53 protein-coding genes (2 of these 53 cut by a window edge) are annotated in these 55,740 nt (G+C 64.7%); 26 read left to right on the forward strand and 27 right to left on the reverse strand.

Going from position 1 to position 55,740, the window contains the following annotated elements; translation table 11 throughout:
• Together ubiA and LRS11_RS06125 are read right to left on the reverse strand one after the other, a co-directional pair.
• On the reverse strand, positions 1–620 hold the 5' portion of the coding sequence (gene ubiA, locus LRS11_RS06120) for a 4-hydroxybenzoate octaprenyltransferase (RefSeq protein WP_260495995.1). It extends 274 nt beyond the left edge of the window; only the first 620 of its 894 coding nucleotides appear in the window; its start codon is at positions 618–620; its stop codon lies off the left edge, out of view.
• 180 nt (positions 621–800) lie between these two features.
• Positions 801–1,346, reverse strand: coding sequence for a chorismate lyase (locus tag LRS11_RS06125; protein WP_260495996.1), 546 nt, complete (start codon positions 1,344–1,346; stop codon positions 801–803).
• 175 nt (positions 1,347–1,521) lie between these two features.
• Between LRS11_RS06125 and LRS11_RS06130 the strand changes: the two genes are divergently transcribed.
• The 4 genes from LRS11_RS06130 (at position 1,522) to LRS11_RS06145 (ending at position 3,574) form a co-directional block, all read left to right on the forward strand.
• Positions 1,522–1,689 carry a rubredoxin gene (locus tag LRS11_RS06130; protein ID WP_173211045.1) on the forward strand — a complete coding sequence of 56 codons (168 nt, stop codon included), beginning with the start codon at positions 1,522–1,524 and terminating at the stop codon, positions 1,687–1,689.
• 320 nt (positions 1,690–2,009) lie between these two features.
• Positions 2,010–2,282 (forward strand): HU family DNA-binding protein, encoded by a 273-nt coding sequence (locus tag LRS11_RS06135; RefSeq protein ID WP_160077751.1) that lies wholly within the window; start codon positions 2,010–2,012, stop codon positions 2,280–2,282.
• A gap of 123 nt (positions 2,283–2,405) precedes the next feature.
• Positions 2,406–2,801: an SCP2 sterol-binding domain-containing protein gene (locus LRS11_RS06140; protein WP_182832477.1), complete on the forward strand. Its 396-nt coding sequence runs from the start codon at positions 2,406–2,408 to the stop codon at positions 2,799–2,801.
• Between the two features lie 41 nt (positions 2,802–2,842).
• On the forward strand, positions 2,843–3,574 hold the full coding sequence (locus tag LRS11_RS06145) for a hypothetical protein (protein WP_260495997.1): 732 nt from the start codon (positions 2,843–2,845) through the stop codon (positions 3,572–3,574).
• A 174-nt stretch (positions 3,575–3,748) separates the two neighbouring features.
• Here LRS11_RS06145 and LRS11_RS06150 read toward each other — a convergent pair whose 3' ends face one another.
• The 6 genes from LRS11_RS06150 to exbB form a co-directional block, all read right to left on the reverse strand.
• Positions 3,749–5,158 (reverse strand): aminoacyl-tRNA deacylase and HDOD domain-containing protein, encoded by a 1,410-nt coding sequence (locus LRS11_RS06150; protein ID WP_260495998.1) that lies wholly within the window; start codon positions 5,156–5,158, stop codon positions 3,749–3,751.
• A gap of 103 nt (positions 5,159–5,261) precedes the next feature.
• On the reverse strand, positions 5,262–7,337 hold the full coding sequence (recG, locus tag LRS11_RS06155) for an ATP-dependent DNA helicase RecG (protein WP_260495999.1): 2,076 nt from the start codon (positions 7,335–7,337) through the stop codon (positions 5,262–5,264).
• Complete coding sequence (locus LRS11_RS06160; RefSeq protein WP_260496000.1) at positions 7,334–8,263, reverse strand: hydrogen peroxide-inducible genes activator; 930 nt, start codon at positions 8,261–8,263, stop codon at positions 7,334–7,336. The genes recG and LRS11_RS06160 overlap by 4 nt, the downstream gene beginning before the upstream one ends.
• A gap of 309 nt (positions 8,264–8,572) precedes the next feature.
• Positions 8,573–9,301 carry an energy transducer TonB gene (locus LRS11_RS06165; protein WP_173211057.1) on the reverse strand — a complete coding sequence of 243 codons (729 nt, stop codon included), beginning with the start codon at positions 9,299–9,301 and terminating at the stop codon, positions 8,573–8,575.
• Positions 9,298–9,723 (reverse strand): TonB system transport protein ExbD, encoded by a 426-nt coding sequence (gene exbD, locus LRS11_RS06170; RefSeq protein WP_260496001.1) that lies wholly within the window; start codon positions 9,721–9,723, stop codon positions 9,298–9,300. Before exbD ends, LRS11_RS06165 begins: the two co-directional genes overlap by 4 nt.
• A gap of 4 nt (positions 9,724–9,727) precedes the next feature.
• Entirely contained in the window at positions 9,728–10,819 is a 1,092-nt protein-coding gene (exbB, locus tag LRS11_RS06175; protein WP_260496002.1) for a tonB-system energizer ExbB, read from the reverse strand.
• 188 nt (positions 10,820–11,007) lie between these two features.
• Between exbB and LRS11_RS06180 the strand changes: the two genes are divergently transcribed.
• Positions 11,008–11,865, forward strand: a complete 858-nt coding sequence (locus tag LRS11_RS06180; RefSeq protein ID WP_260496003.1) for an SDR family oxidoreductase — start codon at positions 11,008–11,010, stop codon at positions 11,863–11,865.
• Positions 11,866–12,147: 282 nt separating this feature from the next.
• Here the strand turns inward: LRS11_RS06180 and LRS11_RS06185 are convergent, their stop codons facing one another.
• The 6 genes from LRS11_RS06185 to LRS11_RS06210 form a co-directional block, all read right to left on the reverse strand.
• Complete coding sequence (locus LRS11_RS06185) at positions 12,148–12,882, reverse strand: hypothetical protein (protein ID WP_260496004.1); 735 nt, start codon at positions 12,880–12,882, stop codon at positions 12,148–12,150.
• A gap of 25 nt (positions 12,883–12,907) precedes the next feature.
• A complete protein-coding gene (locus LRS11_RS06190; RefSeq protein WP_182832467.1) occupies positions 12,908–13,288 on the reverse strand; it encodes a RidA family protein in 381 nt (126 codons plus the stop codon).
• A 57-nt stretch (positions 13,289–13,345) separates the two neighbouring features.
• Positions 13,346–15,454, reverse strand: a complete 2,109-nt coding sequence (gene spoT, locus LRS11_RS06195) for a bifunctional GTP diphosphokinase/guanosine-3',5'-bis pyrophosphate 3'-pyrophosphohydrolase (RefSeq protein WP_260496005.1) — start codon at positions 15,452–15,454, stop codon at positions 13,346–13,348.
• Between the two features lie 57 nt (positions 15,455–15,511).
• A complete protein-coding gene (gene rpoZ, locus LRS11_RS06200; protein ID WP_260496006.1) occupies positions 15,512–15,775 on the reverse strand; it encodes a DNA-directed RNA polymerase subunit omega in 264 nt (87 codons plus the stop codon).
• A gap of 284 nt (positions 15,776–16,059) precedes the next feature.
• Positions 16,060–16,680 carry a guanylate kinase gene (gene gmk, locus LRS11_RS06205; RefSeq protein WP_260496007.1) on the reverse strand — a complete coding sequence of 207 codons (621 nt, stop codon included), beginning with the start codon at positions 16,678–16,680 and terminating at the stop codon, positions 16,060–16,062.
• Positions 16,681–16,720: 40 nt separating this feature from the next.
• On the reverse strand, positions 16,721–17,584 hold the full coding sequence (locus tag LRS11_RS06210) for a YicC/YloC family endoribonuclease (protein ID WP_260496008.1): 864 nt from the start codon (positions 17,582–17,584) through the stop codon (positions 16,721–16,723).
• 136 nt (positions 17,585–17,720) lie between these two features.
• On the opposite strand from LRS11_RS06210, the gene rph reads away from it, so the two are divergent.
• The 3 genes from rph (at position 17,721) to LRS11_RS06225 (ending at position 19,852) form a co-directional block, all read left to right on the forward strand.
• Positions 17,721–18,440, forward strand: a complete 720-nt coding sequence (gene rph, locus LRS11_RS06215) for a ribonuclease PH (RefSeq protein WP_173211077.1) — start codon at positions 17,721–17,723, stop codon at positions 18,438–18,440.
• Positions 18,441–18,466: 26 nt separating this feature from the next.
• Positions 18,467–18,832, forward strand: coding sequence for a DUF4870 domain-containing protein (locus LRS11_RS06220; protein WP_260496009.1), 366 nt, complete (start codon positions 18,467–18,469; stop codon positions 18,830–18,832).
• 72 nt (positions 18,833–18,904) lie between these two features.
• On the forward strand, positions 18,905–19,852 hold the full coding sequence (locus tag LRS11_RS06225; RefSeq protein WP_260496010.1) for a DUF808 domain-containing protein: 948 nt from the start codon (positions 18,905–18,907) through the stop codon (positions 19,850–19,852).
• A gap of 217 nt (positions 19,853–20,069) precedes the next feature.
• Here LRS11_RS06225 and LRS11_RS06230 read toward each other — a convergent pair whose 3' ends face one another.
• Positions 20,070–20,849 (reverse strand): exodeoxyribonuclease III, encoded by a 780-nt coding sequence (locus tag LRS11_RS06230; protein ID WP_260496011.1) that lies wholly within the window; start codon positions 20,847–20,849, stop codon positions 20,070–20,072.
• Between the two features lie 145 nt (positions 20,850–20,994).
• The gene (ltrA, locus tag LRS11_RS06235; RefSeq protein WP_260496012.1) at positions 20,995–22,731 is read right to left on the reverse strand and encodes a group II intron reverse transcriptase/maturase; all 1,737 of its coding nucleotides are present in this window, start codon (positions 22,729–22,731) and stop codon (positions 20,995–20,997) included.
• Between the two features lie 1,138 nt (positions 22,732–23,869).
• Here ltrA and pyrE point away from each other — a divergent pair.
• A complete protein-coding gene (gene pyrE, locus LRS11_RS06240; protein ID WP_260496013.1) occupies positions 23,870–24,511 on the forward strand; it encodes an orotate phosphoribosyltransferase in 642 nt (213 codons plus the stop codon).
• 29 nt (positions 24,512–24,540) lie between these two features.
• Positions 24,541–25,125, forward strand: coding sequence for a DUF4124 domain-containing protein (locus LRS11_RS06245; RefSeq protein WP_260496014.1), 585 nt, complete (start codon positions 24,541–24,543; stop codon positions 25,123–25,125).
• A 182-nt stretch (positions 25,126–25,307) separates the two neighbouring features.
• On the opposite strand, the gene argB is transcribed toward LRS11_RS06245, so the two are convergent.
• From argB to coaBC, 4 genes are all read right to left on the reverse strand, one after another.
• The gene (argB, locus tag LRS11_RS06250; RefSeq protein WP_260496015.1) at positions 25,308–26,216 is read right to left on the reverse strand and encodes an acetylglutamate kinase; all 909 of its coding nucleotides are present in this window, start codon (positions 26,214–26,216) and stop codon (positions 25,308–25,310) included.
• Between the two features lie 23 nt (positions 26,217–26,239).
• Positions 26,240–27,637, reverse strand: coding sequence for a phosphomannomutase/phosphoglucomutase (gene algC, locus LRS11_RS06255; RefSeq protein WP_409519805.1), 1,398 nt, complete (start codon positions 27,635–27,637; stop codon positions 26,240–26,242).
• A gap of 1,227 nt (positions 27,638–28,864) precedes the next feature.
• The gene (gene dut, locus LRS11_RS06260; RefSeq protein ID WP_182832457.1) at positions 28,865–29,320 is read right to left on the reverse strand and encodes a dUTP diphosphatase; all 456 of its coding nucleotides are present in this window, start codon (positions 29,318–29,320) and stop codon (positions 28,865–28,867) included.
• Positions 29,321–29,349: 29 nt separating this feature from the next.
• Entirely contained in the window at positions 29,350–30,558 is a 1,209-nt protein-coding gene (gene coaBC / locus LRS11_RS06265; RefSeq protein WP_260496016.1) for a bifunctional phosphopantothenoylcysteine decarboxylase/phosphopantothenate--cysteine ligase CoaBC, read from the reverse strand.
• Between the two features lie 137 nt (positions 30,559–30,695).
• On the opposite strand from coaBC, the gene radC reads away from it, so the two are divergent.
• Positions 30,696–31,370, forward strand: coding sequence for a RadC family protein (radC, locus tag LRS11_RS06270; protein WP_173211097.1), 675 nt, complete (start codon positions 30,696–30,698; stop codon positions 31,368–31,370).
• Positions 31,371–31,373: 3 nt separating this feature from the next.
• On the opposite strand, the gene LRS11_RS06275 is transcribed toward radC, so the two are convergent.
• Complete coding sequence (locus LRS11_RS06275) at positions 31,374–32,948, reverse strand: ABC transporter substrate-binding protein (protein ID WP_260496017.1); 1,575 nt, start codon at positions 32,946–32,948, stop codon at positions 31,374–31,376.
• A gap of 346 nt (positions 32,949–33,294) precedes the next feature.
• Between LRS11_RS06275 and rpmB the strand changes: the two genes are divergently transcribed.
• Both rpmB and rpmG read left to right on the forward strand, forming a co-directional pair.
• The gene (rpmB, locus tag LRS11_RS06280; RefSeq protein WP_173211101.1) at positions 33,295–33,531 is read left to right on the forward strand and encodes a 50S ribosomal protein L28; all 237 of its coding nucleotides are present in this window, start codon (positions 33,295–33,297) and stop codon (positions 33,529–33,531) included.
• 10 nt (positions 33,532–33,541) lie between these two features.
• Positions 33,542–33,697, forward strand: coding sequence for a 50S ribosomal protein L33 (gene rpmG, locus LRS11_RS06285; protein WP_173211103.1), 156 nt, complete (start codon positions 33,542–33,544; stop codon positions 33,695–33,697).
• A gap of 355 nt (positions 33,698–34,052) precedes the next feature.
• Here rpmG and LRS11_RS06290 read toward each other — a convergent pair whose 3' ends face one another.
• On the reverse strand, positions 34,053–34,415 hold the full coding sequence (locus LRS11_RS06290) for a cupin domain-containing protein (RefSeq protein ID WP_260496872.1): 363 nt from the start codon (positions 34,413–34,415) through the stop codon (positions 34,053–34,055).
• Between the two features lie 223 nt (positions 34,416–34,638).
• Between LRS11_RS06290 and LRS11_RS06295 the strand changes: the two genes are divergently transcribed.
• Together LRS11_RS06295 and LRS11_RS06300 are read left to right on the forward strand one after the other, a co-directional pair.
• Positions 34,639–36,132: an aldehyde dehydrogenase gene (locus LRS11_RS06295; RefSeq protein WP_260496018.1), complete on the forward strand. Its 1,494-nt coding sequence runs from the start codon at positions 34,639–34,641 to the stop codon at positions 36,130–36,132.
• Between the two features lie 282 nt (positions 36,133–36,414).
• Positions 36,415–37,566, forward strand: coding sequence for an MFS transporter (locus tag LRS11_RS06300; RefSeq protein WP_260496873.1), 1,152 nt, complete (start codon positions 36,415–36,417; stop codon positions 37,564–37,566).
• Here the strand turns inward: LRS11_RS06300 and LRS11_RS06305 are convergent.
• The gene (locus LRS11_RS06305) at positions 37,563–38,990 is read right to left on the reverse strand and encodes a PLP-dependent aminotransferase family protein (protein ID WP_260496019.1); all 1,428 of its coding nucleotides are present in this window, start codon (positions 38,988–38,990) and stop codon (positions 37,563–37,565) included. The two genes, LRS11_RS06300 and LRS11_RS06305, sit on opposite strands and share 4 nt — an antisense overlap.
• A gap of 178 nt (positions 38,991–39,168) precedes the next feature.
• Between LRS11_RS06305 and LRS11_RS06310 the strand changes: the two genes are divergently transcribed.
• On the forward strand, positions 39,169–39,393 hold the full coding sequence (locus LRS11_RS06310; protein ID WP_260496020.1) for a DUF1127 domain-containing protein: 225 nt from the start codon (positions 39,169–39,171) through the stop codon (positions 39,391–39,393).
• A 116-nt stretch (positions 39,394–39,509) separates the two neighbouring features.
• On the opposite strand, the gene LRS11_RS06315 is transcribed toward LRS11_RS06310, so the two are convergent.
• Complete coding sequence (locus tag LRS11_RS06315; RefSeq protein ID WP_260496021.1) at positions 39,510–40,844, reverse strand: FAD-binding oxidoreductase; 1,335 nt, start codon at positions 40,842–40,844, stop codon at positions 39,510–39,512.
• Positions 40,845–41,019: 175 nt separating this feature from the next.
• Here LRS11_RS06315 and LRS11_RS06320 point away from each other — a divergent pair, with 175 nt between their 5' ends.
• On the forward strand, positions 41,020–41,373 hold the full coding sequence (locus LRS11_RS06320) for a YkgJ family cysteine cluster protein (RefSeq protein ID WP_260496022.1): 354 nt from the start codon (positions 41,020–41,022) through the stop codon (positions 41,371–41,373).
• Between the two features lie 110 nt (positions 41,374–41,483).
• On the opposite strand, the gene dadR is transcribed toward LRS11_RS06320, so the two are convergent.
• On the reverse strand, positions 41,484–41,972 hold the full coding sequence (gene dadR, locus LRS11_RS06325; RefSeq protein WP_173211121.1) for a transcriptional regulator DadR: 489 nt from the start codon (positions 41,970–41,972) through the stop codon (positions 41,484–41,486).
• A 154-nt stretch (positions 41,973–42,126) separates the two neighbouring features.
• Between dadR and LRS11_RS06330 the strand changes: the two genes are divergently transcribed.
• The 8 genes from LRS11_RS06330 to LRS11_RS06365 all read left to right on the forward strand — a co-directional run bounded on the left by LRS11_RS06330 (position 42,127) and on the right by LRS11_RS06365 (position 49,136).
• The gene (locus LRS11_RS06330; RefSeq protein ID WP_260496023.1) at positions 42,127–44,349 is read left to right on the forward strand and encodes a YdbH domain-containing protein; all 2,223 of its coding nucleotides are present in this window, start codon (positions 42,127–42,129) and stop codon (positions 44,347–44,349) included.
• A gap of 2 nt (positions 44,350–44,351) precedes the next feature.
• Positions 44,352–44,543 (forward strand): YnbE family lipoprotein, encoded by a 192-nt coding sequence (locus LRS11_RS06335; protein WP_260496024.1) that lies wholly within the window; start codon positions 44,352–44,354, stop codon positions 44,541–44,543.
• A gap of 20 nt (positions 44,544–44,563) precedes the next feature.
• Complete coding sequence (locus LRS11_RS06340; RefSeq protein ID WP_260496025.1) at positions 44,564–44,908, forward strand: YdbL family protein; 345 nt, start codon at positions 44,564–44,566, stop codon at positions 44,906–44,908.
• A 241-nt stretch (positions 44,909–45,149) separates the two neighbouring features.
• Positions 45,150–46,448 (forward strand): D-amino acid dehydrogenase, encoded by a 1,299-nt coding sequence (dadA, locus tag LRS11_RS06345; protein WP_260496026.1) that lies wholly within the window; start codon positions 45,150–45,152, stop codon positions 46,446–46,448.
• Positions 46,423–46,773, forward strand: coding sequence for a RidA family protein (locus tag LRS11_RS06350; protein ID WP_260496027.1), 351 nt, complete (start codon positions 46,423–46,425; stop codon positions 46,771–46,773). Before dadA ends, LRS11_RS06350 begins: the two co-directional genes overlap by 26 nt.
• Positions 46,774–46,831: 58 nt before the next feature.
• Positions 46,832–47,905: an alanine racemase gene (gene alr, locus LRS11_RS06355; protein WP_260496028.1), complete on the forward strand. Its 1,074-nt coding sequence runs from the start codon at positions 46,832–46,834 to the stop codon at positions 47,903–47,905.
• 105 nt (positions 47,906–48,010) lie between these two features.
• Positions 48,011–48,559: a cupin domain-containing protein gene (locus tag LRS11_RS06360; RefSeq protein WP_260496029.1), complete on the forward strand. Its 549-nt coding sequence runs from the start codon at positions 48,011–48,013 to the stop codon at positions 48,557–48,559.
• Positions 48,560–48,704: 145 nt separating this feature from the next.
• A complete protein-coding gene (locus tag LRS11_RS06365; protein WP_260496030.1) occupies positions 48,705–49,136 on the forward strand; it encodes a cytochrome c5 family protein in 432 nt (143 codons plus the stop codon).
• 79 nt (positions 49,137–49,215) lie between these two features.
• On the opposite strand, the gene LRS11_RS06370 is transcribed toward LRS11_RS06365, so the two are convergent.
• Positions 49,216–51,771 (reverse strand): SEL1-like repeat protein, encoded by a 2,556-nt coding sequence (locus LRS11_RS06370; RefSeq protein WP_260496031.1) that lies wholly within the window; start codon positions 51,769–51,771, stop codon positions 49,216–49,218.
• 71 nt (positions 51,772–51,842) lie between these two features.
• Positions 51,843–53,852, reverse strand: a complete 2,010-nt coding sequence (gene rep / locus LRS11_RS06375) for a DNA helicase Rep (RefSeq protein WP_260496032.1) — start codon at positions 53,850–53,852, stop codon at positions 51,843–51,845.
• A gap of 297 nt (positions 53,853–54,149) precedes the next feature.
• Here rep and LRS11_RS06380 point away from each other — a divergent pair, with 297 nt between their 5' ends.
• On the forward strand, positions 54,150–55,740 hold the 5' portion of the coding sequence (locus LRS11_RS06380) for a bifunctional diguanylate cyclase/phosphodiesterase (protein ID WP_260496033.1). 83 nt of this gene lie beyond the right edge of the window; 1,591 of the gene's 1,674 nt are visible here — the first part of the coding sequence; its start codon is at positions 54,150–54,152; its stop codon lies beyond the right edge, outside the window.

Genomic DNA, 55,740 nt, shown 5'->3' on the forward strand with positions numbered 1-55,740 from the left:
ACGCCGATCTTCAGGTCGTCGTCGCGGTCGGTCATCGCGTAGTAGGTGTCGTAGGCCACCGTCCATAGCAGGTTGGCCAGGTACAGCAGCCAGGCATGGGCGGGTGGCAGCTCGCCGGTGACCGCGCTGAACGCCATCGGCATGCCCCAGGAGAAGGCCGCGCCGAGCACCACCTGCGGGTAGAAGGTGTAGCGCTTCATGAACGGGTAGCAGGCGGCCAGGGCCAGGCCGCCGAACGACAGGAGGATGGTGGTCAGGTTGGTGAACAGCACCAGGATGAAGCTCAAGGCCACCAGCACGGCGAACAGGGTCAGCGCCTCGCGCACGCTGATCTTTCCGCTGGCCAGCGGGCGCGCCTGGGTGCGGGCGACGTGGCCGTCGAAGTGGCGGTCGGCATAGTCGTTGATCACGCAGCCGGCGGCGCGCATTAGCAGCACGCCGACCACGAAGATGAACAGCAGCTTGAAGTCCGGCATCCCTTTGCTCGCCACCCACAGGGCCCACAGGGTCGGCCACAGCAGCAGGTAGATGCCGATCGGCTTGTCCAGGCGCATCAGCTGGATGAAGTCCCAGGCGCGTGGGTGCAGGCGGTTCAGCGATTGCAGCAGGGTGGTGTACATCGACGGCTCTCCGGGCGAAGTGGGCCGATTATACGGGGCCGGGCGCTGCCGACTATCGGGCGCTACGTTGGCTGGATCACGCTTTGCCGCTCGGGGCCGGCGGCGTGCGCCCAGTAAGGTAGCTCGGACTTCAGTCCGGGAGGATTGGCGGTGCCCCGGACTGAAGTCCGGGCTACCGGCCTACTGGTCGGCGTGTTCCCAGAACGCCGGCAGGAACACTTCGGCGACCAGCACGCCGAGGCCGTCGCGCCAGAAGCACGAGCGGCGTCCCCACAGGCGTTCCTCGCGCACGCTTTCCGGTAGCCAGGCCTGCGGATAGCGACAGACCTGCAACTCGCCGCGGGCGAAGGCGCGGTCACTGAACAGCAGCTCGCCGAGGGAGCGGCTGCCCAGCTTGCCGAGATCGAAGCCCGAGCCTTCCAGGGCACTGCGCGCGGCCACGCTGCGGGCGAACACCCAGGGCTGTTCGGCGCCGCGCAGGAACACTTCGCGCACCCAGCCCTGGCTGCCGCTAGGCACCTGCAGGGCGGCGCATTCGTCGTTGCGCAGCACCTGCCAGCCCTGCTGCAGCGGCAGTACACTGAATTGCTGCTGGCTGAGCTGGCTGAGGCGCCGGGTCAGCGAGCCCTGGTCGAACAGCCAGTCGCGCTGCAGCGGCGCTGGCGCGGGGTGCAACTGGGCGTTATTGAGCCAGCGAGGCGGGTGGGCAAGCGAGGCTGGGGGCACGGCAACGGCTTCGGCAAGGACGGAAGGCCGCGAGCTTAGCATGAGCCCGCCACGGCGTAGACCGTCGGTGGGGGCTTGCGCCACGGCGCGCGGGCCAGTACAAAGCCTGCTGTTTTTTTGATCAGGTGCTCTGCCCGCAGAGGCCGGCCCTGAAGCCGAGCGATGAGGTGTGTTAATGAAGAAGTGGCAATGTGTGGTCTGTGGCCTGGTCTATGACGAGAGCCTGGGCTGGCCGGATGATGACATCGCCCCCGGTACGCGCTGGGAAGATGTGCCCGCCGACTGGTTGTGCCCGGACTGCGGCGTGGGCAAGGCCGACTTCGAGATGATCGAAATCGGCTGATCGATCGCGCTCATGCAGCGATGAAACGGCGGCCTTCGGGCCGCCGTTTGCGTTTGTGCAGAGCGCGCTGTGGCGGTACGCGCGTACCGGATCGACGGAACGAAACTGGGAATTTGTCGGCCTTTTGGCGTAAATGCCTGCCGTTCTGTCAAAAACGCCTTGCTATTGGTAGCCTAAAACGCAGGCCAGTACTGGCGCGGTGCCGGATGGCGTGCCATTCTCCCTCGGTCTGCCGCAGCGCAGAGCTGTTGCGGCGCCTTGGGCGCTGTTCCGGACGGACAGCACGGACACAAAAACAACAAACCGTCAAAGAGGCATCTATGCGTAAACCCGAACTCGCCGCGGCTATCGCCGAAAAGGCTGACCTGACCAAAGACCAGGCCAATCGTGTACTCAACGCCGTTCTCGAAGAGATCACCGGCGCGCTGAACCGCAAGGACAGCGTGACTCTGGTTGGCTTCGGCACCTTCCTGCAGCGCCATCGTGGCGCGCGTACCGGGAAAAACCCGCAAACCGGCCAGCCGGTGAAAATCAAGGCCAGCAACACCGTGGCTTTCAAGCCGGGCAAGTCGCTGAAAGACGCCGTCAACTAAGCTCCCCCGCAGCCGGGGTCGCCAGGCCCCGGATTGCTTTGCCCCCTCCTGCAGTGCGGGATGTAGTCCGCCACGCAAATCGCTACAATGCGCCGCCGATTCCACCCCATTCGAGGCTGCGCCATGAAATTCCGCTTTCTTCTCTGGATGCTGGGCCGTCTGATGGCCAAGGCCAGCCGCACCAATCCTGAATTCCAGCAGCAGCTGGCCGGCAAAGAGCTGGTGTTCCAGCTGCATACCCTGGACGGCAAGGTTTCCCGTCAGTTCATCATCAAGAACCAGCGCGTCAGCAGCCGCGCCGGCAAGGCCGCTGAGCCGGCATTCGCCATCGGCTTCAAGGATGCCGCCTTCGGCTTCGCCACCATGCAGGCGAAGAACAAGCAGCTGGCCTTCATGCAGGGTATCCAGAACAAGGACATCCAGATTCAGGGCAATCCGGCACTGGTGATCTGGTTCCAGGGCCTGTTCAAGTACATCATGCCGAAGAAGAAAAAGACCGACGTCAAGAAAGCCGCCTGAGTCCGGGCGGTTCTCGACGACTGATTACGGAAGTTGTGGCCATGCGACTGCTGACCCTGTTTGTCCTCCTGTTGAGCCTGGGCCTGCCTGTGCAAGCCGCTCCGCTCGATCCGACCCTCAAGCGCGCGCTCGAGCTGGCCGGGGTGCAGCTGCTCTGCGAGCAGACCCCTGCACTGCTGCAGCGCGGTATGTCGGCGGCGCAGCAGAAGCAGCTGGGCAAGGCCTTTGCCGCCGAGCCGCTGTGCGCCGATCTGGCCAAGCGGGTGGCCGCCGAGCTGCCCAAGGCGCAGTTTAGCGAGGCCGTGGCGCTGCTCGACAGCCCGCTGGCCAAGCATTTCACCGAGGCTGAGCGGGCCGTGGGCGCCGATGGCGGCCTGCCGGCCTATCGCACGCAACTGGCGCAGCGCCCGCCGCGTGGCGAGCGTCTGCAGCTGGTGCAGCGCCTGGACAAGGCCGCCCACACCAGCGAGATGGCCACCCTGTTGCGCTATGAAGTGGGCAAGACCCAGGCCCTGCTGGCCCTGCGCGCCCGCGGCGAGAATCTCGATGAGAAGACCCTGAGCGAGCAGACCGCGGCGCAAATCGCGCCGATTCGTGCTTCCAGCACTAGCGGTGTAGAGGCGTTCATGCTCTACGCCTATCGCCAGTCGCCCAGCGTGCAGCTGGCCGAATATGCGGCGCTGTACGAGCAGCCGGCGGTGCGCGCGGTGCTGGAAGCCAGCGCTCGCCAACTGCCCAAGGTGTTTGCCGCACGGCGGGCACAGCTCAAGTAGGCTGGCAAATCCCGCTACGAAAAAGCGCTGTGCCGGTTATGTGTTGTTGGTGCGTTTGTGTTGGTGCGCCGTGCGGACCGCCCTTGGTGCTCTGCATAAGTGGCGATCTGGATCTAATGAGGACATAGCCAACGAAAAAGGGGCCATCAGGCCCCTTTTTCGTGGTTGGGCAACTCAGTGCGGGTGGTTGAACTGGGCGGCCAGTTCGCGCAGCGCCACCTCGGCCTGCAGCACCTTGTTCAGCGCATCCTCGGCCTTGTCGCGGCTGATGCCCAGGCGTTCGAACAGCGCTTGCGGAATCTCGCTCTGCGGGCCGCTGCCGATGCCGCGGTTACGCAGCAGGCTGACGGCCAGGCAGACCAGGTTCGGGTAGGCGCTGTGGGCGCCGTCGTAGTCCGGATCGTGCTGGAAGCGCAGGGCGGTAGCCAGTTCTTCCGGCATGTCCCAGAAGCGCATCAGCCAGGCGCCAATCTGCTCGCGACTGATGCCCAGCAGGTGCTGCTCGATGTAGCCGGCCGGCAGGTGCGGGTTGACCTCCAGATGTCGGCAGATCAGCGAGAAGTGCGGCGGGAATACGTGCGCCAGGACCAGGTAGCCGAAGTTGTGCAGCAGCCCGGCGAGGTAGGTCAGGCCCGCTTCCGGGCGCTGCGCACGCGGCATGGCGCGGGTCAGGCCTTCGATCACCGCGGCGCTGTAGATCGCCTGTTGCCAATAGGGGGTGGTCTGCTGCGGATGATCCTTGGGCAGGGACAGGGTCTTGCCCAGGGCCAGGCCGAGGGCCAGGTTGATCACCAGGTCGAAACCCAGCACGCGGACGATGGCGTCTTCCACCGAGCGGATCTTGCCGGGTGCGGCGTAGTAGGGCGAGGCGGCCCAGCTGACCACCTGGGCGGCCAGCGCCGGGTCGGTCTCGACCACGCCGGTGATGTCGTCCACCGTGGCGTCCGGGTCGACGCGCAGCTTGATGATCTTCTGCGCGGTTTCCGGCAGCGGCGGGATCTCGATGGTTTCTTCCAGGCGTTGCTGGATGCGGCGGGCGGTGAAGGCCTGCACGGCCTGGGTGATTTCTGCGCGGTCGTCGTCGGGGCGATCGAGGTTGAGCTGGATACGGGCCACCGGTTCGCCGAAGCGGGCGGCGCTGGCCTTGGCCAGGAGAATGTTCTTGTAGGCGTCGCTGGCGATCTCCAGCAGCACCCCAGGGGTCCCGGACTCGATCAGCAGGCTGTCGACGCGCAGCAGGCGCTCGTCATACAGGCACGGCGAGCTGGTCAGGGGCGGCAGGCCGGGCAGCAGGCCGAGGCTGTGCTTGGCCAGCATGCGTTCCAGGCGTTCGGGCTTGACTGCGGCCAGTTTGCGCCCGGTCAGCTCGGCCAGGCGATTGAGGTCGAGCAGTTGATCCTGGGGGAACAGCACCAGCAGGGCGCCGACGGCGTCGTAGAGCAGTGCCGCTTGCACCCGGCGTTCGGCTGGCAGGGCGGGGTGTTCGTGGCGCACCGTGCAGGTCACGCCGAGCTTTTCCAGAAGCTGAAGAATCACCGCCGGCGGGCGCGGCGCAGAGTCGGGGGCGAGAGCAACTTCGGTCATGGTCTACATCCGGCTAGGGAACTACTGGCAAGGAGTATAACCAGCCACCCGTGGGCACGTAGGCGCCGCCTGACAGGTGACCAGTGGCGCTTTGTCGACTGGCTCACACTTGGCCATATTGCTGGCCATGCCGCAACCAGCGTTCGAGCAGTGGGCTGACGTGCTGCGGCCAGTGCTGCAGCAGGCTCTGCGCGGCGTCGCGCACGGCCGGCAGCAGGTCGGCGTCACGCATCAGGTCGGCCACCTTGAACTGCAACAGGCCGGTCTGGCGGGTGCCGAGCATCTCACCCGGCCCTCTGAGTTCCAGATCCTTTTCGGCGATGACGAAACCGTCGCAGGTCTCGCGCATGATCGCCAGGCGCTCGCGGCCCATCTGCGACAGCGGTGCGTGATAGAGCAGCACGCAATGGCTGGCCGCGCTGCCGCGGCCGACCCGGCCGCGCAGCTGGTGCAGCTGGGCCAGGCCGAGGCGCTCGGGGTTCTCGATGATCATCAGGCTGGCGTTAGGTACGTCGACGCCGACCTCGATCACCGTGGTCGCCACCAGTAGCTGCAGGCGACCCTGCTTGAATTCGTCCATCACCGCGGCCTTTTCGGCCGGTTTCATGCGCCCGTGAATCAGGCCGACGCGCAGCTCGCCGAGCGCACTGGACAGCTCCTCGAAGCTGGTCTCGGCGGCTTGGCAGGTGAGTTCCTCGGATTCCTCGATCAGCGTGCACACCCAGTAAGCCTGGCGCCCCTCACGGCAGGCGGCGCGCACCCGCTCGACCACTTCGATGCGGCGGCTGTCGGCGATCACCAGGGTGTTGACCGGGGTGCGGCCGGGCGGCAGCTCGTCGAGGATCGAGGTGTCGAGGTCGGCGTAGGCGCTCATCGCCAGGGTCCGCGGGATCGGCGTGGCGGTCATGATCAGCTGGTGCGGGCACAGGCGCCCGTCGATACCTTTCTGCCGCAGGGCCAGGCGCTGCTGCACGCCGAAGCGGTGCTGCTCGTCGATGATCGCCAGGGCCAGGCGCTGGAAGCGCACTTCGTCCTGGAACAGCGCGTGGGTGCCGACCACCATCGGCGTGCCGGTGGCGATCTGCTCCAGGGCGACGGTGCGCGCCTTGCCCTTGAGCTTGCCGGCCAGCCAGGCGACCTCGATGCCCAGCGGCGCCAGCCAGCGTGAGAAATTGAGGAAGTGCTGCTCGGCAAGAATCTCGGTGGGCGCCATCAGCGCCACCTGGTAGCCGGCCTCCAGCGCCTGCAGGGCGGCCAGGGCGGCGACCACCGTCTTGCCGGCGCCGACGTCGCCCTGCACCAGGCGCAGCATCGGCTCGTCCTGGCTCAGGTCGTAGGCGATCTCCGCGCCGACCCGCTGCTGGGCGCCGGTGGGGGCGAAACCGAGATTCTGTAGGAACAGCTGCGGCAGGCGCTTGGCCAGCGGCAGGCGCGGTGCCTGCTGGGCGCGTACCTGCTCGCGCAGGCGCTGCAGCGATAGCTGATGGGTCAGCAGTTCTTCGAAGGCCAGGCGGTGCTGCGCCCAGTGGCGGCCCTCGGCCAGTTCTTCCAGGTCGGCATCCGGCGGCGGCCGGTGCAGGTAGCGGATCGCCTGGTCCAGCGGGCCGAGGCGGTAGTCGCGGGCCAGTTCGGCAGGTAACCAGTCGGGTAGGCTGTGCGGGCCGAGACGGGCCAGGGCCAGTTGGCTGAGGCTGCGCAGGCGCTGCTGGGTGAGGCCTTCGGTGGTCGGATAGATGGGCGTCAGGGTCTGCTCGACCGGCGCCACTTCATCGGCGCCGAGGGCGCGGTATTCCGGGTGATAGATTTCCAGGCCGGAGGCACCGGGGCGCGCCTCGCCGTAGCAGCGCACATGGGTGCCGCGCTTGAGGCCGTCTTTCTGTGCCTGGCTGAAATGGTAGAAGCGCAGGCTGAGGGTGCCGCTGCCGTCCTGCAGGCGCACCAGCAGGCTACGCCGCTTGCCCATGACGATATCGGCGCCGGCCACTACACCCTCGATCACTGCGTCCTGGCCGGGGCGCAGGGCGCCGATCGGCACCACGCGGGTACGGTCCTGATAACGCAGGGGCAGGTGGAACAGCACGTCCTGCAGGGTTTCCAGGCCGACCTTGGCGAGTTTTTCCGCCAGCGCCGCGCCCACTCCCTTGAGTGCGGTGACCGGGACCTGAGCCAGCTCGCTCATGCCGGCAGCGCTTCACCTTGCGGGCGGGCGGCCACCGAGCACAGGCGGATCGAGTCGGCGAGGATCTCGATCGCCTTCGGTCGCGGGAAGCTGGCGCGCCAGGCGATGGCCACCGTGCGGTAGGGCACTGGCGGGGTCAGCGGGCGCACTTCGATGATGCCGGGGGCGTAGTGGTGGCTGTCCACCGCGGTGAACGGCAGGATCGAGATACCCAGGCCCGAGGCCACCATGTGGCGGATGGTTTCCAGCGAGCTGGACTCGATGGTGGTGTGCTTGTTCTCGTCGGTCTTGCGCGTGGCCGGGCAGGCCTCCAGCACCTGGTCGCGGAAGCAGTGGCCTTCGCCGAGCAGGAGCAGGCTCTTGTCATTCAGCAGGCTGGCGTCGATGTGCTCCTTGGCGGTCCAGGGGTGGCCGGCGGGCATCAGCACGTAGAAGGGTTCGTCGTACAGTGGCTTGGTCAGCACATCGGCTTCGTGGAACGGCAGGGCGATGATGATCGCGTCCAGCTCGCCGGTGCGCAGCTTGTCGCGCAGGATGTGGGTGAAGTTCTCTTCGATATACAGCGGCATGTCCGGGGCGACCCGATGCAGCTGCGGGATCAGGTGCGGGAACAGGTAGGGGCCGATGGTGTAGATGGCGCCGATCTTCAGCGGCGCGGTCAGCTGGTTCTTGCCGGCCTGGGCCAGCTCGCGGATGCCTTGGGCCTGCTCCAGCACCTTCTGCGCCTGGGTGACGATGCCCTCACCGACCGGAGTCAGGCGCACCGCGCTCTTGCTGCGTTCGAAGATCAGCACGCCGAGCTCGTCCTCGAGCTTCTTCACCCCCACCGAGAGGGTCGGCTGGCTGACATGGCACTTCTCAGCGGCCCGGCCGAAGTGCTGTTCCTGGGCCAGGGTGACGATGTAGCGCAGTTCGGTGAGGGTCATAGTCTGAGTCCATTGAGATGCGGCCAAGCATAGCCGCTGTATTCAATGGAACCAACTGCTCACAAGGTCTGCTGATATCCCGGGTGCGCTGTGCGCGCCGGAATGCTCGTTTGCCGTTTGTGGTGCGCACAGTCTGTAGATATTCAGCACAAGCTTTTGTAGGAGCCAGCTTGCTGGCGATCGGCGGACGCTGTCTGCGTATCGCCAGCAAGCTGGCTCCTACAGGATCAGGCCGTGGATGACGCTTTTTTCATCCACCACGGCGCCGCTCGGTGGATCGATGAGGCGCGATCCAACCTGACTAGGCGCTTAGCGGCGATCGAGGGAATAGACGAAGGGCGCGACGATCTCCAGCTGGCCGTTCTGCAGCATTTCCGCGGGTGGCGCCGGCAGTGGCTGGGCGCGGCGGATCATCTCCAGGGTGGCACGATCCAGCGAGGCGCTGCCGGAGCGGCCGGCGAGGGCGTAGGAGAGCACCTTGCCCTTGCCGTCGAGCACGAAGCGCAGGCGCACCGTACCTTCGAAGCCGCGGCGGCGGGCGTCTTCCGGGTAGCGCTTGTAGCGGCTCAGGTGGCTAAGCAGTTTGCTCTGCCAGCTGATCTCGGCCTTGCTGGGTGCGCTCACGGCGGCCTGTTGCGGCGCAGCCGGCTTGGCATCGGCCGCGGCAATCGGTGCCGGTGGGGTTTCCTGCGGCGGGTTGTCCGCGGGCTTGGCCTGCGGTTTGGGCGCAACCGGCTGGGGCGGACGTGGCTTGGGCTTGGGCTTGGGCGGTGCGATGGCCAGCTTGGGCTTAGGCGCTTCGACCAGCTTGGGTTGCGGTTCAGGCTCCTCCGGCTGGATCTCCGGCGGCGGTGGCGGGGCCGGTTTGGGTGCGGCGGCCAGCGGTTCCAGCTCGATCAGCATGGCGGCTGGCGGCAGCTCCAGCGGTATGGCCGCCGGGCGCCAGTACAGGGCCCAGATGAACAGGCCGGCATGCAAGGCGAGCACGATGATCAGGCTGACGCTCCACAGCGGCAGCTTGCGAACGCTGTTACTCATTGGCCGCCGACCGTTTCCAGACCGACCAGGCCGATCTTCAGGTAACCGGCACCGCGCAGGTTATCCATCACGCCCATCAGATCGGCGTAATCCACGCCCTTGTCGCCACGGACGAAGATGGTCTTGTCCTTGTCGGCCTGGGTCAGCTTGTCCAGGGTCGCGCCGAGCACCGCCGGGTCGACCTGCTCGTTGTCGAGGAACAGGCTGTTGTCTTCCTTGATGCTCAGGTAGATCGGCTTGTCCGGGCGTGGCGCCGGTTTGGCGCTGGAGGCCGGCAGGTCGATTTTCACATCGACGGTGGCTAGCGGGGCGGCGACCATGAAGATGATCAGCAGCACCAGCATCACGTCGATAAAGGGGGTGACGTTGATCTCGTGGTTTTCCTGGAGATCGTCGCCACCTTCGTTCAGATGCAGACCCATGGCGTCAGACCGCCTTGACCATGTGCGGTTGCGCGCTGCGCTCGCTGACCTGTGGCAGGTCGAGGTCGCGGCTGACCAGCAGCAGCACCTGGGCCGAGGCATCGGCGACCTGGGCCTTGTAGCTGGCGATGGAGCGGGCGAAGACGTTGTAGATGATCACCGCGGGAATCGCCGCGACCAGGCCCAGGGCGGTAGCCAACAGGGCTTCGGCGATGCCCGGGGCAACCACGGCGAGGTTGGTGGTCTGCGATTTGGCGATGCCGATGAAGCTGTTCATGATGCCCCACACGGTGCCGAACAGGCCGACGAAAGGCGCGGTGGAACCGATGGTGGCGAGCACGCCGGTGCCCTTGCTCATCTCGCGGCCGCAGGCGGCGACCAGGCGTTCGAGGCGGAAGCTGACACGCTCCTTGATGCCGTCCTTCTCCTTGCTGCCGGCGGAGAGCTTCAGCTCCTCGCGGGCGTCGTCGATCAGCAGGGCGCTGAAGCTGTGCTTGGCGCGGGCCTGCTCGGCGGCCTGGATCAGGTTGCGTGCGCCCTTGAGATCGAGCAGCTCGCGCTGCAGGCGACGGCGTGCGGTGACCAGCTCGATGCTCTTGGACACCCATACGGTCCAGGTCAGGATCGAGGCGAGGACCAGGCCGATCATCACGCTTTTCACCACGATATCGGCGTTCTGATACATGCCCCAGGGCGACAGGTCGTGGACCAGGCCTTCTTCTTCGGCGGCGGCCAGTGCCTGGCCAAGCGCGTCCAGCTCCTGCAGGGTGCTGACCAGTTTCTGCGCGTCTTCAGTGGCGATGCCGTTCTCTACCATAAACTGCTGTTGCACCGCGCCGATCTGCTCGGGGGTGGCTTGCTCGCCGAGGGCGGCGATCTTCTCGCGCAGGGCCGTCAGGCGCACATCTTCGGTGGCTGCCGGCAGTTCCGGGGTGGCTGTTGGAGTGCTGCTGACGGCTTGCGCGCTGGCCGCACTGTTTGCTGGTGCCGGCTCCTCGGCAAAAGCGAGGGTTGGCAGCAGGCTGAACAACAGTGCCAGGCACAGGCGCAGGGCATGTGCGACGGTTGGCTGAGCGGAGTGGGCGAATGAGTTCATGCTGGCCGGACCTGAAGAGGGAAAGAGCGTTAACGGCCACCGACGGGCTGGGTGCGGTGGAGAAAAACTGCCGGCATTATTGCAAGTAATTCTTGTTAACAAAAGAGTAATTCGCATTTACATCTCAGGCGCTTGGCCAGCGAGGGCTCTGCCGCTAGGCTGGGCGTCCTCTTCGACGGAGTTGCGCCATGTCTGCCCATCCTTCCTTGCTGATCGCCGGCTGCGGTGATGTCGGTGGCCGTCTGGCCCAACGACTGATTATGGCCGCCTGGACGGTGTATGGCTTGCGGCGTGATGTCACACAATTGCCAGCGGCTGTTCTGCCGGTCGCCGCTGACCTGCAGCTGGCGGCCTGCCCGGCGACCTGGCCGCAGGGCGCCCTGGACTATCTGGTGTATTGCGCCACGCCCAGCCAGCACGACGAGGCGGGCTACCGCGCAGCCTACGTGGAGGGTCTGCGTCATGTGCTGGGCTGGCTGGCCGAGCATGGCCAGCGGCCCAAGCGCCTGCTGTTCGTCTCCAGCAGCGGGGTGTATGGCCAGCAGGACGGCGAGTGGATTGACGAGGAGTCTCCGGCCGAGGCGCAAAGTTACTCGGCGCGGATCATGCGCGAGGCCGAACACCTGGCGCTGGCCAGCGGCCTGCCGGCGACCACGCTGCGCCTGACCGGCATCTACGGGCCGGGGCGCAACTGGCTGCTGAAACAGGCGCGCGAGGGTTATCGGGTGGTTAGCGAGCCGCCGCTGTATGGCAACCGCATCCATGCCGACGATGCGGCCGGGCTGCTGGCCTTCCTGTTACAGGCGGATGCCGGCGGCGTGGCGCTGGCCGACTGCTATATCGGCGTCGACGACGAGCCGGCGCCGCTGCATGAAGTGGTCGGCTGGTTGCGCGCACAGCTGGGCGTCAGTCACTGGTCCGAGCAGAGTACGGTGCGCCGTTCCGGCAGCAAGCGCTGCAGCAATGTGCGAGCGCGGGCGCTGGGCTGGGTACCGCAGTACCCCAGTTATCGTGAAGGCTATGCGGCGTTGCTCAAGGACGAATAAGACGTAGCCCGGATGCAATCCGGGAGGGGGTGCCAGGTTGAGGTCCGCTCCGGATTGCATCCGGGCTACGAGGGTCGGGGGCTCAAGAATCTGTTTAGGATCTTTTGAGCTAGAGCCAGGCAAGGCGCAATTGGGCGAGGGCGCGGAGTTTACGAGCTGTAAATGAGCAGTACTCGCTTTGCTCGCCCTTCGGGCCACGCTAAAGCGCGTTAGTCGCAAGCGACTTTCCGAGCCCAATTGCAACGCAGCATGGCCGACGATCAAGAGATCCTAGGCAGGTTCTCAGTCGCGCTCCAGCAACCAGACCTGCTGCCCCGGCTGATACTCCGGCACTTCATCTACTTGGGCGCGGTTGACGGCTTCGAGGATGCGCAGCTGCTCGCCGTCGCGCTGGAACAGCCATGGGCTGCCCTGCTCGCCGAGTTGCAGCCACAGACTGTCGTGTTCGCCGCTCATCGAGGCGCAGTCGCCAGCCAGGCACAGGGCGTAACGCTCGGCGCCGGGCAGGCCTTCGATGCGGCCATCCGGGTGGAACAGCACCAGGCCGCCTTTGCCGAGACCTTCGCGGATCTTCCAGCTGCCGCCCAGGTAGGCCTGGTACAGCGCCGCCTCGAAGCTGCTGCCCAGCGGTGCGCCGGCCGTGGCGGGCTGCTGCGGTTTGCTGAAGCGCTGCTCCGGGCCATTGCTGTTGGCGACCTGCACCAGTTGCTCATCGTCCAGACTGAGCCGCTCGTGGTAATCACCCTGGTAGTCGACCCGCCAGTGGCCCGGTTCCAGCGCCACCAGTTGGCCTTCGCCCAGCTCGAAGCCGTTGCTGTAGGTAGCCATGCCGCGCTGGCTGTCGACCTGCCATTCCAGGTTCGGCCCATAGGCCAGCAGCGCTTCGCGCAGCGGGCCGCCTTCGCGGGCGGCATCGATCAACGGCTGGTTGATCCAGATACCGTCCGGGCTGGCGGCCTGGCCGGCGCAACCGGTGAGCAGGCTGAAGCAGCAGGTGAGGGCAAGCAGGCGACGCATGGCGGGATTCCTTCGCACGGCGGGATCAGTCGATGACCAGGATTCCGTCCATTTCCACCAGTGCGCCGCGCGGCAGGGCGGCCACGCCGATAGCGGCACGGGCCGGGTAAGGCTGCTGGAAGTAGCGGCCCATGACTTCGTTGACCTTGGCGAAGTGGCTGAGGTCGGTGAGGAAGATGTTCAGCTTGACCACGTCCTGGAACGAGCCGCCGGCCGCTTCGATCACCGCCTTGAGGTTCTCGAACACCTGCACGGTCTGCTCCTCGAAGCCCTGCACCAGCTCCATGGTTTTCGGGTCCAGCGGAATCTGCCCGGACAGGTACACGGTGTTGCCGGCCTTGATCGCCTGGGAGTAGGTGCCGATGGCCGCCGGGGCCTTGTCGCTGCTGATGACGCTCTTGCTCATGGTGAGCTCCTTGTTATTGATCGGGTGGCGCAGCCTGTTGGCCGCGGCAGAAAGGGGTCAGGCGCGCATGCGGGTGATGCGGATCACGCCGGTGAGGGCGCGCAGTTTCTTGATCACGCGAGCCAGGTGTACGCGGTCGTGCACGCTGACTACCAGCTGGATCACGCTGATGCGGCCATCGCGCTCGTCCATGCTGATCTTCTCGATATTGCCGTCGGCGGCATTCACGCTGCTGGCCAGCAGGGCGATCAGGCCACGCTGGTGCTCCAGTTCGACGCGCAGTTCGACGTTGAATTCGCCGGTAACATCCTTGGCCCAGTTGAGCTGGATGCATTTTTCCGGGTTGTGGCGGATCTCGCTGATGTTCTTGCAGCTGTCCAGGTGCACCACCATGCCCTTGCCGGCCGACAGGTAGCCGACGATCGGGTCGCCGGGGATCGGCGTGCAGCACTTGGCGTAGCTCAGCACCAGGCCTTCGGTACCGCGGATGGCCAGCGGGCCTTCGGCGCTCGGCAGCTGGTCGTTGCCTTCGCTGAGAAGGCGGCGGGCCACCACGTAGGCCATGCGGTTGCCCAGGCCGATGTCTTCCAGCAGGTCTTCGATGATTTCCAGGCGATATTCGCCGAGCACCGCCTGCACGCGCTCGGCCGGCACCTTTTCCAGGTGGCTGGCGAAGCTGGTGAGCACCTTGTTCAGCAGGCGCTCGCCGAGGTTGATCGACTCCGAACGGCGCTGCAGCTTGAGGGCATGACGGATGTGCGTACGCGCCTTGCCGGTGACCACGAAGTTGAGCCAGGCCGGATTCGGCCGCGCACCGGGTGCGGTGACGATCTCCACTGTCGAGCCGCTTTCCAGGGCCTGCGACAGTGGCGCCAGACGGCGGTTGATGCGGCAGGCGATGCAGCTGTTGCCGACGTCGGTGTGCACCGCGTAGGCGAAGTCGACCGCGGTGGAGCCTTTCGGCAGCTCCATGATGCGGCCCTTGGGCGTGAACACGTAGACCTCGTCCGGGAACAGGTCGATCTTCACGCTCTCGATAAATTCCAGCGAGTTGCCGGCGCGCTGCTGCAGTTCGAGGATGCCCTTTACCCACTGCCGTGCGCGGGCGTGGCTGCCCTTGGGCTGCTCGTCCTCGCTGGACTTGTACAGCCAGTGGGCGGCGATGCCGTTGTTGGCCAGCTCTTCCATCTCGCGGGTGCGGATCTGGATCTCGATCGGTACGCCGTGCATGCCGAACAGGGTGGTGTGCAGCGACTGGTAGCCGTTGGCCTTGGGAATCGCGATGTAATCCTTGAAGCGCCCGGGCAGGGGCTTGTAAAGGTTGTGCACGGCGCCGAGCACGCGGTAGCAGGTGTCGACCTTGTCGACGATGATGCGGAAGGCGTAGACGTCCATGATCTCGTTGAACGCCCGGCGCTTGCCACGCATCTTCTGGTAGATGCTATAGAGGTGCTTCTCGCGGCCGATCACCACGCCCTGCATGCCTTCGCGTTCGAGGCAGTGGGTGATCGATTCCTCGATCTTGTTGACGATTTCCTTGCGGTTGCCGCGGGCGCGCTTGACTGCGGTGCGGATGCGCTCGGAACGCATCGGGTGCATGGCCTTGAAGCCGAGGTCTTCGAATTCCACGCGCATGCTGTGCATGCCCAGCCGGTTGGCGATAGGCGCGTAGATTTCCAGGGTTTCCTTGGCGATGCGCCGGCGCTTCTCGCCGGACAGCACTTCCAGGGTGCGCATGTTGTGCAAGCGGTCGGCCAGCTTGACCAGGATCACGCGGATGTCGCGGGCCATGGCCATGGCCATCTTCTGGAAGTTCTCGGCCTGGGCTTCGGCCTTGGTTTCGAAGTTCATCTGGGTCAGCTTGCTGACCCCGTCGACCAGTTCGGAAACGGTCTCGCCGAACTGCGAGGTGAGGGCTTCCTTGGCGATGCCGGTGTCCTCGATCACATCATGCAGCATTGCGGCCATCAGGCTCTGATGGTCCATGTGCATGTCGGCGAGGATGCTGGCGACGGCGAGCGGATGGGTGACGTAGGCTTCGCCGCTGCGGCGGCGCTGGCCATCGTGGGCTTGCTCGGCGTAGAAGTAGGCGCGGCGGACCAGGTTGACCTGATCCGGGCCGAGGTAGGTCGAAAGGCGTTCGGCGAGTGAGTCTATGCTCGGCAAGGTAGCACCCCTTGCCGCACGGGCTGACAGCGAGTCGCGCGACTTCGACCCATGCTCTTACAGAGGCTCGTTGGCCTCGTCCTCGAGAGCGGCGAAGAACGGCTCTTCTTCAACCAGGTCGTCTTGAGCGATGACGTCATAGTTGACCAGGCCGGCAGCGATTTCGCGCAGGGCGACTACGGTCGGCTTGTCGTTTTCCCACGCCACTTTCGGCTCTTTGCCGCCGGTGGCCAGCTGACGCGAGCGCTTGGTGGCGAGCATGACCAGCTCGAAGCGGTTATCGACGTTGTCCAGGCAATCTTCAACGGTAACGCGGGCCATGGTGTTCCTCGTAGCAAATGCAGATAAAGAGCTGGGCCCAAATGGGCGAGCGGACTGAATAGTCTAAAAAATCACCAGCATTAAGGGAAGCACTGATTTTCCCGGGTCAGAGGCTGTGAAAAGTCGAAGGCCGTCGCGAGAGCGTCGCGGGGCGTGCGAAACAAGGCGCGCAGCGTGAAAACGAGGGAGTTTGGCGAGCCAAATGACCGAAGTTTTTGCGTGGCGCAACGCAGTTGCAGCCGCCCGGCGGCGGTCGCAGCAGGCAAGCGATTTTTCACAGCCGCTTAAACCAGCAGTTCGCTGAGCAGGCCGGCGTGACGCTGTTGCTGGGCGTGCTGGAGCAGCTGATTGGCGCGGAAGATCGCCTTCAGATCGGTCAGTGCATGGGCGAAATCGTCGTTGATCAGGATGTAGTCGTACTCGACATAGTGGCTCATCTCGCTGACGGCCTCGTGCATGCGCCGCTCGATGATCTCGCCGCTGTCCTGGCCGCGGTTGGTCAGGCGATGGCGCAGGGCTTCCTGGGTCGGCGGCAGGATGAAGATGGACTTGGCCTGCGGCATCAACCGGCGCACCTGCTGGGCGCCCTGCCAGTCGATCTCGAGGATCAGGTCGTAGCCGTCGGCGAGGGTTTGTTCGACCCACTTCTGCGAGGTGCCGTAGAGGTTGTCGAAGACCTGGGCGTGCTCGAGGAAGTCGCTGTGCTCGAGCATGGCAGTGAACTGCTCGCGGCTGACGAAGTGGTAGTTGACCCCATCCACCTCGCCCGGGCGCATGGCGCGGGTGGTGTGCGAGACGGAGACGCGAATCTGCGCCTCGCTGTCGATCAGCGCCTTGACCAGGCTGGTCTTGCCGGCGCCGGATGGCGCGGAAATGATGTAGAGGGTGCCGGTGGTGATGGTCATGGATACATCCTGAAAAGCGGTTATGCCAAGCCTAGGCGACTTATTCGATGTTCTGGACCTGTTCGCGCATCTGCTCGATCAGGACCTTGAGGTTGACGGCGGCCTCGGTGCTGCGCGGGTCGAAGGCCTTGGAGCCGAGGGTGTTGGCCTCGCGGTTGAGCTCCTGCATGAGGAAGTCCAGGCGCCGACCGGCGGCGCCGCCGGCCTTGAGCACGCGGCGCACTTCGCTGACGTGGGTGGCCAGGCGATCCAGCTCTTCGGCCACGTCGCTCTTCTGCGCCAGCAGCACCAGCTCCTGTTCCAGGCGCTGCGGGTCCAGCTCGGCCTGCATCTCGGCAAAGCGCGTTTCGATCTTCTGCCGCTGGTTGGCCAGCATCTGCGGCACCAGCTCGCGCAGGGCGACGACTTCGGCGCTCATGGCGTCCAGGCGCTCGTTGAGCAGTTTGGCCAGCTCGGCGCCTTCACGGCCGCGGCCGTTCTTCAGCTCGGCCAGGGCCTGGTTGAACAGCGCCAGGGCGGCGGCATTCAGCGCTTGCGGGTCGGCCGCATCGGCCACCAGCACGCCGGGCCAGGCCAGCACTTCCAAGGGGTTGAGTGGTGCCGGCTGCTGGATCAGGGCGGCTACTTCCTCGGCGGCGCTGATCAGTTGCTGGGCGCGCTGGCTGTCGACCTGCAGGCTTTTACCGGTATTTTCCTCGGCGAAACGCAAGGTGCATTCCACTTTGCCGCGCGACAGGCCCTGGCGCAGGGCCTCGCGTACCGCGCCTTCGAGGTCGCGGAAGGCATCCGGCAGGCGCAGGTGGGGTTCCAGGTAGCGGTGGTTGACCGAACGCAGTTCCCAGCTCAGGGTGCCGTGGGCGCCGGCCCCTTCGACGCGGGCGAAGGCGGTCATGCTGTGCACCATGGGAATACCTCTCGGATCGGGAACAAGGGCGCGGGATTGTAACGCAGTGCGACCGCCGGCCCAATCGGGCGTGTCGCATGACCGGTGGCCGCCCTATAATGCCGACAGATCCCCGCTCCTTATCAGGTATTAGCAGATGAAACGTCCCAGTGGCCGTGCCCCTTCCCAGTTGCGCAACGTACGCATCACCCGCAACTACACCAAGCATGCCGAGGGCTCGGTACTGGTCGAGTTCGGCGACACCAAGGTCATCTGCACCGCCAGCGTCGAGTCCGGCGTGCCGCGCTTCCTCAAGGGTCAGGGCCAGGGCTGGTTGACCGCCGAGTACGGCATGCTGCCGCGCGCCACCGGCGACCGTAATCAGCGCGAAGCCAGCCGTGGCAAGCAGGGTGGGCGTACCCTGGAAATCCAGCGCCTGATCGGCCGCTCGCTGCGCGCCGCGCTGGACATGAGCAAGCTGGGCGAGAACACCATCTACATCGACTGCGATGTGATCCAGGCCGACGGCGGTACCCGCACCGCGTCCATCACCGGCGCCATGGTCGCCCTGGTCGATGCGTTGAAGCTGCTGAAGAAACGTGGCGCGCTGAAGGGCGAGCCGCTCAAGCAGATGATCGCCGCAGTTTCCGTGGGTATCTACCAGGGTGAGCCGGTGCTCGACCTCGACTACCTGGAAGACTCCGCCGCCGAAACCGACCTCAACGTGGTGATGACCAGCGCTGGCGGTTTCATCGAAGTGCAAGGCACCGCCGAAGGCGCGCCCTTCCAGCCGGAAGAGCTGAATGCCATGCTCGCCCTGGCCCAGCAGGGCATGCGCGAGCTGTTCGAGTTGCAGCAGGCGGCACTGGCCGACTGATTCCTTCCCCCGTCAGGAGACGAAGCATGGATGAGCAGAATATTTCCCCCGCACCGAGCCAGGAAGCCCGCCAGTGGGCGATGTTCTGCCACTTTGCGGCCTTCATCGGCCTGCTGATTCCCTTTGGCAATCTGCTCGGCCCGCTGATTGTCTGGCAGCTCAAGCGTGATCTCGATCCCTTCGTCGATGACCAGGGCAAGGAGGCGCTGAACTTCCATATCACCGTGTCCATTGCCGCGCTGGTATGCATGCTGCTGGCCGTGGTGGTGATCGGTTTCCTGCTGCTGCCGCTACTCGGTCTGGCCGCCCTGGTGCTGACCATCATCGGCGGGATCAAGGCCAACGAAGGCAAGCTCTACCGCTATCCGCTGTGCTGGCGCCTGGTCAAATAGCCTGGCGCGCCGTGCCGGCTCCGCTCGGGGCCGGTTGTTTCATTCCCCCTCTGTTAAGTAAGGAAAGCTGACGTGGCTGGAGCCAACCTGTTAACCCTGCTCGATGATATTGCCAGCGTGCTGGACGATGTGTCGGTGATGACCAAGGTGGCGGTGAAGAAGACCGCTGGTGTGCTCGGCGATGACCTGGCGCTGAATGCCCAGCAGGTCACCGGGGTCAAGGCTGACCGCGAGTTGCCGGTGGTCTGGGCGGTGGCCAAGGGCTCGCTGATCAACAAGCTGATCCTGGTGCCCGCTGCCCTGCTGATCAGTGCTTTCGCGCCCTGGGCGGTGACGCCGCTGCTGATGCTTGGCGGCGCCTTCCTGTGTTTCGAGGGCTTCGAGAAGCTGGCGCACAAGTTCCTGCATAGCCAGGCGGAGGACGCCAGTCATCATGCCGAGCATGTACAGGCCCTGGTCGATCCGGCGGTGGATATGCAGGCCTTCGAGAAGGACAAGATCAAGGGCGCGGTGCGTACCGACTTCATCCTCTCGGCGGAAATCATCGCCATCACCCTCGGCGTGGTGGCCAGTCAGCCCTTCCTGCAGCAGGTTACTGTGCTGTCCGGTATCGCCCTGCTGATGACCGTGGGTGTCTATGGTCTGGTCGCCGGTATCGTCAAGCTGGACGATGCCGGGTTGTACCTCAGTCAGCGCGCCAGTGCGGCGCTGCAAGCCTGCGGTCGCGGCATCCTGTGGCTGGCGCCGTGGCTGATGAAGTTGCTGTCGGTGGTGGGCACTGCGGCCATGTTCATGGTCGGTGGCGGCATCCTCACCCATGGCATTCCCGGTGCCCATGCGCTGATTCATCACTGGGTCGAGGCGGTTGCCGGCATTGCGGCTATCGGCGGGGTCTTGGCTGTGCTCACGCCGACCCTGATCGACGCGCTGTTCGGGGTGCTGGTCGGTGCCCTGGTGCTGGGCCTGGTCAGTGTGGCCGGCAAGGCCTGGGGTGCACTGCGCGGCGGTGCTACCGGCTAGGGTGTGGAGCTGGCTGCTTAGAACCTGTTTATGATCTTTTGAGCTAGAGCCAGGCAAGGCGCAACGACCAACGGGAGTAACAGTCGCAGGCTGGCCCGAAGGGTGAGCGCCAGCGAATCAATTGGGAGAGGACGCGGAGTTTACGAGTTGTAAATGAGCAGTCCGAGCCCGGTTTCAACGCAGCATGGCCGACGATCAAGAGATCCGAGGCGGGTTCTTAGACGCTAAGCAGCCAGTCGTAATCGACAATCAGCGGCGCGTGCTGGGAGAAGCGCGGCTGACGCGGCAGCTTGGCATTGCGCACGGAGCGGCGCATGCCGGGGGTCAGCAGTTGGTAGTCGAAGCGCCAGCCAAGGTTGAGCATGTCGGCCTGTTCGCTGTCCGGCCACCAGCTGTACTGCTCGCCTTCGCGGCTGACTTCGCGCAGCGCATCGACATAGCCCATGGTACCGATCACTTCGTCCAGCCAGGCCCGTTCCGGGGCGAGGAAGCCCGGCAGTTGCTGGCAGTCGCGCCAGTTCTTCACGTCGAGTTTCTGGTGGGCGACATACAGCGAGCCGCAGTAGATGTACTCGCGGCGCTTGCGGCGTTGTTTGTCCAGGTAGCTGGTGAAGTCGTCGATGAACTTGAACTTCTGGTTGAGGCTCTCGTCGCCGCCCTGGCCGGAAGGCAGCAGTACGGTGGCGATGCTGACCTTGTCGAAGTCCGCTTGCAGGTAGCGCCCGTAGCGATCCGCCATCTCGAAGCCGAGGCCGTGGATCACCGCCTTGGGTTGCAGGCGCGAATACAGTGCCACGCCACCCTGCTCGGGTATTTCGCCATCGGCTGCGTAGAGGAAGTAACCATCCAGCTGAAACGCCGGATCGTCCAGTTCGACGGAGGAGGCGCGGGTATCCTGCAGGCAGATCACGTCGGCATTCTGGGCTTGCAGCCAGCTGAGCAAACCGCGCTCGACCGCCCCCTGAATGCCATTCACGTTGACACTGATGATCCGCATAAATAGCCCCCAAAAAGTCGGGTAGCCCCGGATCATTACTGATCCAGGGCCCCCTCAGAACCGTACGTGCGAGTTTCCCCGCATACGGCTCAAGCTTACAAAAGCCAGCTACATAGCTGGCCGGCAACATTGGATAGCAATCTTATCATTCCAGACCGCTATATCGCAGAGCCACCTTGAGTTTCTGGCTGTGAGCCAGAGCATGACAGTTGGGATGAAGCAGCACACGGTTGCACAAGGTGTCTGGCCCGCCGTCCACCCGCCTGATGACGTGGTGGTCGTGCCAGCCAGTTTCCTTGCTCACCGCTTGCCCGCACAGGGCACAAAGGCCCCGCTGTCTGCGGAAGAGGCTGAGAATCTGTCCCCGATAGCGCAGCTTGTGCTGCATCCGTTGAACCCTCAGTGCTTCCCATTTCAGCTCGTGCTCCACGTCATAGGGCTGATAATCACCCGGCAGACGCTTGTGACGCACGATTGCGGTCTCCGCCAGGCTATACAGCCGACGAAGTTGCCTTTCTCCCTTGCCATTCTTGTAGGGATGCGCAAACACCCAATTTCGCCCGCCTATGGATTGGAAGTATTTATTCCTGATCCAGTCAGCCTGCTTCTTCGGATGCCTACGCTTCGCCCACCTCCAGATTCGCCAAAAAATGAGGCTATCCAGCTTGCTGAAGGTTTCTTTCGCCACGACCGGGGAGTGGTATTGCGCCCACCCCTTCAGTACCGGGTTTAGTTGGCCGATTAACGCTTCCTGCGTCATGGCCCCGCTGTTTTTGATGATCTCCCGCACCTTCCGATAAAACGCCGAGGCGTTTTTCTTCGAGGGTTTGATCAACAGCTTAGCCTTCCTATACGGCGATTTCGGCACGTACTTCCTGAAGTTCCACCCGAGAAAATCGAAGCCTTCGGTGATGCATACGATCTGCGTTTTCTCCTGGGACAGCGCAACCCCTCGTACCGACAGGAATTGCTCCACCCAAGGCTTGATCTCGCTTTCCAGCAGCTCTTTCGAGTCCGCCAGGATCACGAAATCATCCGCATAGCGCACCACCTGAACCTTGGTTTTCTTGGCCTTTTTGGTTCCCAGCAGTTGGGCCAGGTGGCCTTTCAGCTGAGTCTCCAGGCTATTCAGAGTGGCGTTGGCCAGGCAGGGGGAGATGATCCCTCCCTGCGGCGTTCCGGCCTCCGTAGCCATGATTTGTCGCCGGTCAATGACCCCGGCCTTCAACCATTTGCGCAGTACCGCTCTGTCCATCGGGACATTTCGGCACAGCCAGTCATGGTTGATATTGTCGAAGAACGCTTTGATGTCTCCCTCCAGGATCCATACCGGCGCCGTTTGTGGTGCCAGCAGGTGGAAGAGTTCAACCATCGCATCGGCGGTCGAGCGGTCAGGGCGGAAGCCATAACTTTTCGGATCGCTGGTGCTCTCGATGACAGGTTCCAGTGCTTGCAGGTAAAGCGCTTGCATGGCCCGATCCAACATCGTCGGGATGCCCAAAGGGCGCTTTTCCTGCTTACCAGGCTTGGGAATCCACACCCGCCGAAGCGGCTGCGGCCTGTAGCCTCGTTTTTTCGACAGACGCATCACGGCTCGGAGCTTGGCTTGGGGCGATCCCCAGGTTTCTCCATCGACGCCCGGTGTCTTGCGACCCCGGTTCTCCGTGACTCGTCTCACAGCCAAACAGCGGCCGTGAAACGAGTGGGTCAGCATCCGTTGCAGGCGTTTAACCCTGCGCCAGTTACCTTCCCGTGTTGCCTGCGCAATCTTTAGCTGCGTTTTCCGAACAGAGGTCTGAACCTTGGCCCAATCGAGATCGTGCCAGTTCATTGCTCCATCGCAGGACGCAGACGTAACCGGTGTTGCTGGTTGCGTTTTCATACAGTCCTCCTGAGGTAAACCAACCGTCAGGACGGACTCTCCCCTAGGGGCAGAATCCACCCCTAGGGTCGTTATTACGCTGGAATCAGCGGCTCTTTTTGCGCTCGTAAACCAGATGCACGTCAGCCAGGGTTGCCCCTGCCGGTGATGTTTCAACCGGTATGCAGCCCATTACAGGCAGCCCTTCGCTTTTTGCATCCTCCTATTCCCCACACCCATCAGCGCCCCTTGCGGTTTGCCTGCCTTGCCAATGTTGCTGGCAGGGCGAGTGGTCGGGATTGCCACGTTCCCCGAGTCGCATCAATTCCCCGTTTAGGCTCCGTCTTTCCCCCGGCAACTAGGGTGATACCGCGTCGTAACACGTGACTACGACGACCAGCTGCATTGCCTTTTGGCTGGGGCCAATAATTGCCGTAGGCCCGTCCATACTTACGAGGGTTCCGTCGACGATTCACATGCGTTAGCCATGCGGGTTGGGTCACTAGCCCCCGTGCATCCGTGCAATTCGGATACACCACGCTCTCCGTTACCGGATTACGTTTCTCTTGCGAGACAGGGCATTGTGGATCGGGCTTCACACCCCGGGGTTGGCCCCCGACGCATGCCGATCTAGTGAACTGGCGGGTATACGCCAGGCTCGGTACTCCCTGAGTAAGCAGAGTTGAGCAATGCGATTCGGAGCTTGCGCTCCGTGCTTGGACAAGACACCTCCAGCGTCTCTCGACGGTGGCGAGGGCCAAAGCAGCCAAGTCGCCCAGGAGATGAATTGCACCCCTGAGGGCGTAATTCACCCTTGGGGTTCTTGAGATGCTTAGTAACAATCCCGGAGGATAGGATTGCTCTTTGTTTGGCGTTTTAGATCAAATTTTAGCCATTTAAGGCCGAATTTGAGACGCACTTTCCCTGACTGGCAGGGATTTCGCACCCCCGCGAGCGGGTCTTTTTAGGCTTAACAAAGCCAGGCTCTAGTGCTTCTTCTGACTTCAACCCCTTGATAGCAAAGGGCTTGGTGTCATGGGGAAGCTCCCCAACCAAGCACGACACGACCATGCGTGTCGCACCACCTGCGTGTATGATACCTGAGCTCATTCCTAATTAGCCAAATTCATAGCTATAACCGTGTCGTCCGGGGCTTTTCATGCAGGCGTACCAGCGCGAATTCATCCGTTTTGCCATCGAACGCGGCGTGCTGCGCTTCGGTGAGTTCACCCTCAAATCCGGGCGCACCAGCCCCTATTTCTTCAATGCCGGCCTGTTCAGCAGCGGTCTGGCCCTGGCCAAGCTGGGGCGCTTCTATGCCTCGGCGCTGGTCGATAGCGGCATCGACTTCGATGTGCTGTTCGGCCCGGCCTACAAGGGCATTCCGCTGGCGGCCGCGACTGCAGTGGCCCTGGCCGAGCAGCATGAGCGCGATCTGCCCTGGTGCTTCAACCGCAAGGAGGCCAAGGACCATGGCGAAGGCGGAACCCTGGTCGGCGCACCGCTGACTGGGCGGGTAATGATTGTCGACGATGTGATCACGGCCGGTACGGCGATCCGCGAAGTGATGCAGATTATCCAGGCCCAGGGCGCTCAGGCCGCTGGCGTGCTGATTGCGCTGAACCGCCAGGAACGTGGTCAGGGCGAGCTGTCGGCCATCCAGGAAGTCGAGCGCGACTACGGCATGCCGGTGGTCAGCATTGTCTCGCTGGAGCAGGTACTCGACTATCTGGCGGGGGATGCTGAACTGAAGAAGCACCTGCCCGCCGTAGAGGCTTATCGCGCGCAATACGGAATTTAGCCTCAAAACAACTACAACAAGGGTCTGTCATGCTCAAACCCGCGGTGCTGTGCTGGACGTTGTGCTGGGCTCTTTGGTCGTCGCTGGTTGCGGCCACGGAAATGTATCGCTACGTCGACGAGCGCGGGGTGACCGTGATCGATCGCCTCGGCGTGCCGCCCGAACATGTGGCCAGGGGTTATGAGGTGCTCAACGAGCAGGGGCGGGTGGTCAAGGTCGTGCCGCCGGCTCCGAGTGCCGAAGAGCGCCAGCGTCTGGCGGAGGAGAAGGCCAAGGCGTCCTCCGATGCCCAGTTGCTGCGCATCTATTCCGAAGTCGGCGATGTCGATCGCGCCCGTGATCGCAAGCTGGCCGAGCTAGACGGCGCGATCAGTGTGGCGCAGAGCAACTTGCAGTCCCTGCGCACCCAGCAGGGCAGCCTGCAGGCCAAGGCAGCCGAATTCGAACGGGCGGGTCGTCAGGTTCCCGAGCATCTGCTGGTGCAGATCGAGAACCTGAAGATTGAGCAGGCCGGCGTGGAGAAGGACATCAGTCGCTACCGGGAAACCCGGCTCAGCGAAGAGGCGGCGTTTGCCGCCGACCGCGCGCGCCTGCTGGAGTTGCGTGGGCGCTGAGGTGATAGGCGGCCGGCAGGTGCCGGCCGCGCTACAGCCTCAGAGCCTGTTTACGGTCTCCTGGCTGTCGGCCATCCGGCGTTAAAAGTGGCCTCAAAATGCTCATTTACAACTCGTAAATTGCGCTTTTTCGGCCACTTTTGCCTTGTCTGGCTCTAATCCAGAAGATCGTAAACAGCCTCTTAACGGTGGTGCTTACGGTTGCTGATCAGGGTGCCGACACCGCTGTCGGTGAAGATTTCCAGCAGTACCGCGTTAGGCACCCGGCCATCGATGATGTGCGCGCTGGTCACGCCGCCTTGCACGGCTTCCAGGGCGCAGCGGATCTTCGGCAACATGCCGCCGTAGATGGTGCCGTCGGCGATCAGGCTGTCCACCTGTTCGGTGGTCAGCCCGGTGAGCACCTCGCCCTGCTTGTCCAGCAGGCCGGCGATGTTGGTCAGCAGCATCAGCTTCTCGGCCTTCAGCGCTTCGGCCACCTTGCCGGCGACCAGGTCGGCGTTGATGTTGTACGACTCGCCTTCGGCGCCGACGCCAATCGGCGCGATCACCGGGATGAAGTCGCCTTTCACCAGCATGTTGAGCAGGTCGGTGTTGACCCCGACCACTTCGCCGACATGGCCGATGTCGATGATCTCCGGCTGGGTCATTTCCGGCGTTTTGCGGGTGACCTGCAGCTTCTTGGCGCGGATCAGTTCGGCGTCCTTGCCGGTCAGGCCGATGGCGCTGCCGCCATGCTGATTGATCAGGTTGACGATGCTCTTGTTGACCTGGCCGCCGAGGACCATTTCCACCACGTCCATGGTGGCGGTGTCGGTGACGCGCATGCCGTCGATGAAGTGGCTCTCGATCGACAGGCGCTTGAGCAGGTCGCCGATCTGCGGGCCGCCGCCATGCACCACCACCGGATTGATGCCCACCGCCTTCATCAGCACGATGTCGCGGGCGAAGCCTTCCTTGAGTTCTTCGCTTTCCATGGCGTTGCCGCCGTACTTGATCACCAGCGTCTTGCCGACGAAGCGACGGATATAGGGCAGCGCTTCGGACAGGACCTTGGCGACGTTGGTGGCGGCATCACGTTCGAGGGTCATTGCAGACGGGGCTCCGGGGCAGATCAGAAGGGCAGGTTGAGTTCAGGGGCGACGGTGTAGAGCTGGGCGCGGAACACTTCCTTGATCCGTTCCAGTTCTTCCTGGGTTTCCGCTTCGAAGCGCAAGACCAGCACCGGCGTGGTGTTGGAGGCGCGTACCAGGCCCCAGCCCTTCTGGTAGTCGACGCGTACGCCGTCCAGGGTGGTCAGGTTGGCATCGCCCCACACGCCATCGCGCTGCAGGCGATCGATCAGGCGGAACTTGTTCTCATCGGTGACGGTGATGTTGATCTCCGGGGTGGAGATATCCGCCGGGAAGGCCGCGAACACCTGTTCCGAGTTGCGTTTTTCCTGGCTGAGGATTTCCAGCAGGCGCGCGGCACTGTAGATGCCGTCGTCGAAGCCGAACCAGCGCTCCTTGAAGAAGATGTGCCCGCTCATCTCGCCGGCCAGCAGGGCGCCGGTTTCCTTCATCTTCTTCTTGATCAGCGAGTGGCCGGTCTTCCACATCACCGGACGGCCGCCGTAGCCGCTGATCAGCGCGCCCAGGCGGCGGGTGCATTTGACGTCATAGATGATGTCGGCGCCGGGATTGCGCGATACCACGTCCTTGGAGAACAGCATCATCAGGCGGTCGGGGAAGACCATGTTGCCGGCATTGGTCACCACGCCGACGCGGTCGCCGTCGCCGTCGAAGGCCAGGCCCAGGTCGGCGCCTTCGGCTTTTACCCGGGCGATCAGGTCGACCAGGTTTTCCGGTTTGCCCGGATCCGGGTGGTGGTTGGGGAAGTTGCCGTCGACCTCACAGAACAGCGGGATCACGGTGCAGCCCAGCGCTTCGATCAGCTGCGGGGCGATGACCCCGGCCACGCCGTTACCGCAGTCGACCACCACCTTCATCGGCTTGGCCAGGGCGATATCGTCGCGGATCTGCTTGAAATAGCGGTCGAGGATATCGAGCTGCTCGATGCTGCCGACGCCGCTGGCCAGATCGTTGTTGTCGATACGGGTTTTCAGCGCCTGGATCTGTTCGTTGGCCTGGGTGTCGCCGGCGATGACGATCTTGAAGCCGTTGTAGTCCGGCGGGTTGTGGCTGCCGGTGAGCATGACCCCGGACTTGCCTTCCAGCACGTTGGTGGCGAAATACAGCACCGGCGTCGGCACCATGCCGATATCGGTGACCTGGCAGCCGCAGTCGAGCAGACCCTGGATCAGCTGTTGCACCAGCTGTGGGCCGGACAGGCGGCCGTCACGGCCCACGGCGACGCAGGGCTCGCCCTTGGCCAGGCTTTCCGAACCGATGGCGCGGCCGATCCAGTAGGCGGCTTCGCTGGTCAGGGTGTCGCCGACCACGCCACGGATGTCGTAGGCGCGGAAGATGCTGGCGGGCAGTTTCGGTGGGGTTTGTCGGGCGCTTGCCACAGGTGTTTGCTCCAATCCCAGGAGATCCTGGTCTTCGTCGAGAATGTCGATATCGAGAATATCGGTGTCTTGAAACAACGGGTCGGCCAGAGCTGCTGGCTTGCTTGCTGTCTCTGCTTTGGCGGTGCTGGCACCGCCGGCCTCCGCAGAGGCGCTTTCCTGCTTGCGGCGCGGCATGCGCGCCAGGGTCTGGGCCAGGCTGTCGAGTGCCTGCAGGCTGAGGCTGAAGGCCTTGACCGACTTGCCGCTGGAGAGTTCCTGGATCATCTGGCCCAGCTGGCGTACGTCATTGCGCAGACGGCCATGCAGCTGGTTCTGCACCAGGAACAGACCGAGCAGGGCGCCGCCCGCCGCCAGCAGCAGGGCGAGGCCGAGCAGCATGGGCGACAGCGCGGGTGCCTGCAGGTTCGGCCCAGGCGTGAAGCTGAGCTTCCAGTTCGGGTTGCCGGTATCGAACAGCTTGGCGACACCTGCCCCAGGCTCGCCGCGCTCGCTGAGGAGCTGCTCGGCAGTGCTGCCGAATTGCTGGCTGAGTTGCACCTGGCCAATCCCGGCGGGCACTGCTGGCAGGGTGTTGAGCAGGCGCTCGAGGTCGACCACCAGCAGCAGGGTGCCCGGCGATCGGCTGCCATCGCTGCCAGCCAGTGCCGCCGCGCTGTAGACCAGCCAGCGTTCGCCGACCTTGTAGGCCTCCGGCGCAGGGGCCTGGCCACTTTCCAGGCGGCGCAGCAGGTCGAGGGCGGCGAAGTTCATCGGCCCGCTGCGACCGACATCCAGGGCGGCGCGGCCCGTGGCGTTCAGGTGCACGTCGACCACACCCTGCCAGTGCTGCTGGCTGCGTTCGGCAGCGCTAATGATGCTTTTGTCGGCACTTTGCAGGGCGACCAGCAGGGCCGGGTTGGCGGCGGCAGCCTGGGTATCGGCTTGCAGTTGTTGCAGCGCCTGCTGCACGGCGCTGGCCTGGTTGTTGCCCCAGGCGTCGATCAGTTGCTGTTGTTGCAGCTGATCACGGCTAGCCAGGCTGAACCACAGCAGCAGGCTGCCGATCAGCAATCCCGTCAGGGCGGCAAGCGCACCTGGCAGCAGGGCCTTGTGCTCATTGCCACGCGGGGCGGCAGTGGCGATAACCTCGACGCTGACCGGAACGGTGCTGTCGTTGTCCTTGGCGGTGCGCTTGAAGAGTTTCACCAAACGTCTCCTGGGCAATTCATCCTGGAATTAATAGGCTCAGTGGCTGCCGGAATGGCCAAAACCACCGGCGCCGCGCTGGCTTTCATCGAACTGTTCGACCAGTTCAAAGTGCGCCTGCACCACGGGAACCAGCATCAGCTGTGCAATTCGCTCGCCAACGGCGATGGTGAAGGGCGTCTGCCCGCGGTTCCAGCAAGACACCATCAGTTCGCCCTGGTAGTCGGAGTCGATCAGGCCGACCAGGTTGCCGAGCACGATGCCGTGCTTATGGCCGAGGCCCGAGCGCGGCAGGATCAACGCGGCCAGGCCCGGATCGCCGATGTAGATCGACAGGCCGGTGGGGATCAGCAGGGTCTGGCCGGGCTCCAGCACCGTGTCCTGCTTGAGCATGGCGCGCAGGTCGAGGCCCGCCGAGCCGGGGGTGGCGTATTGCGGCAGGGGGAAGTCACTGCCCAGGCGCGGGTCGAGAATCTTGGCTTGCAAAGCGTGCATGTCAGGCCCTGTGAACGGTCGGAAGTGGGTCAGGCGCGGTTGAGGCGCTCGGCAATGAAGGCTACCAGCTGACGGGCGATCTTGCCTTTGCTGGTCTGGGCAAAACTGCTGGCCTGCAACTCGCGGTCGATGATGGTGATGGCGTTTTCCTCGCTGTTGAAGCCGATCGTGGGGTTGGCCACGTCATTGGCGACGATCAGGTCGAGGTTCTTGTCCTTCAGCTTGCGCGCCGCGTAGCCGAGCAGGTTCTCGGTTTCGGCGGCAAAGCCCACGCTGAACGGGCGATCGGCACGGCCGGTGAGGGTGGCGAGGACATCCGGGTTGCGCACCAGTTGCAGGAGCAGGCCATCACCGGTGGTGGGGTCCTTCTTCAGTTTGTGCTGGGCGACCACTTCCGGGCGGTAGTCGGCGACGGCGGCCGAGGCGATCAGCAGGTCGCAGGGCATGGCGGCTTCGCAGGCGGCGAGCATGTCGCGGGCGCTGACCACGTTGATGCGGGTGACCCGGTCCGGGGTGGGTAGGTGCACCGGGCCGGTGATCAGGGTCACCTTGGCGCCGGCCTCCACCGCGGCCTCGGCCAGGGCGAAGCCCATCTTGCCGGAGCTGTGGTTGGTGATGTAACGCACCGGATCGATGTTTTCCTGGGTCGGTCCGGCGGTGATCAGTACGTGTTTGCCGCTCAGGCTTTGGCGCTGGAAGCAGTCGGCGGCGCGCTGCGCCAACTCTTCCGCTTCGAGCATGCGGCCGGGGCCGACATCGCCGCAGGCCTGGCTGCCGGCTGCCGGGCCGAACAGACGCAGGCCGCGGCTTTCCAGCAGTTGCGCATTGGCCTGGGTGGCCGGATCGCGCCACATGGCCTGGTTCATCGCCGGGGCCAGGGCCACAGTGGCGTCGGTGGCCAATACCAGGGTGGTCAGCAGGTCGTCGGCCACGCCCTGGGCCAGACGGGCCATCAGGTCGGCGGTGGCTGGGGCGATCAGCACCAGGTCGGCCCACTTGGCCAGCTCGATATGGCCCATGGCCGCCTCGGCTTCCGGGTCGAGCAGATCGAGATGCACCGGATGGCCGGACAGGGCCTGCAGGGTCAGCGGGGTAATGAACTCGCGGCCGCCGCGGGTCATCACCACGCGCACTTCGGCGCCTTGGTCGCGCAGGCGGCGAACCAGTTCGGCACTCTTGTAGGCGGCAATGCCGCCACCGACGCCCAGGACGATGCGTTTCCGATACAGCCGCTGCATAGGCCTGCCTTAATAATGTGGTGTGGATAGCAACGCGATGAGAGACGCCTCCCCAGGCCAGTCACCGCGCCAAAAAGCCGGGCTAAGATAGCACAGGGCCCGCGCCGGAACAGCGGGCCGCCTGACAGGGAGATGTCATGAGTATTCGCGATTGGCCCGCGGCGGAGCGCCCGCGGGAGAAGCTGCTGGAGATGGGTGCGGGCGCCCTGAGTGACGCCGAGTTGCTGGCGATCTTCCTGCGTACCGGGGTGGCTGGGCAGAGTGCGGTAGACCTGGCGCGCCACCTGCTGGGGGATTTCGGCAGCCTGCGCGCGCTGCTCGAGGCCGACCTGCCGTCCTTCAGCCAGCGTCTGGGCCTGGGCCCGGCCAAGTTCGCCCAGTTGCAGGCGGTGCTGGAGATGGGCCGCCGCCATCTGGCCGAGCGGCTCAAGCGCGATTCCGCCCTGGAAAGCCCGCAGGCGGTGCGCGACTACCTCAAGGCGCGCCTGCGTCATGAGCCCCATGAAGTGTTCGGTTGCCTGTTCCTCGATGCCAAGCACCGGGTCATCGAGTTCGAGGCGCTGTTTCACGGCAGCATCGATGGCGCCAGCGTCTACCCGCGGCAAGTGGTCAAGCGCGCCCTGGCGCACAACGCGGCGGCGGCGATCCTGGTGCACAACCACCCGTCGGGGGTTGCCGAGCCCAGCCAGGCCGATCGCGTGCTGACCGAGCGCCTCAAGGAGGCGCTGGCACTGATCGAAGTGCGCGTGCTCGACCACTTCATCGTCGGCGACGGCGAACCGCTGTCCATGGCCGAATTCGGCTGGGTCTAGGCCTTACTTGAGCTGCACCTTGGCAAAATCCTGGCGGCCGAACGGATTGACCTGATAGCCCTGCACAGTGCTGCGCAACAGGGCGAAGGCAGTCGGATGGGCCAGCGGCAGCCAGAGTGCCTGCTGCTGGATAATCGCCTGGGCCTGCTGGTACAGGTCGCTGCGCGCTGCTTGCTCGGCGCTGAGCTTGCCGTCGGCGATCAGCTTGTCCAGTTGCGGGTCGCAGAAACGCGCGAAATTCAGTCCGGACTGCAGCGAGGCGCAGGAAAACTGCGGGGTGAGGAAGTTGTCCGGGTCGCCATTGTCGCCGGCCCAGCCCATGAACAGCAGGTCATGCTCGCCGGCCTTGGCGCGCTTGATCAGCTCGCCCCATTCGATCACGCGGATCTCGGCGCGGATGCCGACCTTGGCCAGGTCGGCCTGTAGCAGCTGCGCGCCGAGGGCCGGATTGGGGTTGAGCAGGCTGCCCGATGGGCGGGTCCAGATCGTCGTACTGAAACCGTTGGCCAGCCCGGCCTCGGCCAGCAGCGCCTTGGCTTTGGCCGGGTCGTGGGCGTAGCCGGGCAGGTCCTTGGCGTAGCTCCAGGTGGTCGGTGGGTAGGGGCCGCTGGCGGCTGTGGCGCTGCCCTCGAACACCGCCTGCAGGTAGCTGGCCCTGTCGAAGGCCAGGTTGATCGCCTGGCGCACCTGGGGCTTGTCCAGCGGCGGGTGCTGGCTGTTGAGGGCGACGAAGGCAGTCATGAAGGCCGGCGTCTCGCTGATCCGCAGGCTCGGGGCCTGACGCGCCGCCTGCACATCCAGCGGTTTGGGCGACAGGGCGATCTGGCATTCGTTGCGGCGCAGCTTCTGCAGGCGCACGTTGGCATCCGGGGTGATGGCGAAGATCAGGCCGTCCACCGCGGGCTTGCCGGCGAAGTAGTCGGGGTTGGCCGTGTAGCGGATGGCCGCATCCTTCTGGAAACGCTTGAGGATGAACGGGCCGGTGCCCACCGGGGCGCTGTTGAGCTTCTCCGGCGTGCCGGCCTGCAGCAGTTGCGCGGCGTATTCGGCCGAGTAGATCGAGGCGAAGCCCATGCTCAGGGTGGCGAGGAAGGTGGCGTCCGGGCGATTGAGGGTGAAGCGCACCTGTTGTGCGCCCACGGGCTCGATGCGCTTGATCAGCGCCGGCAGCTGCATCGACTGGGCATGCGGATAGCCGCCGGGCGCGCTCTTGTGCCAGGGGTGGGCGGGGTCGAGCATGCGCTGGAAGCTGAACAGCACGTCATCGGCGTTCAGCTCGCGGCTCGGGCTGAACCACTCGGTGCGTTGGAATTTCACCCCGGGGCGCAGCTGGAAGTCCCATACCAGGCCGTCGTCCGATACCGACCAGCTTTGCGCCAGGCTCGGCTGCAGCTGGCCGCTGGTGGCGTCGAACTCGACCAGGCGGTTCATCAGTACGTCGGCCGAGGCGTTGGTGGTGGTCAGTGCGTTGTACTGCACCACGTCGAAACCATCCGGGCTGGCCTCGGTGCACACGCTGAGCATGGCGGCCTGGCTCAGCAGTGGGGCGAACAGCAGGGGCAGGGCGGCAAGGCGCATGGGTATCTCCAGAGTGGCGACAGGCGGCAAGGGTCTAACCCTAGACCAAGGCGCGGGGCGGGACAATCAGCAGGTTGCGACGAGTGGTCGCCCGGCCTGCGTCGTCGCAACCCGGCAAAGTAGAGGGTTTGCGCCTTTGCGGCGCAGTTAACAAGGTACAGTTCGCCTTGCGACTGCTAGGGTGTTCTGGTATAAAGCAGCGCTCTTTTCTAGGGGCCCGCCTCCTGCGCAAGCAGACAAGCGCGGTAAGACCCCCCGAGAAACGTGGCGCTGAGCGCCAAATGACTATTAAGTTCAAGCGGCCAACCCATGCCGGGTTGGGCATGTGGTTTTAGAGGGCTGAGGCATGTCGAGAGTCTGTCAAGTTACTGGTAAGGGTCCAGTAACCGGGAACAAGGTTTCCCACGCAAACAACAAAACCCGTCGTCGTTTCCTGCCGAACCTGCAGCATCACCGCTTCTGGGTCGAGTCCGAGAAGCGTTTCGTGCGTCTGCGCGTTTCTGCCAAAGGCATGCGTATCATCGACAAGCGCGGCATTGACGTAATTCTGTCCGAGCTGCGCGCTCGCGGCGAAAAGGTTTAAGGAGCAAGTCATGCGTGAACTGATCCGTTTGGTGTCCAGCGCCGGTACCGGCCACTTCTACACCACAGACAAGAACAAGCGCACCACCCCGGATAAGATCGAAATGAAAAAATTCGATCCGACCATCCGTAAGCACGTGATGTACAAGGAAGCCAAGATCAAGTAATTGATCCGGCTCCCGCGAAAAGAACCCGCCTTAATCGGCGGGTTTTTTTTTGCCCGGAGAAAAGCCCAGGCGAAAAAAAGCCCGCGGGACGCGGGCGCAAGTTGCACAGGGTAAAACGGTGGGGCTGGCTTCAGAACCTGTTTTGGATCTTTTGAGCTAGAGCCAGGCAAGGCGGAATTGGGCGAGGACGCGGAGTTTACGAAGTGTAAATGAGCAGTACTCGTTTCACTCGCCCTTCGGGCCGCGCTAAAGCGCGTTAGCCGCAGGCGGCTTTCCGAGCCCGATTGACCAGCCTGCGGCTGTTACTGCGCTGCAACGCAGCATGGCCGACGATCAAGAGATCCTAAGCAGGTTCTCAGGCCTTTTGCTCGAACATCACATAGACCTTGCGGCACGGCTCCAGCACTTCCCAGGTGCCGGAGAAGCCGGCCGGGATGACGAAACGGTCGCCGGCGCGTACGGTCTTGGCGGTGCCGTGCTGGTCGCGCAGCACCGAGACGCCCTGGAGGATCTCGCAGTATTCGTGTTCGCTGTAGTTGACCGTCCAGTGGCCGACCGCGCCTTCCCAGATGCCGGCGTGGAACTGGCTGCAGGGGCTGCTGTAATGGTTGCGCACGCTTTGCTCGGGATCGCCCTTGAGAATCTTCTCGGCGGCGGGGCGGTAGTGCTCGGGCGCGGTGGTGGCGCTGGCGAAGTCGATGATCTGCTCGGTGTTCACGGGCGTGTCCATGTGTTGTGGGTTGTGGAATGAGCGATTGATCGCAGTCTATGTTTGATAAAACGAACATTGCAAGGCGCCTGGCGCCTTTCTGTCAAAAATATTGAAAAGGTACAGGGCTCTGGTTTAGTGTTACGGGCACGAAGGCCGGCAATCGGCCTGGCAGAATAATTGACAGTGCGTGTTGTCGATTTGCGACACGCTTCCACCGAGGATGCACCCCATGACTACCCTGACTCGTGCCGACTGGGAACAGCGCGCCAAGAGCCTGCAGATCGAAGGCCGCGCCTTCATCCACGGCGAATACACCGAAGCTGTTGCCGCTGCCACCTTCGAGTGCATCAGCCCGGTCGACGGCCGTCTGCTCGGCCTGATTGCCAGCTGCGACCTGGCCGACGCCGAGTTGGCGGTCAAGGATGCGCGCGCCACCTTCGAGTCCGGTGTGTGGTCGCGCATGAGTCCGGTGGCGCGCAAGGAAGTGATGATCCGCTTCGCCGACCTGATCGACGCCCACGCAGAAGAGCTGGCCCTGCTGGAAACCCTGGACATGGGCAAGCCGATCAGCGACTCGCTGAGCATCGACGTGCCGGCCGCCTCGCGCGCCATCCGCTGGAGCGGCGAAGCGATCGACAAGATCTATGACGAAGTGGCGGCCACCCCGCACAACGAGCTGGGCCTGGTCACGCGCGAGCCGATCGGCGTGGTCGCCGCCATCGTGCCGTGGAACTTCCCGCTACTGATGACCTGCTGGAAGCTCGGCCCGGCGCTGTCCACCGGTAACTCGGTAATCCTCAAGCCGTCCGAGAAGTCGCCGCTGACCGGTATCCGTATCGCCCAGCTGGCCATCGAGGCTGGTATCCCGGCCGGTGTATTCAACGTCCTGCCGGGCTTCGGTCACACTGTGGGCAAGGCCCTGGCCCTGCACATGGACGTCGACACCCTGGTGTTCACCGGTTCGACCAAGATCGCCAAGCAACTGATGGTCTACGCCGGCGAGTCGAACATGAAGCGCGTCTGGCTGGAAGCTGGCGGCAAGAGCCCGAACATCGTCTTCGCCGATGCGCCTGACCTGCAGGCTGCCGCCGAAGGTGCCGCCGGTGCCATCGCCTTCAACCAGGGCGAAGTCTGCACCGCCGGCTCGCGCCTGCTGGTGGAAAACTCGATCAAGGACAAGTTCGTGCCGCTGGTGGTCGAGGCGATCAAGGCCTGGAAACCGGGCAACCCGCTGGACCCGGCGACCAACGTCGGCGCCCTGGTCGATACCACCCAGCTGAACAACGTGCTGGCCTACATCCAGGCCGGCCATGACGACGGCGCCAAGCTGGTCGCCGGCGGTCAGCGCGTGCTGGAAGAAACCGGCGGCACCTATGTGCAGCCGACCATCTTCGACGGCGTGAACAACGCCATGCGCATCGCCAAGGAAGAGATCTTCGGCCCGGTACTGGCGGTGATCGGCTTCGACAGCACCGAAGAAGCCGTGGCCATCGCCAACGACAGCATCTACGGCCTGGCCGCCGGCATCTGGACCAGCAACCTGTCCAAGGCCCACCTGGTGGCCAAGGCCCTGCGTGCCGGTAGCGTGTGGATCAACCAGTACGACATGGGTGACATGACCGCGCCGTTCGGCGGCTTCAAGCAGTCCGGCAACGGCCGCGACAAGTCGCTGCACGCCTTCGACAAGTACACCGAGCTGAAAGCCACCTGGATCAAGCTGTAAGTACGCAGGACGATCTCCTGGTCGTCGGCCATACGGCGTTGCGTCCTCGCTTTTAATGCTCACGTACTGCAGTACGCTGCGCTTAAAAGCTGCGGGGCGCCTTGTCTGGCCTTAGCCCAGAAGATCTTTTCCGGTGTTGGGCTCGGTCGAGGTAGGGCCGAGCTCTAAGTTGAAAGGTCCGCCCTTCGGGGCCGGCTCCTTGTGAGCCACACCTGCGGCCGGGTTTCTTAGGAAACCCGGCCGTTTGCTTTTTCGCGGCCAGACAATGGAAAGGACATGGCTATGCGTTGGGGTACCTATTTCGCCGTCAGCTCGGCGGTGATCATCGTTGGCCTGGCCCTGGGCGTGACTCTGCCACTGGTCTCGTTGCGCCTGGAAAGCTGGGGCTATGGGCCGTTCGCCATCGGTGTGATGGCGGGCATGCCGGCCATCGGCGTACTGCTGGGCGCTCGCCTGACCGGGCGCCTGGCCGGCTGGCTGGGTACGCCGCGCACCCTGCAACTGTGCCTGCTGGCCAGTGCGGTGTCGGTCGGCCTGCTGGCACTGTTGCCCAGTTACCCGCTGTGGCTGCTATTGCGCTTGCTGATTGGTGTTTCCCTGACCGTGGTCTTCGTCCTCGGCGAGAGCTGGATCAACCAGCTGGTCGAAGAACGCCTGCGTGGGCGCCTGGTGGCGCTGTATGGCACCGGCTTCGCTCTCAGCCAACTGTCTGGTCCGCTGCTGCTGACCCTGATCGGCAGTGAGGGCGATCTGGGCTTCTGGCTGTCTGCCGGGCTGCTGGTGGCCGGCTGCAGCGTGCTGTTCGGCCACAGCGGCGCACCCAGGGTCGACGCGCACAGCGCCGCCGGGCGCGGGTTGCTGGTGTTCTGCCGCAAGCTGCCGGCGATTGCCTGGGCGGTGGTGCTGTTTGCCGCCTTCGAGGCCATGGTGCTGACCCTGCTGCCGGTGTACCTGCTGCGTGAAGGCTTCGATCAGCAAACCGCGCTGCTGATGGCCAGCGTGGTGGTGGTTGGCGATGCCCTGTTGCAGTTGCCGATCGGCCTGCTGGCCGACCGGGTGCCGCGCGAGTTGCTGTTCCGCATCTGTGGCGTGGTGTTACTGCTGTCCAGCCTGGCTATCCCGCCACTGCTTCACACGCCGCTGATCTGGCCGTTGCTGGTGTTGTTCGGGGCATCGGCCGGTGGCCTCTACACCCTGTCGCTGATCCTGGTCGGGCAGTTCTACCGCGACGATGCGCTGGTCCGCGCCAATGCCCACATCGCCCTGCTCTGGGGTGTCGGCTGCCTGCTCGGGCCGCTGTCCACCGGTGCCGCCAGCCAGTGGCTGAGCGGCCATGCACTGCCCCTGCTGATGGCCGCCGGTGCGGCGCTGTTCGTCTACCTGGCCTGGCAGCGCGCGGCGTTCCGCGCCCCGCAAACCCTAACCGGCGACTAGGCGCCGGCCAACTCGGCCTGCAGCGTGCAGGCTGTCTCGCCGACCGTGCGCACGGCCTGCTCGATCAGGCTGCTGTTGGTGGTCGAGAAGTTCATGCGCAGGCAGTTGCGGTACTTGCCGGCGGCGGAAAAGATGCTGCCGGGGGCGATCTGCACCTGGTGTGGCAGCAGCAGGCGGTTCAGGCGCTGACTGTCGAAACCCGCCTCCAGCTCGACCCAGAGCATGAAGCCACCCTGCGGCTGGCTGGCCCGCGTGCCTGGCGGGAAGTATTGGCTGACCCAGTCGGTCATCAGCTCGCGGCCGCGCGCGTACTGGCTGCGCATGCGCCGCAGGTGCGGCTCGTAGTGGCCGCCGGCGATGAACTCGGCCAGCGCCAGTTGCGGTAGCTGGGCGCTCATGCCGGTGCTCATGTACTTCATGTGCAGCACCCGCTGCAGGTAGCGTCCGGGGGCGATCCAGCCGATGCGCAGGCCCGGCGCCAGGGTCTTGGAGAAGGAACTGCAGAGCAGCACGCGGCCGTCTTCGTCGAACGACTTGATGGTGCGCGGGCGCGGGTACTTGTAGGCCAGCTCGCCGTAGATATCGTCCTCGATGATCGCCACGTCGTAGCGCTGGGCCAGGGTTAGCAGGGCGCGTTTGTTGGCCTCCGGCATGATGTAGCCGAGCGGGTTGTTGCAGCTCGGGGTGAGCTGGATGGCCTTGATCGGCCACTGCTCCAGGGCCAGTTCGAGGGCCTCCAGGCTGATCCCGGTGAGCGGGTCGGTGGGCAGCTCCAGGGCCTTCATGCCGAAACCCTTGAGCGCCTGCATCACGCCGTGGAAGCTCGGCGAGTCCACCGCGACGATGTCGCCCGGCTCGCAGACGGCGCGGATCGCCGTGGACAGCGCCTCGTGGCAGCCGGTGGTGATGACGATGTCTTCGAGCGGGATCTGGCAGCCGGAATCCAGCACCAGGCGCGACACCTGTTCGCGCAGGCCGGGGTCGCCCAGCACGCTGCCATAACTCAGCTCGCGGATGCCCTGGCGGCGGCTCAGGCGCGACAACGAGCGCAGCAGCGGTTTGAGGGTCGGCGCGGCGATATCCGGGATGCCGCGACCGAGCTGTACCAGCTCGCCGCCGGGCGGGTTGCTGATCAGTTCCAGCACCTGGTCCCACTGCGATACTTCCACCGGACGCTGGGCGGCGCGGCTGACCATCGGCAATGCCGGGCGCAGCCTGGCCTGCGGCACGAAGTAGCCGGACTTCGGCCGCGGCTCCACCAGGCCGTCGTCCTCCAGCTGGCGGTAGGCCTGCTGCACGGTACTCAGGCTCACACCGTGCTCCTGGCTGAGGGCGCGCACCGAGGGCAGGCGGTCGCCGGGGCGGTACAGGCCCTGCTCGATGCGGGTGCCGAGCAGTTCGGCCAGGTTCATGTAGAGCGTCATGACAAATGGGCTCCTGCGCTGCAGGTCAGACAATACAGATGAGGCAAGAATAGACCATTCAGTTGCCTGTGATGGCTTTCTGTATGTAGTTAAAACTGTCATTTTGAATCTGTATTGCCATGTCTCGAACGCCGATCATGGTCTCCCAAGGGCGGACCAGGCTGCGGAGGACAGGGTCATGCGCGAATTGAGCGATCTGTATGTGGGTGTGCGTGAGCGTGAGGAGCAGAGCGGGCGTCTGCCGCTGCGCGAGGTGCGCAGTCGTTGGCAGCTGTTCTGCCGGCGCCTGCATACGCGCCGCCAGTTGCTGCAACTGGATGCCCGTCAGTTGGCCGATATCGGCCTGACCGCCGAGCAGGCGCGCAAGGAAGCGACCCGGCCGTTCTGGCAGTTGCTGCGCTAAGAGCCTGCTCAAAGGCAACTGAGAGTTGCTGTAGGAGCGAGCTCTGCTCGCGAAGCCAACAGCGCAAAGCTTCGCGAGCAGAGCTCGTTCCTACGAAGTGCCAGGGCGTGCAGCGCTTAGACCAGGCCGACCGCTTCTTTCAGCCGATACCAGGCCATACCCAGCGCCAGCAGCGGAGAGCGCAGGTGCTTGCCACCGGGGAAGGTCATGTGCGGCACCTTGTCGAACAGTTCGAAGCCGCCGCCCTGTTGGCCACTGATTGCTTCGGCGAGCAGCTGGCCGGCCAGGTGGGTGGCGTTCACGCCGTGGCCGGCGTAGGCCTGGGCGTAGAACACGTTGGGCTGATCCTTGAGCCGGCCGATCTGCGGCAGGCGGTTGGCGCCGATGCCGATCATGCCGCCCCACTGGTAGTCGATCTTCACGTCTTTCAGGTGCGGGAACACCTGCAGCATCTTCGGTCGCATATAGGCGGCGATATCCGCCGGGTCGCGGCCCGAATAGTGGCAGGCGCCGCCGAACAGCAGGCGGTTGTCGGCGGACAGGCGGAAGTAGTCCACCGTCACGCGCTGGTCGCACAGCGCCATGTTCTGCGGGATCAGGTTGCGCGCCTGGGCCGGCGACAGCGGTTCGGTGGCGATCACGTAGCTGCCGGCTGGCAGTACCTTGCCGCCGATCTTGTCGTTGAGGCCGTTGAGGTAGGCGTTGCAGGCCAGCACCAGGGTCTTGGCGCGCACTTGGCCGCTGGCGGTGTGCACCGTCACTTGCGGGCCATAGTCGATGCGGGTGACCGCCGAGTGTTCGAACAGTCTGACGCCGAGCGATGCGGCGGCGGCCGCCTCGCCCAGGGCCAGGTTGAGCGGGTGCAGATGGCCGGAGCCCATGTCGATCATGCCGCCGGCGTAGCGGTCGGAACCGACCACCTGGTGCATCTGCTCGGGCTGCAGCAGGCGCAGCTCGTGGCGGTAGCCGAGGCTTTCCAGCTCGGCCTTGTCTTCGGCGAAGTCGTCCAGGTGCGCCGGCTTGTTGGCCAGGTCGCAGTAACCCCAGGTCAGGTCGCAGTTGATGTTGTACTGCTCGACCCGGCGGCGGACGATTTCCACTGCTTCCAGGCCCATCAGCTTCAGATTGCGCACGCCTTCCTGGCCGATCACCGAAGCGAACTGCTCGACGCCGTGGCCGACGCCGCGGATCAGCTGTCCGCCATTGCGCCCGCTGGCGCCCCAGCCGATCTGGTGCGCCTCCACGAGCACCACCGAGAAGCCCTTCTGGGCCAGCTCGATGGCGGTATTCAGGCCGGAGAACCCGCCACCGACAATGCACACATCAGCCAGCTCCTCACCCGCCAGCGGCGGGTAGGCCAGCTGCTGGTTGGCAGTGGCGGCGTAATAGGAGGATGCGTGCTGGTCACTGTGCACGGCTGGCTGTTGCGGCTGGTGAACGCGGGCGTTCATGTGCGAAATCCTGTTTGAGGTGTTGTTAAAATTTGACGCAGGATAAGCGCGGGACTCGCCGCTAGCCAAGAGGGGTGGCGGTAAAAACTGTTTTTCCCTGTAGCCGGTCGTCGCTCGGCGGCGCAGGGCAGGGGCGGGCGGTTAATATGCGCGGGTCTTTTGCCGAGCGCTGCCGATGAGCTGTACCAACCGCAAGATCGATCACCTGCGCCGGCAGATCCCGTCTTTCGCCTGCGTGCCCGGCTGCCACGATTGCTGTGGCCCGGTGACGGCCTCGTCCGAGGAACTGGCGCGCCTGCCGGTGAAAAGCGATGCCGCGCACGATGCCGCGCTGGCCGAGTTCAACTGCGTGCACCTCGGCCCGCAGGGCTGCACGGTGTATGACCAGCGTCCGCTGATCTGCCGGCTGTTCGGTACCACGCCGACCTTGCCCTGCCCGCGTGGCCAGGGGCCGGAAACGCCGATCGAGCCGGCGGTCGAGCGCCAGGTACACCAGCTGATCGCCAGCACCCGCCAGCGCCTGGTGTGAGGATCGGCGGTGGAAAACGCTGCGCGGTTTTCCACCCTACGCGAACTCGCAGACTTTGTAGGGTGGATAACGCTTTGCTTATCCACCGCCCTGCTAACAGCCCTGCCACCTCACTCCGGCACCGGCAGACTCAGGCTCTCCTTCACCTCTTCCATGACGATGTAGGACTTCGATTCGCGCACATGCGGCAGCTTGAGCAGGATGTCGCCGAGCAGCTTGCGGTAGCTGGCCATCTCATTGATCCGCGCCTTCACCAGGTAGTCGAAGTCGCCGCTGACCAGGTGGCACTCCAGTACGTGCGGCAGCTTGAGCACGGCGCGGCGGAAGTCCTCGAAGGTGTCGCCGGACTTGTAGTCCAGGCTGATCTCGACGAACACCAGCAGGCTGGCCTTGAGCTGCTGTGGGTTGAGGCGGGCGTGGTAGCCCATGATGATCCCTTCGCGCTCCAGGCGGCGTACGCGCTCGGTGCAGGGGGTGGTCGACAGGCCGACCCGCTCGCCCAGCTCGGTGAAGCTGATGCGGCCGTCCTCCTGCAGAATGCGCAGGATATTCCGGTCGATCTTGTCCAGCTCGCGCCGGCTTTGGTGTTGGGTTCTCATGGGGGATATCTCTGTGAAAGCCGCGAAGGTTCCAGTATTCGTCGGCAAATATAGCGACGAACCCAGCGGAAAACACTGGCCAGGCGAAACGCCTTGATCTTGTCGGGGGTGGCCGCCACCCTGAGTGACAAAGGATTTCGTCGAGGTTTGCACCATGCCGTCGCGCCACAAGGGACGTCGCCTGCTGGGCAGATTGCTGCTGGCACTGCTGTTGCTGGTGGCGCTGCTGTGGCTGGCCTGGCGCTGGCTGCTGGCGGCGCAGGGCATCAGTCAGCTGGACTGGCAGGGCCTGCAGCTGTCGGGCGCGGGGCTGCAGGTGGACAGCCTGTTGCTGGTGCGTGACGGCAGCGACGGTAGCCGTGTGCAGGTAAGCGCCAGCGCCCTGCAACTGGCCTGGCCGCAACGGCTGCAGCAGCGCCTGTATCTGCCCGAACTGCGCAGCCAGGCGCTGCAACTGAGCTGGCAGGCCGGGCAGGGCGAGAGCGCGGCAGACGCTGATCCGCAGGCGCTGCTCGACAGCCTGGCCTGGCTGCCACGACAGCTGACAGTCGACCAACTGAGTCTGGAATTACCCTGTGCCACCGGCCGCTGCGTGCTGCTCGGCAGCCTGCAACTGCAGCATGGCGGCGCCCTGCAACAGCCGGCCGAGTTGCGCCTGCAGCTGCAGACGGGCGCGCGCAGCCTCGAGCTGCAGGCGCACCTGGAGCAGCGCGAGGGCCAGTGGCAGTTGCGCGCCGATGCCCAGCTCGACCGCCAACCGTTGCTGACGCTGCGCAGCGCATTGCGCGAGGAAGCCGCCGTCAGTCACTGGCAAGGCGAGCTGGAGCTGGTGCAGCTGGCCGATAGCCGCGGCCTGTTCGTCTGGCTGCAGCAATGGCAGACCACCGACCAGCGCCTGCTCGATACCCAGGCGTCTTTGCGCCTGCAGGCCAGCTGGCAGCTGGCTTTGGCCCCCGGCGCGAGCCTGCTCGATAGGCAGCGCTTGCGCGGCGCCAGCGGTACCTTCAGCGCTGCGCTGCAGCTGCAAAGCCCGCTGCTGGAGTACCAGAACCTGCGCGCCGAAGGCCTGGCGCTGACGCTCAAGGTGGACGGAAAACTTGCCGAGCAGCAGTTGCAGGTCAGCCTGCTGCCTTCGTCCAGCCTGCAGGCCAAGCGCCTGCAGCTCGCCGCCGATCTGCGCGTGCAACAGCTGCAGGCCAAGCTGGCCGGGCTGTCCCTGCAACTGGGTGGCAGCCCGAGCCTGAGCGGCCCGCTGCAGCTGAGCGTGAGCAAGCTGGAACAGGCCGAGCTGCTGCCCCAGGCCTGGCAGTTCAGCGGTCAGCTGCAGGCCAGTGCGCAGCAGCAACGCTTGCAGGGCGCCTTGAGCAATGCCGCAGGGCTCAGCCTGAGCGTCGAGGGTGAGCGCGACGCCCAAGGCGCGCTGCAGCTGTCCGCCGAGCTGGCCGAGCTGTTCTTTCGCGCCGGTAATCCTTTGAGCCAGACCTTTCGCGCCTGGCCGGAGCTGCTGCAGATCGGCAACGGCCGCCTGCTCGGCCAGGCCAGCCTGCAGTTGCCGCTCGGCGCGCCGCTGCTGCTGGATCTGGCCCTGCAGTTTCAGGGGCTCGCCGGGATCTACGACCGCAGCGAGCTGACGGGACTGGATGGCGAGCTGAAGGCGCAACTGCGCGGCGACCAACTGAGTCTGGAGCTGCCGCAACTGAGCTTGCAGCAGCTCAACTCCGGCGTGTCGGTTGGCCCGTTGCAGCTGCAGGGCCGCTACGTCGCCCGTCTGGGTCAGCTGTTGCAGGGCCAGCTGTCCTGGCAGACGGCGCAGGCCGCACTGCTGCAGGGCCTGGCCTGGCTGCCCGCCGGGCAGGTGGACCTGGCCCAGCCTAGCCAGCGCCTGCAATTGCAGTTCAAGGATGTGCAACTGGAGGAGATTTTCCGGGTCTACCCTGCAGAGGGGTTGGCCGGGCGCGGCAGTTTGCGCGGTGAGCTGCCGCTGCTGCTGGACGCCGCCGGCCTGCGCATCGAACAGGGTCAGATGGCTGCCCAGGCGCCGGGTTACCTGCAGTTCCGCTCGGAGAAGATCCGTGCCCTGGGCCGCAGCAATCCCGGTATGCAGCTGGTGGTGGATGCCCTCGACAATTTCCACTTCGAATTGCTCGACAGTGCCGTCAGCTATGCTGCCGACGGCAAGTTGCAACTGGCGCTGCGCCTGCAAGGGCGCAACCCGGATGTGGAGAAGGGCCGGCCGATCAACCTCAACGTCAATCTGCAAGAGGACATCCCGGCCTTGCTGACCAGTCTGCAGCTCACCGACCGGGTGAGCGAAACCATCCGCCAGCGTGTGCAGCAACGCCTGCGGCAACGCAATGATCCGCAGAAGGAGAACTGACCATGCGCCTGCGCGCCCTGCTGGTCATCCCGTTGCTCGCCGGCCTGAGCACCGCCTGCACCCCCACGGTGCAGCTGGCGATGCCCAGCGAGCCGATCAACATCAACCTCAACGTGAAGATCGAGCACGAGATCTACATCAAGGTCGACAAGGCCCTGGACTCGATCATCAACGAAGACAGCGGCCTGTTCTGAGCCACTGCAAGGAGCCATTCATGAAGCTGCAACGCACCCTGGCCTGCGGCCTGCTGGCCCTGAGCCTCAGCCTGCCGGCCCTGGCGATGAATCTCAACGAGGCGATGAGCGCCCTCGGTTCGGCCAAGAGCAGCGGCCAGTTGGGCGAACAACCCGACGGCTACCTCGGCGTGGTCAGCCCCGGTGGCTCGGCCGAGGAGATCGCCAAGTTGATCAACCAGGCACGCCAGGCCGAATACCAGCGCCTGGCCAAGGACAACGGATTGCAGCTGGGCGATGTGGAAGCCCTGGCCGGGCAGAAGGCGCTGGAGAAGACCCCCTCCGGGCAGTACATCCAGCTCAACGGCAAGTGGCTGCTCAAGTAGCCCGGGACGGGCGCTCGTCGGGCTCTGTCAATTATTCCGCTGCGCGAGTTTTACCTGCTGTTTTATCGCCAAGCCCCATTAGGTGGTTGTCTGGCTCTCCGTAAAAGGCTTATTTGCCGGAAATTATCGCCAAATAAGCCCTTCTAAACAGTGAATAACACTGCTGTTGTCTTCCTATACTGCGCTCAATCGTGCTCAGTAAAACAAACGCCAGCGAAAGCTCGCGACGAGGGAGACAATCATGCGTGTTCTGGTTCTTGGCAGCGGTGTGATCGGTACCGCCAGCGCCTATTACCTGGCTCGTGCCGGCTTCGAAGTGGTGGTGGTCGACCGCCAGAACGGCCCGGCCCTGGAAACCAGCTTCGCCAATGCCGGGCAGGTCTCCCCCGGCTACGCCTCGCCCTGGGCCGCTCCGGGCGTGCCGCTGAAAGCCATCAAGTGGCTGCTGCAGCAGCACGCACCGCTGGCGATCAAGGCCACCGCCGATATCGACCAGTACCTGTGGATGGCGCAGATGCTGCGCAACTGCACTGCCAGCCGCTACGCGGTGAACAAGGAGCGCATGGTGCGCCTGTCCGAGTACAGCCGCGACTGCCTCGACGAGCTGCGTGCCGAGACCGGCATCAGCTACGAAGGTCGCCAGCTGGGCACCACCCAGCTGTTCCGCACCCAGGCCCAGGTCGACAACGCGGCCAAGGACATCGCCGTGCTGGAAGCCTCCGGCGTGCCCTACGAGCTGCTCGACCGCGACGCGATTGCCCGCGTTGAACCGGCCCTGGCCGGGGTCAAGCACAAGCTGGCCGGCGCTCTGCGCCTACCCAACGACCAGACCGGCGACTGCCAGATGTTCACCGCCAAGCTGGCGGAGATGGCCGTGGCGTTGGGCGTGCAGTTCCGCTTCGGCTGCAACATCGAACGCCTGGACCATGCCGGTGACCGTATCAATGGCGTGTGGGTCGACGGCAAGCTGGAAACTGCCGACCGCTATGTACTCGCCCTCGGCAGCTACAGCCCGCAGCTGCTCAAGCCGCTGGGTGTGCGTGCGCCGGTCTACCCGCTCAAGGGCTATTCGCTGACCGTGCCGATCACCAACCCGGCGATGGCCCCGGCGTCGACCATTCTCGACGAGACCTACAAGGTCGCCATCACCCGTTTCGACAACCGCATCCGCGTCGGCGGCATGGCCGAGATCGCCGGTTTCGACCTGAGCCTCAACCCCAAGCGCCGCGCCACCCTGGAAATGATCACCACCGATCTCTACCCGCAGGGCGGTGACCTGCGCCAGGCGGAATTCTGGACCGGCCTGCGCCCGGCCACCCCGGACGGCACGCCGATTGTCGGTGGCACCGCCTTCCGCAACCTGTACCTCAACACCGGACACGGTACCCTTGGCTGGACCATGGCCTGCGGCTCCGGTCGCTTCCTCGCCGACCTGATGGCGAACAAGCGCCCGCAGATCAGCGCCGAAGGCCTGGATATTTCCCGCTACAGCAACACCAAGGAGAGCCACAAGCATGTCCATCCAGCGCCTGCGCACTGAAAAGCGCTACAGCGAAATCGTCATCCATAACGGCACCGTGTACCTGGCGGGCCAACTGGCTGACGACTACGCCGGCGATATCCGTGAGCAGACCCGCCAGACCCTGGCCAACATCGACCGTTTCCTCGCCGAAGCCGGCAGCGACAAGGCCAAGATCCTCTCGGTGACCATCTACCTCAAGGACATGGCCGACTATGCCGGCATGAATGAGGTCTACGACGCCTGGGTCGCCGAGGGCGCCGCCCCCGGTCGCGCCTGCGTCGAAGCCAAGCTGTACGACCCGCGCGTACTGGTCGAGATGATGGTGATCGCCGCGCAATCCTGAACATCCCTTTGGCCCGGCACCCCCGCCGGGCTTTTTTTAATCTGAAGAAGTTCCAGCCATGCGTCCCGCCCGTGCCCTGATCGATCTGCAAGCCCTGCGCAACAACTACCAACTGGCCCGCGAAGTCAGCGGGGCGAAAGCCCTGGCGGTGGTCAAGGCCGATGCCTACGGGCATGGCGCGGTGCGCTGCGCCCAGGCCCTGGCGAGCGAAGCCGACGGTTTTGCCGTGGCCTGCATCGAGGAGGCGCTGGAGCTGCGCGCAGCGGGGATCACCCAGCCGATCCTGCTGCTGGAAGGCTTCTTCGATGCCGACGAGCTGGTGTTGATCGAACAGCATGCGCTGTGGTGCGTGGTGCATTCGAGCTGGCAACTGGAGGCCATCGAGCGCACGCCGCTGCAGCGGCCGCTGACCGTCTGGCTGAAAATGGATTCGGGCATGCACCGGGTCGGCCTGCATCCGGCCGAGTACCGCGATGCCCATCAGCGCCTGCTGGCCAGTGGCAAGGTGGCGAAGGTGGTGCTGATGAGCCACTTCGCCCGCGCCGACGAGCTGGACTGCCCGCGCAGTGCGGAACAACTGGAGGTGTTCGAGTGGGCCCGTGCCGGCCTGCAGGCGGAAGTCAGCCTGCGCAACTCGCCGGCTATCCTCGGCTGGCCGAGCGTGCCCAGCGATTGGGTGCGCCCCGGCATCATGCTGTATGGCGCCACCCCGTTCGAACAGGCCCAGGAACTGGCTGCGCGTTTGCAGCCGGTGATGACCTTGGAATCCAAAATCATCAGTGTGCGCGAGCTGCCGGCCGGCGAACCTGTGGGCTACGGTGCACGCTTCGTCAGCGAGCGGCCGACCCGCGTCGGCGTGGTCGCCATGGGCTATGCCGACGGTTACCCGCGGCATGCACCGACCGGCACGCCGGTCATGGTCGATGGCCAGCTGACCCGTCTGATCGGTCGCGTGTCGATGGACATGCTTACCGTCGACCTCACCGATCTGCCCCAGGCCGGGCTCGGCAGCCGGGTCGAGCTGTGGGGGCGCAATGTACTGGCCAGCGACGTGGCACAGGCGGCGGGCAGCATTCCCTACCAGCTGTTCTGCAACTTGAAACGGGTGCCGAGGCTCTATTCCGGGAGCTAGTTGACAGCCCGCGAAGGATTTGCAAACACGCTGTTGTAAATACTGAACACTGTTGCCATGATACGGCCAACTTTCCGTATCTGCTCCTCAAGGAGGACTCCAGCATTGGACGTCGGTGTTCGACTGCAATCCATTCGCAAACTCAAAGGCCTATCCCAGCGTGAACTCGCCAAGCGGGCGGGCGTCACCAATAGCACCATTTCGATGATCGAGAAGAACAGCGTGAGCCCCTCGATCAGCTCGTTGAAAAAGGTGCTTGGCGGCATTCCCATGTCGCTGGTGGAATTCTTCTCCCTCGACGTGGAGCAGGATAACCAGGCGCAGGTGGTGTACCGGGCCGACGAACTCACCGATCTTTCCAGCGGCGCCGTGACCATGAAGCTGATCGGCAAGGCGCATCCCAGCCGCGCGATCACCTTCCTCGACGAGACCTATCCGCCCGGCTCCGATACCGGCGACGAGATGCTCAACCATGACGGCGAAGAAGCCGGCATGCTGGTTGAGGGGCGTCTGGAGCTGACCGTTGGCGCCGAGGTGTTCGTCCTCGAGCCGGGCGACAGCTACTACTTCGACAGCACCAAGCCGCATCGCTTCCGCAATCCGTACGATCGCCCGGCGCGACTGGTCAGTGCGACCACGCCAGCGAACTTCTGAGTGCGCACAGGGCTTGCGGTGTGAGCCGCAAGCCTAATACCCCTGCGACAACATGGGTTGTTCCGGCCGGCTGACCTAACCGTTATACTGCGCCGGCTCGCGTAACCGTGGCCGCGAGCGTGACTAGCCACAATGAGGGTGTACCGTGAACCTGATCAAGAAGATGCTGGCGGCACAAGCTGCCGTATTGGCCCTGTGGGCTGTGAGCGCTCAGGCTGCGACCAATGACGAAATCGCCGAGCGCCTCAAGCCGGTCGGTGAAGTCTGCGTCCAGGGCGAAGAATGCAAAGGTGTTGGTGCCGTTGCCAGCGCAGCGGCCAGCAGTGGCCCGCGCAGCGGTGATGACGTGATCGCTGCCCATTGTGGCGCCTGCCATGGTGCTGCCGCAGCGGCCATGGGTGCCCCAGGTATTGGCGATGCCGGTGCCTGGAAGACTCGCGCTGGTGCAGCCGGTGGGCTCGATGGCCTGCTCAAGCATGCAATCAGCGGTATCAACGCCATGCCGCCGAAAGGCACCTGCGCCACCTGCTCGGATGACGAGCTGCTGGCTGCCATCAAGACGATGTCCGGCCTGTAACAGACCGGTATCGCAAGAAAAACCGCCCTCGGGCGGTTTTTTTATGCCTGCACTTTGCTGGCTGCCGTGCACGCAGGTCTTACTGCTTGCCGAATAACCGGCTGAGCAGGCCGGGTTTCTTCTGCTGCTGGAGCAGCTCTTCGGCCAGTTCGCGGGCCTCTGGTACCTCGGCCGTCACGGCTTTCTGCAGCCAGGCGAGCGCCTCTTCCTGGCTGTGTTCATCGTCCAACAGCAGTTCGGCCAGGGTCAGGTAGGCGTATTCAAAGCCTGCTTCGCAGGCCAGCTGCAGCTGTTCGCGGGCCTTGTCCAGGTTAGTCGGGCAGCCCAGGCCGTATAGGTGCATGCGCCCCATCCGCCAGTGTGCGTAGCTGTTGCCGAGGCCGATGGCGTGCTGGTAATAGCGCTGGGCCTGGGCATAGTCCTCGCGTTGCTCGTAGAGCCAGCCCAGCTGATTGGCGCTCTCGTCACGCCCACCAAAGCGCCAGGCCTCCAGGTAGTGCTGCAGGGCCAGATCCGGATCGCCCACCGGCGGTTCCTGGTCGAACAGCAGTCTGGCCAGCTCCAGGTGGGCAGCACGATGACCGCGCTCGGTAGCCAGCTGCAGGTAGTGACGCGCCTGCATCAGGTCGGTCTCACAACCCCGGCCATGGCGGTAGCAGTCACCCAGATTGCGGGCGGCCAGGGCCGAGCCGGCGTCGCTGGCGCGCTGGAAATAGGCGAGGGCGCCGGCGTGGTTCTGGTCGGCGTTGTCCAGCAGGCAGCCGAGGTCGTTGAGCGCATCATGGTTACCCAGCTCGACCGCACGCAGCAGCAGCGGGCGGGCCTTCTCGTAGTCCTGTGCTTCCAGGGCAGCCAGGCCGCGGCGGTGGCTGTCCAGGGCTTGCCAGAGATCGCCCGCGCTGTTGTGCAGACAAGCCTGCTGCACCTCGCTGAGGCCGAACTGGGCGTAGCGGTCGACGATCTGCAGGGCGCGCTCGGCGGCCAGTGGCTGGCAGCTGCCGTCTTCCTGCAGGAGCCAGGCCTGCTCGGCGTGGAACACCAGCGCCAGCTCATCGCTCTGTACGAAGCGGCGCTCGGCGGCTGCCTGGTCGAGCGGCTCGCGCAGCCACTGGCCCTGGCTGTCGAGGATGCCCCAGCGGCCCTCCAGGCAGGCGTTGAAATAGCCGTCGTGCAGGTTCGCCAGGCGCTCGAAGCGCGGTTCCACTGTCCAGCCGGGCTGAGCTCCGCCACGGTACAGGCCCCAGCGCTTGTGCTCCTGCACCAGGCAATAGTGGCTGCCGTCGGCGCTCCGGCAGCCCTGCTGCAGCTCGATCCGGGCATAGGTGCAGGGCAGCAGCCAGCGCTCGTCCTGGTGGCGATAGAGGCCGTACTGGCGGTTGTCGTGCACCCGCCAGGCCTGCATATCGTGCAGGTAGTCGAGTGCCTGGTACTCGCCGGGCAGCAGGGCCTGGCCCTGCTCGTCGAGGGCACGCCACAGCCACTGCTTACCCTCGCGACGGCGAATCAGATAGGCCTCGCCGCCTTCGACCAGGCTGACGCTGTTGATGTTGTCCAGGCCGATGGCGCCAAGGTCGTGGAAGCGGGTGGTGAGCAGGTGCTGCGGGCCCTGCGCCGGTTTCACGCTGTAGTAGCCCTCGTAGGCGTGGATCTGCTGGTACTGGGCCGGCAGCATCCAGCGGCCACTGGGGTCGATCGCCCCCCAGAGCTCGCCCTGCTGCACGCTCCAGTAGGCGCCGGTGTAATCCAGCGCCTCGCCGCCGTCGAACTGGCAGGGCACCGTCACCCGACCCTGGCGATCGATCAGGCCGTAGCGCCCACCTTCGGTGATCAGTGCATGCTCGCCGACGAAGTCGAAGGCGTCCTCGAACTGGCAGGCAATCACTTCGCGACCCTGGCGGTCGACATAGCCGAAACGCTGGTCGTGCTGCACGCAGGCCAACCCGCTGTGCCAGTCGAAATCGAAGAAGGCCTGGTAGTGCGGCGCGATCAGCACCTGGCCGCTGGCATCGCGCAGGCCATAGCGCTGGTTCTCGCAGAAGATCTGCGGTTCGTCCTCGTCCTGGCTCGGCAGCATCGAACCGAGCGGTTCCCAGCCGTAGTCGTAGTTGTCCAGATTGAGTACGGCGCGGAAGCTGCCGGCCCAGGGCGCGTCGACGCCGGGGCAGTTGTCCAGCAGCAGTGGGTTGTCGCAGGCGATGGCCTCGCGGATGCAGGCGTTGGCTTGTTCGATCTCGCCGAGCAGCGCCTCGGCCTGCTCGCGGCGCTCGTCGTCGGCCATGTTGAACACGTCCCAGGCATCCAGGTGGAACCAGGCGTGGTTGGCACGGCTGTCGAGCAGCTGGAAGATCTTCTGCCGGGCCGTGTGGAAGGCCTCGACATCATCCAGCAAGCTGCCGGCGTGGCGCTCGATGAAATCGTAGAAATCGCGCAGGGCCTGGATGCCGGCTTTGGCCTCGGCGTACAGGCCTTCCTCGCTGCCGGGGCTGTTGTAGCAGTTGGCGCCGACGAAGGGCGCCGCGCTGAACAGCGGTTGCAACAGCAGCGGCAGTTCGTAGCCCCACTCCATCAGGGGCAGGCAGTCGTCTTCGTCGCTGCCGACGACGGCCTTGTTGTACAGGTACATGCGATGGGACATGGCGCGCTTCCTTGCGATACGGCGAAAGCGCGCAGTCTAGCCAAGCCGCCGTCGCGCGGCTGTGCGCTCCGTCAGCGCTTGAGCATGGCGCGCATATTGGCCAGAGCGTCGTTGCCGCGCGCGGCCTTGACCTCCACCGGCGCGTCTTCCTGGCCTTCCCAGACCAGGTCTTCCGGCGGCAGCTCGTCGAGGAAGCGGCTCGGCGAGCAGTCGATGATCTCGCCGTACTGCTTGCGCTTGGCGGCGAAGGTCAGCGTCAGGTTGCGCTTGGCGCGGGTGATGCCGACATAGGCCAGGCGCCGTTCTTCCTCGATGGTGTCGGATTCGATGCTGGAGCGGTGCGGGAGGATCTCCTCCTCGAAGCCGATGATGTACACCGAGGGAAATTCCAGGCCCTTGGAGGCGTGCATGGTCATCATCTGCACGCCCTCGGCGCCGTCTTCCTCTTCCTGCTGGCGCTCCAACATGTCGCGCAACACCAGCTTGCCGATGGCGTCCTCGACAGTCATGTCGCCCTCTTCGTCCTTGTCGAGGGTGTTCTTCAGCGCCTCGACCAGGAACCAGACGTTGCCCATGCGCGCGTCCGCGACCTTGTCGCTGGAGGCGTTCTGCCGCAGCCAGCTCTCGTAGTCGATGTCCATCACCATGCTACGGATGGCGCCGATCGGATCGGTGCCGGCACACAGCTCGCGGATCTTGTCCATGTAGCGTTTGAAGCGGCTCAGGCGCTCGGTGTAGCGATTGTCGAGGTGCTCGGCCAGGCCGATCTCGTCGCTGGCGGCGTACATGCTGATCTTGCGCTCGGTGGCGTAGTTGCCGAGCTTCTCCAGGGTGGTCGAGCCGATCTCGCGGCGCGGCACGTTGATCACCCGCAGGAAGGCGTTGTCGTCATCCGGGTTGACCAGCAGGCGGAAGTAACTCATCAAATCCTTCACTTCCTGGCGGGCGAAGAAGCTGGTGCCGCCGCTCAAGCGATAGGGAATCTGGTGGTGCTGCAGCTTCAGCTCCATCAGCTTGGCCTGGTAGTTGCCGCGATAGAGGATGGCGAAATCGCTGTACGGCCGCTCGGTGCGCAGGTGCTCGGTGAGGATTTCCAGGGCCACGCGCTCGCATTCGGCGTCTTCGTTGCGCGTGCGGATCACACGGATCTCGTCGCCCATGCCCATCTCCGACCAAAGCTGCTTCTCGAAGGCGTGAGGGTTGTTGGCGATCAGGGTGTTGGCGCATTTGAGGATGCGGCTGGTGGAGCGGTAGTTCTGCTCCAGCATGACCACCTTCAGCGACGGGTAGTCCTCTTTCAGCAGCATCAGGTTTTCCGGGCGCGCGCCGCGCCAGGCGTAGATCGACTGGTCATCGTCGCCGACTACGGTGATCTGGTTGCGCATGCCCACCAGCAGCTTCACCAGCAGGTACTGGCTGGAGTTGGTGTCCTGGTATTCGTCAACCAGCAGGTAGCGGATGCGGTTCTGCCACTTCTCCAGGATGTCCTTGTGCTCCTGGAACAGCTTCACCGGCAGCAGGATCAGGTCGTTGAAGTCCACCGCGTTGTACGCCTTGAGCGTGCGCTGGTAATGCAGGTAGACGATGGCGGCGGTCTGCTCCTTGGGCCCGCGGGAATTGGCCAGGGCCTCCTCGGGCAGGATCAGGTCGTTCTTCCAGCTGTCGATGTAGCTTTTGATCTCGTCGGCGCCATCATCGCCGGCGTATTCCTTCTGCATGATGTCGGTCAGCAGGGCCTTGATGTCGCCGTCGTCGAAGATCGAGAAACCCGGCTTGTAGCCCAGCGCCGCGTATTCCTTGCGGATGATGTTCATGCCCAGGTTGTGGAAAGTCGACACGGTCAGGCCGCGCGCCTCGGCGCCCTTGAGCAGCGTGCCGACCCGTTCCTTCATCTCGCGCGCGGCCTTGTTGGTGAAGGTCATGGCGACGATGTGGCGGGCCTGGATGCCGCATTTCTGCACCAGGTGGGCGATCTTGCGCGTGATCACGCTGGTCTTGCCGGAGCCTGCACCGGCGAGCACCAGAAGGGGACCGCCGACGTAGTTCACGGCTTCTTGCTGCCGGGGATTGAGTCGGGACATGGCGAAGGTATCAACGAGGGGAAAACCAGGCGCGCATTCTAGCAGGCCGGGCACGGCGCCGGGCCGCTGCCCGATGACCCGCCTGGCCGGGCTTCACTCTCAATAAAAAGCTTCAATAGTGTGCGCTAAGTCTCTATTTCTAAAGATCAAGTACGTTTGTTCCGATTGCTGGCGGTTGCCCCTGCTATGCCTTTGCCGCAGGATGCGCAGAAAGCTGCACAGTGATGCGCAAACACGAGACGCCGAGTCCGGCGCACGCAGACGAGGTAAGTCTGTCTTCTGACCTGGGGAGGTCGTTTGTCCGCGCTTGTCGAACCTTTGCGCCTGGTCCTGCTGGCTGAACAGCCGGAATGGGCCCCCCTGCTGCGCAGTCGACTGGAGGCGTTGGGCAGCGCTTACCCGCTGATTACTGCGCCGACCTGGGAGGCTGCCAGCAGCCTGTTCGACGACCCCGTTACGGGCCTGTTGCTGACCACCCCCGCCTGCCTGCCCGAACCCGGCCACTGCCCACTGCCCATCGTGCTGCTGCTCGACAGCGAGCCCGAGCAGGCGCCTGAGGATGTCTACGACTGGCTGGTGCGCGACAACCTGAGTGTCGACATGCTGCGTCGTTGCCTGCGCTATGCGCGTGAACGCAGCCAGCTGCAGAACACCTTGCAGCGCCTGGCCGAGCAGGACCCGCTGACTGGCATCGCCAACCGCCTGGGCTTCCATACCCTGCTGGCGGCGCACCTGGCTGAGTTCCATGGTCGCGGCCTGGCCCTCGGCCATCTCGATCTGGATAACTTCCGCCATGCCAACGACGCCCTCGGCCACCAGGCCGGCGACCGCCTGATCCTGCAGGTGGTGGCGCGGCTCAAGAGCCAGCTGGAGGCGGGTGACCGCGTGGCGCGTCTGGGCAGCGACGAATTCGCCCTGCTGATCGACACCCGGCGCGATCCGCAGCGCGCGGAAAAGATCGCCGAACGCATCACCGAGGCCCTCGCCGAACCCTACTGGGTGGATGGCGAGAGTCTGCTGATCGGCTGCAGCCTGGGCATCGCCCATGCGCGTGCGGATGCCGGCGCCGACCCGCTGATGTGGCACGCGCATATCGCCATGCAGCAGGCCAAGGCGGCCCAGGGCTGCACCTTTCACGTCTTCGACGAGCGCATCAACCGCGGTGCGCGCAGCCTGGCCGACCTGGAAAGCGAGCTGCGCCGCGCCTTGCGCCGCGACGAGCTGGAGCTGCATTACCAGCCGCGGCTGTGCCTGCAGAGCGGGCGCATCGTCGGTATCGAGGCGCTGGTGCGCTGGCGCCATGCCGAGCGCGGCCTGCTCGGCCCGGACGAGTTCGTGCCGCTGGCCGAGGAAAGCGGGCTGATCGTGCCGCTGGGTTACTGGGTGATCTCCCGTGCCCTGCGCGACATGCAGTGGCTGCGCGGGCGCGGGCTGCCGGCGTTGCACATGGCGGTCAACCTGTCGTTCCGCCAGTTTCAGGACAGCCAGTTGCTGGCCACCCTGCAGCGTTTGATCGAGGAGCGCGGGGTGGATGCCCAGTGGCTCGAATTCGAGCTGACCGAGACCGCCGTGATGCGTCGCAGCGACCAGGTGCAGCAGACCATGCAGGCCCTCGGCCGGCTCGGCGTACGCTTCTCGCTGGACGACTTCGGCACCGGCTTCTCTTCCTTCGTGCATCTGAACAACCTGCCGATCACCCTGCTGAAGATCGACAAGAGCTTCGTCGGTGGCATGGGCGAGCGCGCGGAGAACCGCCAGCTGGTGCGGGCGATGATCAACCTGGCGCACAACCTCCATCTGGAAGTGGTCGCCGAAGGCGTGGAAAACGCCGAACAGCTGGCCCTGCTGCGCCAGTTCGGCTGCGACCAGGTGCAGGGCTACCTGATCA

Source organism: Pseudomonas sp. J452 (assembly GCF_024666525.1).
Taxonomy (GTDB): Bacteria; Pseudomonadota; Gammaproteobacteria; order Pseudomonadales; family Pseudomonadaceae; genus Aquipseudomonas.

Bases quoted from the DNA above. Each gene is read 5' to 3' on its own strand.
- LRS11_RS06130 (WP_173211045.1), top strand. From the start codon at position 1,522: ATGAAGAAGTGGCAATGTGTGGTCTGTGGCCTGGTCTATGACGAGAGC.
- LRS11_RS06135 (WP_160077751.1), top strand. From the start codon at position 2,010: ATGCGTAAACCCGAACTCGCCGCGGCTATCGCCGAAAAGGCTGACCTG.
- LRS11_RS06140 (WP_182832477.1), top strand. From the start codon at position 2,406: ATGAAATTCCGCTTTCTTCTCTGGATGCTGGGCCGTCTGATGGCCAAG.
- LRS11_RS06145 (WP_260495997.1), top strand. From the start codon at position 2,843: ATGCGACTGCTGACCCTGTTTGTCCTCCTGTTGAGCCTGGGCCTGCCT.
- LRS11_RS06150 (WP_260495998.1), bottom strand. From the start codon at position 5,158: ATGACCGAAGTTGCTCTCGCCCCCGACTCTGCGCCGCGCCCGCCGGCG.
- recG (WP_260495999.1), bottom strand. From the start codon at position 7,337: ATGAGCGAGCTGGCTCAGGTCCCGGTCACCGCACTCAAGGGAGTGGGC.
- LRS11_RS06160 (WP_260496000.1), bottom strand. From the start codon at position 8,263: ATGACCCTCACCGAACTGCGCTACATCGTCACCCTGGCCCAGGAACAG.
- LRS11_RS06165 (WP_173211057.1), bottom strand. From the start codon at position 9,301: ATGAGTAACAGCGTTCGCAAGCTGCCGCTGTGGAGCGTCAGCCTGATC.
- exbD (WP_260496001.1), bottom strand. From the start codon at position 9,723: ATGGGTCTGCATCTGAACGAAGGTGGCGACGATCTCCAGGAAAACCAC.
- exbB (WP_260496002.1), bottom strand. From the start codon at position 10,819: ATGAACTCATTCGCCCACTCCGCTCAGCCAACCGTCGCACATGCCCTG.
- LRS11_RS06180 (WP_260496003.1), top strand. From the start codon at position 11,008: ATGTCTGCCCATCCTTCCTTGCTGATCGCCGGCTGCGGTGATGTCGGT.
- LRS11_RS06185 (WP_260496004.1), bottom strand. From the start codon at position 12,882: ATGCGTCGCCTGCTTGCCCTCACCTGCTGCTTCAGCCTGCTCACCGGT.
- LRS11_RS06190 (WP_182832467.1), bottom strand. From the start codon at position 13,288: ATGAGCAAGAGCGTCATCAGCAGCGACAAGGCCCCGGCGGCCATCGGC.
- rpoZ (WP_260496006.1), bottom strand. From the start codon at position 15,775: ATGGCCCGCGTTACCGTTGAAGATTGCCTGGACAACGTCGATAACCGC.
- gmk (WP_260496007.1), bottom strand. From the start codon at position 16,680: ATGACCATCACCACCGGCACCCTCTACATCATTTCCGCGCCATCCGGC.
- LRS11_RS06210 (WP_260496008.1), bottom strand. From the start codon at position 17,584: ATGGTGCACAGCATGACCGCCTTCGCCCGCGTCGAAGGGGCCGGCGCC.
- rph (WP_173211077.1), top strand. From the start codon at position 17,721: ATGAAACGTCCCAGTGGCCGTGCCCCTTCCCAGTTGCGCAACGTACGC.
- LRS11_RS06220 (WP_260496009.1), top strand. From the start codon at position 18,467: ATGGATGAGCAGAATATTTCCCCCGCACCGAGCCAGGAAGCCCGCCAG.
- LRS11_RS06230 (WP_260496011.1), bottom strand. From the start codon at position 20,849: ATGCGGATCATCAGTGTCAACGTGAATGGCATTCAGGGGGCGGTCGAG.
- ltrA (WP_260496012.1), bottom strand. From the start codon at position 22,731: ATGAAAACGCAACCAGCAACACCGGTTACGTCTGCGTCCTGCGATGGA.
- pyrE (WP_260496013.1), top strand. From the start codon at position 23,870: ATGCAGGCGTACCAGCGCGAATTCATCCGTTTTGCCATCGAACGCGGC.
- LRS11_RS06245 (WP_260496014.1), top strand. From the start codon at position 24,541: ATGCTCAAACCCGCGGTGCTGTGCTGGACGTTGTGCTGGGCTCTTTGG.
- argB (WP_260496015.1), bottom strand. From the start codon at position 26,216: ATGACCCTCGAACGTGATGCCGCCACCAACGTCGCCAAGGTCCTGTCC.
- dut (WP_182832457.1), bottom strand. From the start codon at position 29,320: ATGCACGCTTTGCAAGCCAAGATTCTCGACCCGCGCCTGGGCAGTGAC.
- coaBC (WP_260496016.1), bottom strand. From the start codon at position 30,558: ATGCAGCGGCTGTATCGGAAACGCATCGTCCTGGGCGTCGGTGGCGGC.
- radC (WP_173211097.1), top strand. From the start codon at position 30,696: ATGAGTATTCGCGATTGGCCCGCGGCGGAGCGCCCGCGGGAGAAGCTG.
- LRS11_RS06275 (WP_260496017.1), bottom strand. From the start codon at position 32,948: ATGCGCCTTGCCGCCCTGCCCCTGCTGTTCGCCCCACTGCTGAGCCAG.
- rpmB (WP_173211101.1), top strand. From the start codon at position 33,295: ATGTCGAGAGTCTGTCAAGTTACTGGTAAGGGTCCAGTAACCGGGAAC.
- rpmG (WP_173211103.1), top strand. From the start codon at position 33,542: ATGCGTGAACTGATCCGTTTGGTGTCCAGCGCCGGTACCGGCCACTTC.
- LRS11_RS06295 (WP_260496018.1), top strand. From the start codon at position 34,639: ATGACTACCCTGACTCGTGCCGACTGGGAACAGCGCGCCAAGAGCCTG.
- LRS11_RS06300 (WP_260496873.1), top strand. From the start codon at position 36,415: ATGCGTTGGGGTACCTATTTCGCCGTCAGCTCGGCGGTGATCATCGTT.
- LRS11_RS06305 (WP_260496019.1), bottom strand. From the start codon at position 38,990: ATGACGCTCTACATGAACCTGGCCGAACTGCTCGGCACCCGCATCGAG.
- LRS11_RS06310 (WP_260496020.1), top strand. From the start codon at position 39,169: ATGCGCGAATTGAGCGATCTGTATGTGGGTGTGCGTGAGCGTGAGGAG.
- LRS11_RS06315 (WP_260496021.1), bottom strand. From the start codon at position 40,844: ATGAACGCCCGCGTTCACCAGCCGCAACAGCCAGCCGTGCACAGTGAC.
- LRS11_RS06320 (WP_260496022.1), top strand. From the start codon at position 41,020: ATGAGCTGTACCAACCGCAAGATCGATCACCTGCGCCGGCAGATCCCG.
- dadR (WP_173211121.1), bottom strand. From the start codon at position 41,972: ATGAGAACCCAACACCAAAGCCGGCGCGAGCTGGACAAGATCGACCGG.
- LRS11_RS06330 (WP_260496023.1), top strand. From the start codon at position 42,127: ATGCCGTCGCGCCACAAGGGACGTCGCCTGCTGGGCAGATTGCTGCTG.
- LRS11_RS06335 (WP_260496024.1), top strand. From the start codon at position 44,352: ATGCGCCTGCGCGCCCTGCTGGTCATCCCGTTGCTCGCCGGCCTGAGC.
- LRS11_RS06340 (WP_260496025.1), top strand. From the start codon at position 44,564: ATGAAGCTGCAACGCACCCTGGCCTGCGGCCTGCTGGCCCTGAGCCTC.
- dadA (WP_260496026.1), top strand. From the start codon at position 45,150: ATGCGTGTTCTGGTTCTTGGCAGCGGTGTGATCGGTACCGCCAGCGCC.
- LRS11_RS06350 (WP_260496027.1), top strand. From the start codon at position 46,423: ATGTCCATCCAGCGCCTGCGCACTGAAAAGCGCTACAGCGAAATCGTC.
- alr (WP_260496028.1), top strand. From the start codon at position 46,832: ATGCGTCCCGCCCGTGCCCTGATCGATCTGCAAGCCCTGCGCAACAAC.
- LRS11_RS06370 (WP_260496031.1), bottom strand. From the start codon at position 51,771: ATGTCCCATCGCATGTACCTGTACAACAAGGCCGTCGTCGGCAGCGAC.
- rep (WP_260496032.1), bottom strand. From the start codon at position 53,852: ATGTCCCGACTCAATCCCCGGCAGCAAGAAGCCGTGAACTACGTCGGC.